Source organism: Amylibacter sp. SFDW26 (assembly GCF_009184395.1).
Classification (GTDB): Bacteria; Pseudomonadota; Alphaproteobacteria; order Rhodobacterales; family Rhodobacteraceae; genus Amylibacter.
Genome location: NZ_WEIC01000006.1, coordinates 57672 through 110476, shown reverse-complemented (window position 1 = coordinate 110476; position 52805 = coordinate 57672). Strand labels below are relative to the sequence as shown.

Genomic DNA, 52805 nt, shown 5'->3' with positions numbered 1-52805 from the left:
TTCCCTTTGGCGCGCCCGCCGCTCAGTGTCTCTATTATCACCGTCCGAAGCCTTCGTATCAACGTTGTCTCCGTCGGTAGGGGGGTTCTAGTGGCACTCAATCAAACCCGCAACCCCTTTTTTATACTTTTTAACAGATTTATGAATTTCTTTGTATTTTTTTATGAATTTTCTCACCCAAATCTGAAAGTCACTGATTTTATTCATATTTTGTGGATAACTTTCAGGGATTTCGCCCCATTTCAGACACAATTGAGATTCGAAACGGCTTCGTAAATGCGAATCTAATCTAAAATCGGCGACTCGGAACACAGATTAGGCGATTCAGCCACAATCTTTACCCATTTGCTTTATGCCCAGAGAAAAACGTGCCTTTATACGCCTTCACATAACGGTACCCCAATAACGCAACCACAATAAGAACATAGAGTATCGGCTCTCTTTGCCACGTCTTTTCCAGCAATACATAATGCACAGCTCCCCCAAGGGCTGCATAATATGCAAGGCGGTGTAATTTTTTCCACCCCCCCGCCCCCAATCGTTTTATGGACGTATTGTTGGACGTAATAGCTAAAGGAACCATCGCCAGAAAAGCTGTGAAGCCAATGATGATATACGGTCGTTTCGTCAGATCCTTAATAATAGCATCCCACCACCATTGTTGATCCAACCAAAGGTAAGTCAACAAATGCGCTGCGGTATAGAAGAACGCCATCAGCCCGATCGCACGGCGGTACTTAATAAGGTTAATGCTCAATATATTACGTAAAGGCGTAATCAATAGGCTCGCCACAAGCAACTGCAGTGCATAAACACCCAATTGATGTTCTAGTGTCTTAAGCGGGTCTGCCCCCAATTGATTGTTCAAAGCTTGATAAAACAGCCAAAGCCCTGGAACAGTCAGCACTATATATAGAGGCCAAGCTGGGATACGGCGCATCGCTGCATTCATTACATCTACTATAGCCATATCTTTGGTCCTTATTTCCCAAAGACCTTAAGATAAGTTGAGTGCAAAATCAAAGCACAGCAATACACATCCCTGTTGGAATCATTACAAACCAATATTTATACGTGATCGTTTCACAAATGCCTCTATGTATAAAGAGAGGAGACAAAATGCGCATAAACCGTCGGCACATATTAAAAAGCACAATCGCAGCCTCCGTAACAACAATTACAGGAACGCCCCTATTGGCTGATACACATTATACCATAGATGCTCTCGATCGCCCGCACCCAATAGCATCAAACGGCAACACATGGGAGCTTGTGAGCGATACCGTTATGGGTGGTATTTCCAACGGAACAATAGAACGCAATCACTTCAAAAAACGTAATGCCTTACGTATGCAAGGAGATGTTAGTCTAGAAAACAATGGCGGGTTTATCCAAATCGCTTTGGACCTAGGCCCTAATCAACGCCCCATGGATGCAAGCCAGTGGACTGGTATCGAACTAGACGTCGCTGGAAACACAGAAGTCTACAACATACACCTGCGAACAAACGATATAAAACGCCCATGGCAATCTTACCGTCAAAGCTTCTTGGCAAAGACAGAATGGACAACTGTAAGACTGCCATTTGACAGTTTCACCAATCACCGTGTCGACAAACCAATTAACTTAACGGGCTTGCGCCGCATCGGTATCGTCGCAATAGGGCGCGCATTCCATGTCGACATCGCAATCAGCGGTATACGGTTATATCCTTAGAATCTTTAAGCTAGTCGTGAAACGAAGTAATGGCGCAAAGCTTGAACCTGGGCTCTATTCATCCTTGTACCGCGCAGCACTAAAGCCACTGGGATTGGCGCAATACCCCAATCAGGCAAGAGCTGTACCAATTGACCTTGCGCAATAGCATCAGCTGCCACGACTTCTGATATCAAAGTAACACCTAGGCCTTGAATGGCGCCCTCCAAGCTTAATTCAATAGTATTAGCACGAAAGATCGCTTCCGTGATGTAATGCTCATATCTCTCCTCAAGCAATTCCAGTTTCCAGACAGGCTGCTCTTGCTCGCGCAAAATGCATGGCATCGTCATCAAATCTCTGGGGTCTTTTACCACTCCATACCTATCGATTAATTTGGGGCTGGCACAAAGAATACGTTTCAATGGCTTTAAAGGGATCACCTTATTCCGCGCCGTGGCAATTGGCCCAATGCGAAATCCCATGTCGATATCCTCAGCAGAAAAATCTACACGCAGATCACTGCCAACAAATATAGTTTCCACATCAGGGTAGCTGTCTAAAAACGCCCCCATTTCAGGCAAAACGCACTTTGTAAGGTATATATTAGAACCTGACACCTTAACTCTGCCAGAAGGGCGGTTCTCAGGTTTTGCCAAAGCCCCTATTAACAATGCAGCATTTACAGTTTCATCTACAGCGCGTTCACATATTTGAAACGCCCTCTCACCAGCTGGTGTTAATGACATATGCCGCGTTGTGCGTTTAATAAGCGTAACATCCAGAAAAGCTTCTAGGTCAGCCAACTTCTGACTAATATTAGATTTTGTTGTTTTCAGCTCCAATGCAGCGCCACTGATAGAATTACAGCGGACAACTGTGACAAAAGCTTCGGCTTGAGCATAAAATTTATTGTTCATAAATATGAACAATAATTCTTAAAGCATACCTACTCAAGAACGATTAGTTTTCATACCTTCACCATGAACGGGCTTCATATGAAAAGGTATAAACATGCACGTAATGGAATTGGTAAAATGGCAGTCACAAAATAACGTATTGGATATAGATATGGTAAATGCTGTTGATGGCATATTACCAGACCTAGAAAAGCTACCAGGTTTTATAAGTCAGGTACTTTACAAAGACAGCAATGGAACTTGGGTTGATATTTATCTTTGGAAAACTGAAGAACAAGCAATCGCGTCAAATGATCTTATGGCTGACAAGCAATCGTTCATAAAACTCATGTCATTACTGAAACCAGAAACTGTTTCTATCGAGTTTTTGTACCCAACAACACAATCTTAGAAGTTTTTGCGCAAGTCCATACCATCATATAGGCTTGCGACTTCATCCCCATATCCGTTGAACATCAACGTAGGGATGCGTCCCGCAAACAATCCTGCACCAACTGGGCGCTCAGATGCTTGTGACCAACGTGGATGATCCACCTCTGGATTCACATTAGAGTAAAAGCCGTATTCATTATCCGCGATACGGTTCCAAGTTGTTGGTGGTTCTTCTTCGGTCAATGTAATCTTTACAATAGACTTGATAGACTTGAACCCGTATTTCCACGGCACAACCAAACGCAATGGTGCACCGTTTTGGTTTGGCAGACTTTCACCATACATACCCGTCGCCATTATGGTCAGCGGATGCATGGCTTCGTCCAAACGCAAACCTTCGACATAAGGCCACGGGAAACTTGGTGCCCAACCAATACCTGGCATTTCTTCAGGACGATTTAATGTTTCGAACGCTACATATTTTGCATTACCTGTAGGATCAGCTTTAGCAATCAAGTCAGACAACTTAAAACCTATCCACGGCACAACCATTGACCACGCTTCTACACACCGGAAACGGTAAATGCGTTCTTCCAAAGATACATCTTTCAGAATGTCTTCTAAACCATACGTGCCAGGGTTATTCACCTCGCCACCAATTTCAACACTCCATGGGTCAGTGGTTAATATCTCGGCATATCGCGCTGGCTGGTCTTTGCCCGTCCCGAACTCGTAGAAATTATTATAAGTTATGGCCGCGTCTTTCGGTGTTATATCGCCTTCGACTTTATAGTCACTCTTAGTGAACTCCAGTGTCTTGGCATTGGCTTGCCCTGCTAACAAAGATGACACACCAATACCCGCAGCCCCAGCGATAATCTGGCGTCTGTTCAGAAAATCCGCTTTCGGTGTTACTTGCGAGTATGTCAGCTTTGTCATGATACGTTCCTTTTCAACCTTGTTTTACCTAGGCAAAGTCACATTAAAAGACAAAACACGCTTGTTCACGGAATTGTTGGAATTGCTTCACTTTGGTGAAACACGGATTTCAGGGCGCGGTAGCATCACATCCATTGGCACAGACGATCCCGCAGATTTCACGATCCTCACATGACGGCGCCCGATTTCGCGTGGCTCTTTCACCCCCACAGAGTGGGCAATTACCTCAACTTCTTTGATCAAGCTTTTCGCATAATTTGCAACCTTTACGGCTTTGGTTTCAGCCACCAATCCTTTTTGCAAACGCTTATCATGCGTTGTAATGCCCGTTGGGCAAGTATTCTTGTTACACTTTAGCGCCTGAATGCACCCAAGTGAGAACATAAATCCACGCGCACAAGTCACGAAATCAGCACCTGCAGCAATCGCCCAAGCGACATCTGATGGATTGATTAGTTTACCAGATGCAATCAAACGAATACGCCCACGCAATCCGCGCTCATAAATCATATCCGATACAATCGGTAAAGATTCTCGCAATGGCAAACCAACGATGTCCATCAGCGGCATAGGGGCGGCACCCGTTCCACCATCACCGCCATCCAATGTAATGAAATCAGGTGCTGTTTGCATGCCTCTCTCTACAACTAGATCCAAAAACTTACCAAGCGCTTTGAAGTCACCCATTACAGTCTTAAAACCTACAGGTTTCCCTGTTACATCCCGAATATGGCTGATGCGATCCAACATTTCTTCGACATTTGAAATATCCGTATGACGGTTCGGCGATATACTCGGTGTGCCAACTTCAATCCCACGAATGGCCGCAATCTCTTCGCTGACTTTGGCTGCGGGCAGAATACCACCTTTACCAGGCTTTGCCCCTTGCGCCATTTTCAACTCAAACATCTTGATCTGTGGATGTGCAGCTACTTCTTTAAGCTTTTCATCCGATAAATTACCATCTTTATCCCGTACACCATATTTTGCCGTACCAATCTGGAAAACAATATCGCATCCACTTTCCAAGTGATAAGGCGATACACCACCTTCGCCCGTATTCATCCAAATATTCGCATCTTTCGCCCCATGGCTTAGCGCACGGACTGCGGGTTTCGACAAAGCGCCATAACTCATCCCCGAAATATTAAACAACGAAGGTGCGTCATACGGCATTCGGCAATACGGGCCAATTTGCAGTGGCTGTGTTTTCGTGGCCTGATCATCCAAAGGCGGAAAAGCCGCATTCACAAAAATAGGTGTGCCCGAAAAATTCAGGTTCCGTGTGGATCCAAAAGCAATCGTATTGCTTTTCCCACTGCCCGCTCGGGCAACCCAATCACGTTGTGCGCGGTTAAATGGCATTTCCTCACGATCCATCGCAAAGAAGTATTGGCGAAAGAATTCGCCAAGTTCCGTGAATAATTTTCTAAACCGCCCAATGACAGGATAATTACGTCGCACAGAATCTTGTGTTTGCGTGGTATCTATAATGAACATGACCACCGCAGTTAAAAAAACCAGCCCAAGCGCAATAACAAAAAGCGTTGCTAACAGCTGTAACGTGTTCCCCACGACGTCCATAAAAAGCATAATAGTCCTCCCCGATTAGCAGTTGAGCCTAGCCACAAACATCCATATAGCCAAGCTTCATTGATGGTATGTCCCAATCTTGTGATGGCTTGTTAAGAATGGAATATGTCACAAAAAATTTACTGGTCATTTTAAAAAGTGCTGGCTTAGCTCAAAGACGTTTAAAATCAAGGTCCATTATTTTCGGCTTTCACTCATCCAATTCAGCAAACGCTCCGTAACCAACTCATTAAGAGCATCCCGCTCTTTCAACCTTTAGGAGATAAACATGCTTAGAAGAACATTCATTGCAGCAACAGCAACTTTGGCCCTTACAACATCTGCATTTGCAGGTGGTAAAGCAAAAGACATCGTAGACACAGCTGTAGGCGCAGGCAGCTTTTCAACACTAGTAGCAGCAGTTCAAGCCGCAGGGTTAGAAGATACACTACGCAGCGATGGCCCTTTCACAGTATTTGCACCAACTGACGATGCTTTCGCTGCATTACCAGCAGGCACAGTAGAAAACCTACTAAAACCAGAAAACAAAGATCAATTGGTGAGCATCCTAACATATCATGTCTTACCCGGTCAGGTTATGTCAGGTGATATTGCTGGTAAAAAACTAGACGCAGCAACTGTTAATGGTGCAAATGTCAGCGTAGATGCAACAAACGGCGTAAAAGTAGACGGCGCAAATGTTGTAGCTGCTGATGTTGTGGCTTCCAACGGCGTTATTCACGTAATCGATGCGGTTATTCTACCAAAATAAGCGGCTTGTTAGGGCGCGGTTAAATCCGTGCCCTAAAACAGCCCAAAATCACGGGTGAAATACAAATATAAAAGCCCCCCTATAAGTGCCATTCCTGGCAACCCTAGGAAACGACGGGCCAAACCCCAAATCAAAGTTCTTATAATCCAGCCCATCATCTATTCCTTATTAATGTACAGGTTCATCCGTAGGTTTCTTTGGTTCGTTACCAACACCGTTGATCACCAAACCATTGTCGTCTGCCGTAATATCCACCTTAGATCCGTCATAGACATCACCACTTAGCAAGAGTTCCGCCAACGGATCTTGAACAGCTTTTTGGATAACCCGCTTCAACGGACGTGCCCCATAAACAGGATCATATCCCGCATCAGCCAACCAAGTTTGCGCCAAGTCATCAATTGCCAACTCAATCTTACGACCCACCAACCGCTTACCAAGGATCGCCAATTGGATATCAACAATGCCATCCATATTTTCACGACTTAAACGGTCAAATAACACAATCTCATCTAAGCGGTTCAGGAACTCAGGACGGAAATGTGCGCGCACAGCTTCCATCACCTGCCCCTTAGCTTCTTCCGTATCCGCACCATCTGGCAAGGTACTCAAAGCTTGTGCACCAAGGTTCGATGTAAGGATAATCAGCGTCTGTTTGAAATCCACAGTCCGTCCCTGACCATCGGTTAATTGGCCATCATCCAGAACCTGCAACAGCACGTTGAACACATCTGGATGTGCCTTTTCCACCTCATCAAACAAGATAACTTGATACGGACGACGGCGAACAGCTTCTGTCAGAACGCCACCTTCATCATACCCGACATATCCAGGAGGTGCTCCAATCAAACGGGCAACGGAATGTTTTTCCATGAACTCAGACATATCCACACGTACCATCGCCTGATCGTCATCGAATAGAAATTCCGCCAGTGCCTTAGTCAGCTCCGTCTTACCAACACCTGTTGGCCCCAAGAACATGAACGAACCCAACGGACGTTTCGGGTCATTCAACCCAGCGCGAGCGCGGCGCACGGCATTCGATACCGCATGGATCGCATCAAACTGACCAATAACACGGTTGCCAATTTCCTCTTCCATACGCAGCAGTTTATCCCGCTCACCTTCCAGCATCTTATCCACTGGAATACCCGTCCAACGTTCAACAACCGATGCAATATGTTCAGGGCGCACAGCTTCCTCAACCATCACATCATCGCCTTGTTTTTCTGCCTTTGCCAATTTGTCTTCCAGCGCAGGAATAATGCCGTATTGCAATTCACCCATTTTCGCCAAATCACCAGAACGGCGCGCTGTTTCAAAATCAATCCGCGCCTGATCTAACTCCTCTTTGATATCACGGGCAGAGGCCAGTTTATCACGCTCGGCTTGCCATTGCGCTGTCATCTGGCTGGACTGCTCTTGCAACTCCGCCAATTCTTTTTCTAACTTCGCCAAACGATCCTTGGATGCTGCATCCTTTTCCATCTTCAACGCTTCCGCCTCGATTTGCTTTTGCAGCAACTCGCGATCAACCGTATCCAATTCTTCGGGCTTACTGTCCGCTTCCATCCGCAAACGGCTGGCAGCTTCATCCATCAAATCAATCGCCTTATCGGGCAGGAACCGGTCGGAAATATAGCGTTCTGACAGTGTCGCCGACGCCACCAGCGCGCTATCCGAAATACGGATACCATGATGCAGCTCATATTTCTCTTTAATACCGCGCAAGATTGAAATCGTATCCTCAACCGTTGGCTCTTCCACCAAAACAGGCTGGAACCGACGCGCCAAAGCCGCATCTTTCTCCACATGCTTACGGTATTCATCCAATGTCGTTGCACCCACACAATGTAATTCACCACGCGCAAGCGCAGGTTTTAACAAGTTCGATGCATCCATTGACCCTTCAGACGCACCAGCGCCCACAAGTGTGTGCATCTCATCGATAAACAGAATGATCTCACCAGCAGCTTGCGTAACCTCAGTCAGCACCGCTTTAAGGCGTTCCTCAAATTCCCCGCGGAATTTTGCACCAGCAATCAGTGACCCCATATCTAGCGCCATCAACTGTTTGTCTTCCAAGCTTTCAGGCACATCCCCATTCACAATCCGCAACGCTAACCCTTCGGCAATCGCGGTTTTACCAACACCAGGCTCGCCGATCAAAACAGGGTTATTCTTGGTACGACGCGACAAAACCTGCATCGTGCGGCGAATTTCTTCGTCACGACCAATGATCGGATCAATCTTACCGTCCCGCGCCTTTTGCGTCAGGTCTTGGGCGTATTTCTTCAACGCATCATAGCCATCTTCGGCAGATGCCGTATCCGCCGTGCGCCCCTTGCGAATGTCATTAATGGCAGAGTTCAATCCTTGCGCCGTTACATTCGCCTCTTTCAAAATCTTCTGTGCATCAGATTTGACGATACATAGCGCCGTCAAAATCCGTTCCACAGGCACAAAGCTATCACCAGCTTTCTTGGCCAGCTTTTCAGCCTCTGCCAACACCTTACCTGTCTGACTGTCTAAATAAACACTACCACCAGAACCGCTGACTTTAGGTTGTTTAGATAATGCTACATCCACGCCATCCAGCGCAAATTTCGCATTCCCGCCTGCTGCATTGATTAAATTCGCAGCAAGTCCTTGATCATCATCCAGCAAAGCTTTCAGCAGGTGTTCAGGTGTAAATCGTTGATGGCTTTCGCGCATCGCAATGGTCTGGGCGGCTTGAATAAAGCCCCGAGACCGTTCTGTGAACTTTTCAAAGTCCATGGGTCTTCTCCTTTTTACAAGCACCTGATTTTCGGAAATTCTGCGCCCTATCTATAGGCACGCAATGGTTCAGGCCTCGCTATAAAGATAGGAACAATAAATCCCACTCGCAAGGGGTTGGTTGCAAAATATCAAACTGTTTCAGGCCTTGCTCTCAAAGCATACTGTCCAAGCATGACACTACACAAAACAACGCACATACCACATAACTGTAAACCGCTCAAAGTTTCGTCCAAAATAAACCATCCTAACAAAGTTGCACTTACTGGACTTAGAAGCGCAAGTATTGAAACGGCAGAGGGTTGCAACAACTTAATACCACGCAACCAAATGGCATAGGTTGCAGCTGCGCCAATCAAACCTAAATAGCTTAATCCTAATATATTAATGCCCGTAATCGTTGACCAATCAGTTGTAGTAAAAGTTGTCAAAGGAACCAACAATACCCCGCCTGCCGTCAGTTGCCATGCAGTAAACGTTAAAGCTGATACGGGTGGTTGCCACTTACGGCTTAAAACAACGCCAAATGCCATGGATGACGCTCCAATGAACCCCGCCACAACGCCCCACATGTCTAATTTCGCGTCAGGTGTCAAAATTAAGAGCGCAATACCCAAGACCCCAAATAATACTGCAAGCATTGAAAGTGGGCGAATAGATGTTCCAAGCAATCCATACGCCGCAAAAATAACAACAAGGGGTTGAAGTGCCCCTAAAACAGCTGCCACACCACCAGGCAAACGGTAAGCTGAATAAAAAAGCAATGCCCAGAAAATTGCAAAATTTAATGCCCCCAATACTAACATTTTGAAAATCCACATACCTTTAGGAAATTGCCGCACCAACACTAAAAGCAACAATCCAGCAGGCAAAGCACGTAATACCGAAATTGTAATGGGATCAAGGTTGGGCAACATTTGCGTTGTCACAATATAACTACTTCCCCAAATCATCGGGGCAAGCGATGTAATTAGAATATTCATGGTACGGTTCATAATATACACTTTCAAAGTATCTTGATATCAAGATATTTTTAAAAACCTTGACGTCAAGATAATTGTGCTGTTCGATTTATACATGGATGAAATCGAGAAAATCAGAAATCAATGGGCAAAGCAGCGTCCCGATATAAACACAGAGCCAATGGAGCTGATCGGGCGTTTGCTCCGAATATCACACCACTTTAGCAGCCAAATGGGTACCACCTTTTCCGCACATGGCTTAACTGGAGCCGATTTTGATGTCCTTGCAACCCTTTTACGCTCTGGCAAACCTCATGCTCTGTCCCCAAATCAGCTTTTGGCAACCATGATGATCACCTCGGGAACGATGACCAACCGCATTGACCAACTTGAAAAGAAGGGATTGGTCAAACGTATTCAAAATCCAGAGGACAAAAGGAGTGTTTCAATTGCTTTGACTGAAAAAGGACAAACTATAACCGATAAGGCTGTCACAGCGCATGTTGAAACTCAAAAACAGCTCGTCTCTGCATTAACAGAAAAAGAGCAAGCATCCCTAAACTCTTTGCTTAAAACATATATGATCAGCATATAGTTTGCCCGAAAAGACATTTTGCTTTTCAAAATGGTACAATACTTTTGTTGATCCACTTGAATGCACTCGTTAACCCTAATGAGTACTAACTATATAGAGTGCTTAGAATGGCAGATCGTAAAATCAAATTGTTCCTAAATGGCTTCGGTCGCATCGGCCGCTCGATCCTGCGTATGTTGGCAACAGATCCAAACGGCTTCGAACTTGTGGCTATCAACGACATAGAACCTCTGGACACTTGCGCATATTTATTCGAATTCGACAGCGTGTTTGGCCCCTATAAGGGCACAGTGGAAACCGCAGAAAATGCCATCATCATCGACGGCAAAACCATTCCATTTCATGCCACATCGGATATCAGTAAATTGGATTTATCAGATATCGACGTCGTTCTAGAATGCACAGGCATGACAGGCGGGCGATCCGTTGAAGAACGCGGCTTAAAAGCGGGCGCGAAATCCATTTTGGTCTCTGGCCCCTCAAAAGCCTCCGACATCACATTGGTCATCGGCGCGAATGACGAAAAACTAAAGGACCAATTGATCGTTTCAAACGCATCCTGTACAACAAACGCATTGGCGCCTTTAGTGAAAATCCTAGACGAAGAATACGGCCTCGTCAGCGGCCACATGACAACAGTCCACTGCTACACCTCCAGCCAACCTACTGTGGACAAACCACGCGGAGATTTGGCCCGCAGTCGTGCCGCTGCTCTATCTATGGTGCCAACCACAACCAGCGCCCATAAACTCATCGGCGAAATCCTCCCCCACATGGCTGGCCGCCTAGAAGCCCGTGCCATCCGCGTGCCAACAGCAAGCGTCTCTGCAATCGACCTGACAATTCAAACAGATCAACGCACCAACGCCGCAGATGTAAACGCCATGCTCAAAGCCAAATGCGAAACAAACCACATCCTCGGATGGACAACCAAACCCCTCGTCTCCACAGACCTACGCGCCCGCCCAGAATCCCTCATCATCTCAGGCGCAGAAACATCCGTCTCCAAAGGCGGCTTACTCCGCATATTTGGCTGGTACGACAACGAATGGGGCTTTTCCAACCGCATGCTAGATATGGCCAAACTGATGGGCAAACGCGGCACCTAATCTTTCTTCTTAGATAAATATCCGCGCCGCAGGCATCCACCGCCCGCGCACTCCTTGACTTTCGCAGCTTGATCCAACAAGACAGCCCAAACAAATCGGAGCCTGCCCATGACCGCTGATGACCGCCTAATCGTAGCCCTAGACGTCCCAAACCTTTTGGATGGCGGGCAAATCGTCGACAAACTGGGCGACAGCGTTTCATTCTATAAAATCGGCCTCGGCATGCTCACAGGCGGCGGTCTCGCCCTTGCAAATGAACTGAAACAACGCGGCAAACGCGTCTTCCTAGACATGAAGTTCTTCGACATCGGCGCCACCGTCGAAAAAGCCGTGGCAGGCATAGCCCAATATGACCTCGACTTCCTCACCGTCCACGGCGACCCCCACGTCGTCAAAGCCGCCATAGCAGGCCGCGGCAACAGCAACACCAAAATCCTCGCCGTCACGATCCTCACATCGCTCGACCGCACCGACCTCGACAAAAGCCTGATCAAAGCGGGCGACATCCACGACCTCGTTGTTGAGCGCGCCCGCAACGCCTTCATCGCAGGCGCAGACGGCGTCATTGCCTCCCCACAAGAGGCCGCAATGATCCGCGCCCTACCCGAAGCAAACGGCAAACTCATCGTCACCCCAGGTGTCCGCCCAGCAGGCGCCGCATTAGGCGATCAAAAACGCGTCGCCACCCCAGCATCTGCCATCAAAGACGGCGCCGATCACATCGTCATCGGCCGCCCCATATGGCAGGCAGACGACCCAAAAGCCGCCGCAGAAGCCGTGATCGCAGAACTGAAAACCATCTAGCGCACGCCCAAATAACCATTCCTTCATGACCGCAACACACGATTACGGTCATGACAGATCACATACAAAACATCCCGCTTAACGAAATCGACACAACCACCCTGCCACGCGACCGCACCATAATAGATGCGGACGCCCAACAAGAATTGCAAACCTCAATCGCCCAAAACGGCCTGCGCCTACCGATCGAGGTTTACCCCATAAAAGCTGGCTACGGCCTCATCTCAGGATACCGCCGCCTAACAGCCATCCAAACCCTGTCCGAAACCACAAAAGACAGCAAATACACCACCATCACCGCCCTCATCCGCACACCGAAAAACCGCCAAGAAGCCCTCGCCGCAATGGTCGAAGAAAACGAGGTGCGCCAAAACCTATCCCCATGGGAACGCGCGCGCATCGTCATCACCGCCCATGACGCAGGCATATTCGACAGCATCACAACAGCCCTCACCACACTCTATCCCCAAATCAGTCGCCAAAAACGTTTCAAACTCCGCGCCATCACCGAAGTGATCGAGGCCCTAGACGGTCACCTGATCGACCCAGAGCAGCTCACCCAAAACCAACTGATCCGCCTTGCAAGCATATTGCGCTTGGATTGGGGCAAAATCATCATCGCCGCCATCGACGAACAAAACGACCTTTCCAGCACCACCCAATGGAACCGCCTGTTACCCATCATACAAGAGGCCGAAACTCGGCTCAGCGAAAACCGCAGCACAGCCCCCAACCGCCCCCGCCGCCTGTCCAACCCAAAAAACGGTATAAACATCCGCCGAGAATGCACCCCAAACGGTTATCTCCTCCACATCACAGGCAAACACGCCACAGACATGCTGATGACATCTGTGTTGGATCAGATCGAACTGTGGTTGGGGGAAATTTAAATACTATAAGAATAGCTTCAATCTTTAAAGTATTCGCTTCTATGCCACTGAATAAAATCTAGCCGAGGTTTTTGAAATTGCGCATTTGGAGTTAACAATTCACCAGTATCGTTTATAAGCGGTCGGATGGAATCTAAATTATTTACATGCCTAGATATTAAGATTTCTAAATCATCACCAATGCCAATTAAACCACGATCAAACATCCAATGTAATGTACCTGATAATGCTAGACCGTTACTAATTATATCTGGGCCATTATCCTTTACCGGTCTAATATGTGCTGCTTCAACCTCGGCACGCCCACCGCCATTTATAAGCTTCAAGCCGGAAATAGCACATCTTTCACCATAAGCACGTAAAACAGATTTTCTGAAATTCTTATCACGAACAACACGATTAGTTATATGCTCAACTCGCGCTCTTTCAACGGGGTGTTCAAAAGGCGTTTGAGCATCAGAAAATTGGCTCTGCTTAACATCAACCCTTGGTAAAAACTCTTCATCAGAGGACAAGCCAATTTCGGTAATTCTCGCAAAATCATAAGGCGATATATTTCGTATCGCAGCTTGTGCACGACCAGAAATACCGCCCTTTTCATTAAGTAATCCGCTCTCGATAACTTCGCCTTGTGGACGAAATTCTACCGGTTCTCCAAAATCCAGATATGTACCATTTTCAATTATTGCCAAATACATTCCCTCATGATTAGGGTCTGCTATGATTTCTTGAACCTTTGCTACAGCAAAATAGCCTTTTGAATTTATCGCTTTCGTAGGCTCATAATAAATTATCCAATCACCCTCACAGTTTTTCGCACGAGACAGATATTGTGATGGAAATTGATATTGTTCAGAAGGGTAATCTTCATAAATGGAATCCCTTCTATGAATAAAGACTCCAAATGCCATGATTAGAATTTACCCTTTTAAAATTAAAAGCTTACTTTAGTAGACTTTATCTATGATATTTATCTTATATTGAAAGTATGAACATTGAACAATATAATAATTTCAATAGCTTAAATACATGTCCCAACTGGGACATTCTATGATAGAACACCCCTATGACCCAGAAATCCATGTGCCGAGATTGCTTTGCTTTATTTGATGCAGCCCCCCGCTGCCCCAAATGCTTCAGCCCACGGGTTTTATCTCATCCAGAGCTCACAACCCTTTCCATCGCCCATATGGATTGCGATGCTTTCTATGCCTCCGTTGAAAAACGAGACAACCCAGAGATCAAAGATAAGCCCCTCATAATAGGCGGCGGAAAACGCGGCGTCGTTTCCACCGCCTGCTACATCGCCCGCATCAAAGGCGTCCACTCTGCGATGCCCATGTTCAAGGCCTTAAAACTCTGTCCAGAAGCAGTGATCCTCCCCCCCCGAATGTCCGCCTACGCCGAGGTCTCGGCCCAAGTTCGCCGTTTCATGGAAGATCTAACTCCAGCAATAGAACCCTTGTCGCTTGATGAAGCTTTCCTTGATCTGACAGGTACCAAAAAACTTCACAACGCCCCACCCGCCGTCGTGCTGGGAAAGCTCGTAAAACGCATGGAAGATGAGCTGGGCATCTCAGGCTCTATCGGGTTATCTCATAATAAATTCCTCGCAAAGCTTGCCTCTGATTTAGACAAACCCAAAGGGTTCTCGATAATCGGCAAAGCAGAGACCCAAGATTTCCTTGAACCCCTCCCCATCAAAAAAATATGGGGCGTAGGAAAAGTCATGCAGGGCACCCTAGAACGCGACGGCATCCGTACATTCGCCGACCTCCGTCGCCGTGACCGCAAAACATTAGTGGATCATTACGGCACGATGGGCGACCGTCTGTGGCACCTAAGCCGCGGACAAGATTACAGAAACGTAAATGCATCAACACCTGTGAAAAGTATTTCCAAAGAAACCACGTTTTCCGAAGATACGAGTGACGCCAGTTTACTAGATGGCCATATATGGCGGTTATCAGAACAGGTTTCATATCGTGCCAAGGCTAAAGATATTATGGGAAAAACTGTTACTCTGAAAGTTAAACAAAGCGATCATCAAATTTTGACGCGACGTATTACATTGGCGGATCCAACGCAGGTGGCAGACATGATTTACAGTCATGCAAAACCCTTATTAGATGCACTGATAGACAAAGCTCCGTTTCGCTTGATCGGTGTTGGTATAAGCGGATTAACAAAAGTTGATGATGTGCATTCGCTTGGAAACTTATTAGACCCAGATGCTGGAAAACGCGAAAAAGTGGAGCGAGCAGCGGATAAAATTAAAGAACGCTTTGGAAAGGATGCAATCCTAAAAGGCCGCTCTTTACGTTAATTATTCTGCAGCAAGCGAAATACTCTGTCCAAAGCTGTCACAAATCTTACGCGATGCATTACGCAATGCCGTTTGAACATTATCAAACTCACGATTTTTTCGGATACGCTTTTCATTCATATAAAGCCCACGATTTATTTCTATTTGAACCGTATGCTGATTTTTCACCGGTACACCGTATTTTTGGGTGATATACCCACCAGCAAAAGGGCTATTTCGCCCAACAATAAAACCTTCATTTTTCAAGGCAGTTTCTACAACTTCAAAAATATCTTGTCGCGTTGATGCACCAAAACGGTTGCCTAAAATTATATCAGGGCGCGCCCCACCTGGTGCCATGGCATTTTGTAAAGCATCGTTTGGCATAGAATGACAATCCAATAAAACAGCCATACCAAACTTCACTTTTGCTTGAGAAATAAGCTCCATCAGTAGTTTATGATAAGGATGGTAAAAGTTATCAATACGCTCAATTGCTTCTTGCATACTCATCTTGCCCGATTGGATTTGGCGACGATCAGAAACTACACGTGGAATAACGCCCAAACCTGAAGCAACCCGAGGGTTGTTATATGCAGCTTTGGCTCCTTCAATAATGCTAGGGTCCAATTCATCAGCCCCCCTGTTAACATCCACATAGGCACGCGGAGCCAGAGCTGCTAAAATTGGAGACCCAAAGGCAACTACCCCTCCAAACAACTCCTCAACAAACGCATCTTCAGAACTTCGTAAGTGCGCCTTGGATAGAACTGATCGTTTCACGAAATCCTTTGGATAGTCGCGCCCGCTGTGTGGAGAGCTAAAAACAACAGGGTTTGTTACCTTTAGCGGCAATCGTAAGTCATATTTATGCACGTTTTTTATCGTTCCTTCCATGCAACACTCTATAACCTTTCAATCTAATGTGCAAAACCTCTTGAACCTTATTCCGACTCCCCCTATAGAAGCCCAACGACTGGGGTCGCTTCGCGCGGCCCTTCGCTTTTTCGGGCGTATAGCTCAGCGGGAGAGCACTTCGTTGACATCGAAGGGGTCACTGGTTCAATCCCAGTTACGCCCACCATCCCATTACGGGATAAAATGAAATTTAATGGCGCAATTGCGCCGCGATTATGGAGAAAGACTATGAAAGTCAAAAACTCACTTCGCTCTTTGAAAGCGCGTCATCGCGACTGCCGCATTGTGCGCCGCAAGGGCCGTGTATACGTGATCAACAAAACTCAACGTCGTTTCAAAGCACGCCAAGGTTAATCACTACCATGTAGTATTATTAAAGAAGCCGTCCTTTTGGGCGGCTTTTTTATGTCATGCGACAATAGATGATTTGCCACCATAACGCCAAAGGCAAAGGTCTGCATCCAAAAGGCTTTGCCTTTTTGTACTTTCTAAGTGATCGATTTTATTAGAACAGGAAAATGAATGACACACTACTCTTGCCTTTATGGGCACATAAGTTTGCCTTTGATTAATATTAAAAGCACTCATATTTAAATATTAAGATATAAAATAAGTGACCATAGAAATTAAAACTCCCATAAGCCACATAATGGAAATTATGATAAAGCGACTAAAATAAACTCAAACACCCCCAGCATCATCATTTGGATGTGACAGAATCCAATCAAGAACCCTATTAGATTTCATACAGCGCGTCGCCCCTGGACGTTCGTCCCAAATGTCCACATGGCTGTCGCCTTGTCGATGGAGTAAATATCTTAATTTAGTGCTGTGCTGAGTTTTGTTTTCATTAGTCTAAAAACGGAGGTTGTAAGATTAGTATATTTCCCAATTATTTAGCTTATGATACTTTACTTATCTATTTCAAAACAACATTTTCAGCTCTACCTGATGTAAAGAAATGCCGACCAATAATACCAATCAACTCATCCCTATTTCCGTTATTATTAGCTAAAAAACTCAGAAGTGCTACGGGAGTATTCTTATAAGATAAGCGACTTTGTTCAGACCCTATCACTATGAAGTCAGCCATCGGATCATCCAACCTATTCAATAACTTCAATTTTTGCTTAAACATCATCGTTGACGTTTCAGGTTTTTGAGTTCGGCTTTCCAAGAAATTACGGGTGAACTCCACTCCCAAACCCAAACGATTAAAATAAAGCTCTAGCAATTTTGGCGGTGATAAGTTGAGATCAATAAACCCTTCTTGATCATAAAGACGATAAAAAAGTGGTTCTCCATCAATAACAATCTTAAACTCAGTTCCATCTAATTTCGGAATATCGTCACGATCTGACTTACCTTTGTTCAGCATAGCCTCCCCAGCAAGTAGGCTTATTCTGGTATAACCTTTTTCTACAATCGTGTTCTTTTGGCTCGACTTTGCTTGGGCCCGCAACGTAAGTTGCGGTTTTAGAAATGCACCTGAGATGGCTGCCATCATCGACATAATAATCATAAGGCTGAATAAAACCGTGATTAAAGAAAACCCAGCATCCTTGTCGACAAAGCAACGTGTAAGTTTAGTCGGGGTCTTATCGGTATTATATTTGGGATGTTTGCTCATCGCCGCCCCCCCTTATTTTGTTATCATTGGTTCAATGGTATTAATACCCTGGCTGATCTGGCTTACTATAACCGATCTAGAACATCTCGTCATTCCTGACATAGCAAATATTGGCATAGCATTATCAGGGCTTATGTTTCTATTATGGCATTACCCCGATCGGTTAATTCCTCATATGATTGCAGGCTGTGTAGCAGCCCTACTATTCTGGACAATATCTATTATTTTTCGCCGATTGCGAGGTTATGATGGCCTGGGTATGGGCGATACAAAATTCATCTTTGGTTGTGGATTATGGGTTGGTCTAATTGGCGTGATCAATGTAATTTTTCTAGCATCAATCATTGGCATTTTAGCCACTTTATGTGTTAACAGATTAAGTAATAAAAAAGATGAAAGGTATATACCTTTCGGGCCTTTCTTGGCCTTTTCAACGTTTTACATTTGGCTCTTTGGACCAGTATTATAGGATATCGAAATGACCCGCAGAAAAACAAAAGCATCAGCAGGAATTTCTTTGATTGAAATATTAGTGGTACTCGCGATCATCGGGATGATTATGGGGCTCGTTGCCCCGCGAATTCTTGACTATTTCGGGCGCGCAAAAAGTCAATCCGCGACAATTCAAATGGCAAATATTAAAGGTGCATTGCAACTTCTTTATATTGATATAGGCCGTTATCCAAATGAGGCTGAAGGTTTAAATCTTTTGTTAAGCGCACCAGACCAATTAAAAGGGTGGAATGGCCCTTATTTGGATAGCGAAGATGGCATCAAAGACCCATGGGGAAGACGCTACATTTTCCGCTTTCCTGGTCAAGATAAAGACTTTGACCTGTTTTCACTTGGGCGAGATGGTCAATCTGGCGGCACCAAAGAAGACGCTGATATTTTCTTATAACGCGCTGTTTTGCCCACTCGGGCTGTAAAGGGGATAAATACTGCCCCTGAGTTTGTTTGAGCCGTGACTTTAATCAAATCAAGTGTGCCTTGTTTATGATCCCACGCACTGTGCCACTCTTTTGAAGTGTTTGGATGTGTATTTCCATAATACTGGATGTTGATGTCTATTAGACCATCTTTAAGAGCACGTTGATCTTGAAAAACAGTATTTCCATCCAGATCATATCCCCTTGCAGAAAACATTAATGCATCACCTAGAGAGATATTGCTTTTGAACAATGAGATCTTCAATTGAGTAACTTTAGGGTTTGGAACAATCTTTGGGTAAATAACAAAATCCATAGTTTCAGATGTCCCAGTTACATTTGAAGAATCCTCGATTTCTTCCACCCATTCTTTCACAATATTGCGCAGCATTACTGTTGTTTCAATGTTTGAATATGTATCCGCTCGCAACCAAACTTGACGGCCAAAATCTAGCGAGCTCGCAAGGCCAACAGAAATAACTGCCAAAAGAGCCAGAGATATAAGCATTTCAAGATAACTAAAGCCAGATTGGGAATTATTTGACATCATTTTCGTACAATACGTTCTGTTGAAAGTGTTGTTTTCTGACTTGGTGCCGAAACCTCCGATACAGTGATTGAAACTTCTTCTATCCGCACAAGCCTATCATATTTTGTCTGAGGCAGACCTTCTACAATGCTTGTGGAAATTTGCCATTCCCACCTACCATCAAAACGACCTTTGAGTGCAGTGTCAGGGACGATTAAATACTCATCTAAAATCGATTCAGCCAATTGCAGTCGCTGATGCTCTGATAAAGCTTTATGTGATTGAGTTAATGTCACACCAGTGGTTTTATAAAATATTGCAAGAACCATTGTTGCTAAAGCAAAAGCAACTAATGTTTCCAACAATGAAAACCCTTTCTCTTTATGACGCAAACTCAATATTTCAATTCTCCCGTCATCCAATCAATCACAATTGTTTTTTCCTTATCATCTGAAAGTAAAATACAAATAGGATCTGATGAAACGATCCCGTTTGCATAAAATATTATAGGTGCGTTCTGATTTGTCTGACATTGCCTATTATCTGTCCCAATGACTTCATTCACAAACATTATCTGTTGCTCACCTTTCGCAATCGACCTGAGCCTGAGACTTTGGACAGTACTTTCAATGTAAACAACATTAATATCTACGCGCGCATTTCGGTCAGAATATCTTTGATAGGATTGCCCCGCAATGACCACAATAAGAATAAAGATTGCTAACGCAAAAAGCGTTTCTAAAAGCGTTACTCCACTTTGGCTTTTATGATTGAAACGCGAGGTCATTGATTTGTAAAATGGCATCGATAACAGAATAGACCAAGAACCCGATTGAGACCCCAACTATCAAAGTTATTGCTGGCGTCATAACTTGCAGCAGCTTGCCACGTTTTTGCTCCACTTTAACTTCTAAAACTGTTGCAAGGTTTTTAAGTATTATACCCCAGTTATTTGTACGTTCTGCCAAACCAATAAACGTAATATACTCTTTGGGGAGTATTTCTTTGTCCTGAATATTCACAAGAAACGTAGAGCCTTCCCGTAAACTTTCTAATACATTTTGATACATATTTTGAATAACGTCTGGTTTGCGATCAGTGCTCACCTGATTTAATGCCAAGGGTAAGTTTGCTCCTCCTCCCAACAACAACGATAAAAAGCGGCAATCTGATGACAACTGGCTTAGTAAATAAATTTCACCAAATATAGGTATCTTATATTTCATATCTCTCAGTATTCTTTGAGGCCCATCAAGTTGACTAATCAAATACAGTAAAATGCCAATAGAAACAGAAACAACAACAAACATATGCCACCACGCACTTAAACTTGTTTGAAGGTTATTTACAAACGCAAATAAGAATGGCGGTGGTATATTTGCTGCAACAAAAATAGGGCTAAGAGTTGGAACAAGAAAAAATATAAGCATTAAAATGAGTGCCATCGATGCAAGCAAAAGGATCGCAGGGTAAACAAGGGCAGATTTAATCTTTGCAGAAGTCTCATAGCGTTTTTTATACAAATGGGCCGCATCCATCATGACGCTGCTCATATTATTTGAAGCATCTCCAATACTTACAAAAGTTGCAAATTCTTTTGAAATCACACCATTACTTGCATTAAATGCCTCTCCAATTGACACACCGCGTATCAGCTTTTCTTGGACCTGCTTTAGAAACACCCTGACATTTTTTGGCACATTGGAATCCTGCGCAATTGTCAAAACATCTTGTATAGACAATTGGGCCGAGAATAGGTTCGCAAGTAATTCCGCCAGATTAGCTTGATCTTTATCAGATATTGTCTTTGAAAAAAACGCTATATCACGTGTCCAAATACTACCTTGATGAGATGTCATCTCTGAAACATCAATAGGCGTTAGACCTTCAGCTTCTATCAGCAGTATTGCCTCAGCTTTTGATGACGCTTCCACTGTAGCCTTGCGCTCTTTGCCTGCACCATCAAAAGCTAAGTAATGGAACTCTGTCATCTTAGTCTAAGACATCAGCCAAAGTATGCTTTGGCGACCCTAATCCTGAATTAATAATATGATTTGAATTCTTCAATTTTTCGCGCCAATGCTGTGTAACTGCACGGCTATCGCCAACATCATTAATAACAGTTGGACGGATCAAGATCAGCAATTCTGTTCTTGCAGCGGTCTTACTCTTATTTCTAAACAATGCTCCTAGAAGTGGGATATCACCTGCACCTGGAACTTTCGATGTCGTCGAATTTTTCTGTTCTTGGATAATACCACCTAAAGCCAGCGTATCTCCATTTTGTACAACAACACTGGTTTTAATTTCTCGCTGCCTTATGGTTGGTGAATCAATACCTGAAGTTGTAGTATTGGCCACATCACTTACCTCTTGTTCAATTTCCATGACAACACGTCCACCTTTACCAATACGCGGTTTAACCCGCATGATAACACCCGTATCACGGTACTCGATTGTGCTGACAATCGGTGCATTAGGATCTATTGTAGATTGTGAGCTGCGCGTTGCAATTGGCACTTGATCCCCAATTTGCAATTCAGCTTCTTTATTATCCAACACAGTTAATGTAGGTGATGAGATCACTTTTACATCGGTTACACTGGATAAAGCATTAATAGCCGCTTGAGCGCTATTTGCCGTAAACAATGTTGAAAATCCTGGGAATGTAGATGCTACTGCACCTGAAGTTACATCAGAGAACGTATTGGTGAAGTTCCCACTTTGCAAATACCAACGCACACCAAGATTAAGCTCATCATTCAATGTGACCTCAGCCAGAGTGACTTCAATAAGAACTTGTTTTGCAGAGCTATCTAATCGGTTTATCAATCGTCTGATTTCTTGATGCTCGTTTTTCAAAGCACGTGCAATGATCGCATTACGTGCATCATCTGCAAGAACTTGTATTTGATCGTTCTCTAAATCCAAAGAAACTGGCTCAATGGCTCCTTCTCCTGTTGTTTCAAGTGTTGAAGAATAGTCACTGCTGCTTGCAACCCCTAAGAGGCCCGCTAAAACGGGTGCAAGATCGGAAGCGCTACGATTTTGTAATTCATATATTTCCGCATAGCGATTGGCATTACCAGCTGTGCGATCAAGATCTCTTATCCAACGCTGCGCTTCAGCTAGGTATTTAGATCTGGATGTAATAACCAAAATAGATCTCAGTCTCGGGTTCGGGACAAACTCTACAACATCTTCTAAAGAGCCTCCCGACCCTGTTTCAAAAATCAAATTCAATTCTTTAACAACAGCTTCGGGGTCTGCCGCATCTAAATTCACCAATGCTATTGATTTCCCCCTCATAATATTAACATCAAAGAGATTAATAGCATCCAAACCAGCCTCCAGTGCAGGCCTGTCACCAGATAAAAGCAATAGATTGCGTTTTTTATCAACATCCACCTTCAAACCATCTTCAATTGTTGGTTTTAAAAGCTGGAACATTTGACTTGCAGAAATAAATTGCAATGGTGCAACAACAATCGCATCACCACTTATTGCACTGCTATCTCTCGAAGACACAAAGCGTCGCGTTCCCTGTTTGCCAGGAAGTATTTTTATCACCTTGCCTTCTTTTTCCATGCGTGCGCCATTTGCACGTAAAGTAATCTCAAAAAGATCCAATAACGCAGATTGAGGAATTGCCCCTGTTGTTTGCACAGTCACACGGCCATTTACAGCATCAGAAACAACGAAGGGTACTTTTAAAGTATCTCCTAAAACAGCTTGAGCCGCTGCAGGTATGCTTGCATTTATGAGGTTCATTTCGACTTTATCACGACCTGCAGGTACTACAATTGCAGCACTTTTACCGCTGTTCTTTAAAGCGTCATTGTTAATAAACTCATCGCTTCCCCGTGATAGCGCTTTACGACCTTTTGTTTGTTGGCCTTGACCGCGCTGACCAAGGATTTGTTTGGAAATTGTGTCATTTTTTGTTCTAAAAGTATCTGATCCAAAACGACTTGGTGAGTCTTTTGCTTGGTCTGAAATACACGCTGACACTATCAGAAGTGTCAGTAGTAAAATTACCTTGTTCATATCATGCCTGTTTTTAGCATAACAATAGCAATTAGTGTCGAATTTTGATAGTTATTTCTTCTTCTGCATTCACAAAGGTTACTGCATCATTTTTGATCTCAGTAATTTCCCAATCCATAACAATATTTCCACGTTGATGCCACTCATCAACACCATTTGAGCGTAGCAGCGCTGAGAGCTTTTCGCCGCGTTTCATGATACCTAAGAACTCAACATCTGGAGGAGGAACCTTTACAGGCTCTGAGGTTTCTTGTTCTGGAATAGCAACAAAAGCTTCGTCTGGCTCTTGAGGCTCTTGTTCGTTTTTTATCTCAGGGTTACGTCGCGTTTCTGAAAACAAAGGTCTATCTAGAATTTTCGCCAGATTGCTTTCCTCAGGTGCAAATTCCTCATGTTTGATAGGCTCTTCTATCTGTTCAACATTCCTTTGAACATCCACGTGCGTAACTTGGCCTTGAAGCATGCCTGCTGGTTCAGGCCAAACACTATAAAGGATTGCCCCAATAAATACCGTCAGCAAAGGGGGTATGAAATTTCCAATTTTACTCTTCATTTTGAGACACCCACCCCCAAAGCGTAAGACGCATATATACATTCACATCCGTAGTGTTTTGGTTAAATGTAGAGATATGTCTTATATCAAGTGACTGAACCCCTATTGGAGGATCATATTGCTCCAATTGAGCAAGCATCGCTACGGCTTGTCTCAAGCTGGTTTCAGTTTCAAAATCCACAAGGAACTTTGTAACGTTACCATCATTAGCCGTCCCATTTGGGCCTAATAACAGCTCTGGAATTTGATGCTGTGAAGCTATTTCAGAAACAGCAGATTGCAGATTTAAAACGGCCTGCCCAAGGTCTTTAGGTCCATCACCCCAAATATAGGGTGTTTTTGTCGAAGGTTCGCCTTGTGGCAAAGCCCTTAAACGTTTTGCGATATCCTCTCGTTTTAAAATTAAACTATCATGGTACTTTAATTCATGATTTATCGCCGATTTTAAAGGTAAATAACCTGCTGTCCAAATAATACATATGACTGTAAAAAGAGGTGCAAATATATAAAGAGAGCGCGTCATATTATTGAACCCTAATTTCTATTTGAAACCGTTTTGAATTTGAGCTTACTGCCCCTGAAATTGACGAGATCAATTTAGCGTCAGCCACCCAACTCTCTTGCTTTAAGTTTGAAATTATACCTGGGACGTCATTGACCGAAAATCCATTTAATGAAACGATTGGGCCTTTAATAGACATTTCAGAGACCCAAGATCCATCATCAAAAAAGGCAGTCAAATTCTCCAGCAGTTGCGTTCGATTTTTCCCAATCTGCAAATTTTTTTCCAACCGAAATGCATTCTCTTGCGCTTCGGTATATTCTTGATGTTCTTTAAACCGTTTTACAGCAAGCGTTTCTAATTCTGTGATGTCACTTCTGATATCAGATGTTACGCTTCTCAACATTTCCAATTGCTTGTATTGGGATAGCCCCCACCAACCACAAAAAGCCATAAGCAACGCTATATTTACACCTAACCAAAACCGATGCGGGCGGCTAAACGTGCTGGAATAATCAATGAATGTTTTTTTCGCTGAACCAACAGCAACCTTTCTTAAACGCAGGCCAATCGCATCAATCGTTTTTTCCAACAGAACCAATCGCTCATTTTTAAGCACCAGTTGTTTGTAATATGCCTTGCCTAAGTCCCCTTTATTATCCGCTTGGCGCCATGTGAGTTCGTCAACGGATATAGGTGACGCTTTTTGTAAATTTGTTTGCAATGCTTTTGGCACATGCTTTTCTGGAATATTCGGTAAATGAACATTTCGTTCCAGCACATTTTCAATAGACAGCGTCACATCAATTGCACGCCCTTTAAGCTCATTGATACCCAATTGAGTACTGGCTTCAATCGTCTCAACGGGGTTAGCGAAAAACTGTTCAAGATCCACAATTTGCACGGCCAGTGGTTTTACGGCTTTAAAGCTAGGAGATGTTAACCAGCTTGGTACATATTCCAAAAAACCATCTGCCCAATGGTGCCAAAGATTGACAAGTTTCCGCAAAGTTTAAATAGTCCTTAGTATAAGAATTCAGGTTAAATTTGACGGGTATCAGCGCATATGTCTAGCACAGAGACTACATTATCTTACAAAATTGACCATCATACTCTTTCGCAAAATTTAACCAACCAACTTTTAAAGCAAAAAAACATTTCAAAGCAACAATTAGAAACTTTATCTTCTGTGGCAAAGTCAGAAGGCGTTTCAATTGATCGCCTTTTAAAACGGTCTGGAACATTGTCCGAAGTTGATATTTTGAAATCATATGCCACAGCAATGAATGTGCCCTTTGTTGATCAACTTACACAACTCGAGCCTGACTTTGAAACGATCAAAGAGTTAACCGCAGACTATATTAAGCAAAACAATATATTTCCACTTCTGGGTGGCAAAGGATGTCAAATCATTGCAACGGCTGAACCCTTAGATACATCTACATTAGAAATGATTACATTCGCTCTGGACCGTCCCATTGAGCTCATTTTATGTACAAGCGAGCGCATTCGCGAACAACTTATAACCTTTTTGCCAAACACAGACATAACAACAAAAGAAACAGACAAGGCTGACCTTAAAGCGTTGGCAAATGAAGCGCCTGTCATAAGTTATCTTCATCAAATACTCTCTAAAGCCGTAGACACAAAAGCCTCTGATATACATTTTGAAAGCACACAGTTTGGGTTGAAAATAAGGTTCCGCATTGATGGTGTTTTAAAAGAAGAGGCAGTGAATGACAGTCTCCCTTCAGATGCGATTATTTCGCGCTTAAAATACCTTGCCAATCTCAATATTTCTGAGCGTAGAAAACCACAAGATGGACGCATACCGTTTACGTTCAAAGGGCATAATATTGATTTTAGATTGTCTATCTTACCAACCCAATACGGCCAAAGTGCTGTGATACGTATTCTCAATCAAAATGCCGTTAAACTAGATTGGGATGTATTGGGGTTTCAAAAACCTGACGTCATAAAAGTGCAAAATATATTATCCCAACCTAGCGGGTTGTTTTTGGTAACGGGGCCCACGGGTAGCGGTAAAACAACAACGCTCTATACAGCCTTAAACGAGTTAAACACATCCGATCGCAAGATATTCACGATTGAAGACCCGATTGAATACAATCTAACTGGCGTCAATCAAGTACAGGTTAACGAAGCCGTTGGTTTAACTTTTGCATCCGCTTTAAGATCCATATTACGCCAAGACCCAAACATTATTTTAATCGGGGAAATCAGGGATGCTGAAACGGCAGAAATGGCATGTCGTGCAGCTTTGGTTGGGCGGTTGGTTTTATCAACTCTGCACACAAATTCTGCAAGCCAAGCCAAAACAAGATTGCTGGATTTAGGCGTGGCAGAATATTTAATTGATGCTGTTTTACGAGGTGTTCTTGGACAATCATTGGACATACATACCTGCGCTAAATGTTCAGGGGTGGGTTGTGCAAAATGTAATAATGTTGGCGCTACGGGAAGAAGTTTAAATTATGAGTTAGTAACGCGGAATGGGAAAGAAACTTAAACGGAAGGATCTGTATTATAAATACTGTTTTAGCATCTCACTATGCACCCGCTTTTCTATAAACTTAAGTTCCCCTATAATATATGGGCCTCTAAATACCGTGATAATGGGATGATGTCGTTTAATATGGTTTAGAAAATCATCTGAGGCCACACGTAGAATTACTTCGCGAATCTCTCCACGATACCATGGTAATTCTCCTAAAATTAGCACTTCTGATAACCGCCTTTCATCTTTCTTCAAATGATCAATTATTTCAACTCTTATTCTATTAGAGTTAATACCATCTTCGGGTATTATATCGTTATCTTCAACGAGCTGAAGATGTGCTATTTTATCCACATAATTATCAACTTTTTTCATTATTTCACCTTTGGTTTCAAGCGATCTAATTGACTTCTTGGTATTGTTACAGCAATACCATTCGGGATATCAGCAAACGGTCCTCTATGAGAAGCATTAAGGACAGAATTTGGTACTTTTGCTCTTACAATAGTTTGTGTTCCACCAAAAAACCTCTTGAAAGCTTGTTGTAAATTTTTAGCATCAGTCAACGATTCGACAAATTGTTTACCTTCATCAAATGTTCCTCCTCGGAAAACACCTGACTTTCTAATATCCGCTAACTCATCTCCATCGACAACACGAAAGAGTGTTTTTGAACCAAGTTTTTTAGACAAGAACGTGCCAACATTTTTAATAATACTACCCCCGCTCAATATACCTGCTCCATTAGTAATGGTTGCTGGGGCTAACTCTCTTGCAGTTCCCATAAGTCGGCTACGTTCAGCAAAAGTTTGTGGCCCTCCTTGTCCGTTAGTAGACTTTCGGATGTTTAGGCCATCATTTTCATCACCACCGGAGAAGCCACTCCCGTTGGTAATCGCGCCATTGTCTATTGCTTTAGAAATTGTTGTACTTATGGCTTTCGAAATCGACCCAACGACCTGTCCTATGGCATAAGATTTAACGAGACCAATGACAGCATCCTTGAGAGATATCTTGCCATAGCCTTCCTAAAGCGCCTGCCCTCAAACGGGTACTTAACATTAAAGTATTCACTAGCGCATAACACACTGTAGTATGTAATCTTAGACAAATATTTGCCTTAGGAAATACACTTTGCCTTAGGAAATACACAATTCAAATATTTTATACTTCATCTTTAAATAGAGCTAATAGTTCTTTGGAAAGTTTCCTTATTTCAATCATTCTTGGATGATCAATTATGGCGTTTACCTCCATACCATCATCAATTTTATCCACCAGACATTGTAGTTTATTAACTTTGCAACACAAATTGGCTGAAAATTTTTTTTGTAAATAACCTTTTTCAATGGCCAATGATATCCTACCATCATCAAAAAGACCACATACAGCTTCAGTATAACTCGACATCAAGTTATCATTTTTACCCAGCCACAATCTTTCTTGCAATTCGATTGATGAGAGCTCTTCAAGGTTATCACAAATTATATCTATATTTATCATCATTACATTTCCTTATTAGAATCACGGAGGTGTAAATTTAAATTTATTCAGTGGAATATGCGTATCTGGGCTTCTATTTACACCGCGACTACCATCTTGTCTAAGATAATTACCTCCACTATCTCTCTGGCGAACATATGGACTTTGAGAATTCTTAAACGGGCTATTTTTATTTCCCTGCATAACTCGAACACTCTCATTTGGTTTCAATGGATTATAGTACTCCACTCCTCCTTTAGTCCTCGTTGGGCGCGCTTTCCACGTTTTGGGAATACCTTTGGGTCTTACACGTGTTCCTTGTGCTGGCTTTATACCCTCACCATTAGCTTTACTCGTACCACCTGCACTTCCCGAACCACGACCTCCACCTGGACTACAGTATATCTTACATGCAGGGTTTAGACTCTCAAACAAACCATCCTTACGTCCGCTTGTACTTTTTGTTACAGCAATATTATTCTCAACTGGATTTATAGCTGATCTAGATGCATTTACATCTCCACCAGCGTACCCTGCCCGCAAAGCACCATTATCGACGGCCTTAGCAATTGTAGCAGTAATGTTCTTCGAAATAGCCCCAACGACCTGTCCGATGGCATAAGATTTAACGAGACCAACGACTGCATCCTTGAGAGATATCTTGCCAGACACGACCCCGCCTACTATCTGCCCATAGCCAAATATTGTTAAGGCACTCCCAACAACACTCAAAGCGGTCGATAGGGTTGCAAAGAATGCCCCTGAGCCAGCAAGGCCACTGACAACTGCACCAAGTAAGGCAAAGAAGAAATTACCATTTGGATCAAGTTTGTTAACAGGATCATTAAAGGAATAAGCATACCTGTTTGTTCCAACGCCATTCTCTGTCACCTCTAACCAATCAGGTTGGATGAACATGCCCAGTTCTGGATCATAGTAACGTGCATTCAGATACTGAAGTTCACTATCATCATCATAACGTTCCCCGAGGAAACCCTTGGTTTCATCGGTTGCCCCTGGCGCTTTATCTTCATCAGATATTTTACCAAACGGTGCATAGGCGCGTGTAACTTCAAACTGTCCTGCATTATCAGAAACAGCGACGACAGAACCAAGTTGATCGACGTGAACAAATCCCGTTTCATGAGCTGCACCAGCAGCAGGTCCGTTTTTCCAACGGATGTCACCAATCGGATAGTTTAAAACTTCCAAAGACGGTTTCTGCCAATCGCGTAGTTCCGATATGCCAGTATAAACTGTGATAGATTCAGTCGGTGCATCCGCATCTTCGATTTTCATCAAACGATCGCCAGATGGTCCATAGACATATTTTGTAGTCTTACCGTTATTAACAACAGATAGCGGGCGATTTTCCCCATCATAAGTCATGACCTTGCCGTTCAAGCCTGTGGTCATGTTGCCGTTGTCATCATAGGTGAAGTTTTGACCAGCGACAGAAGATGGCGCGTGGGAATGTGGTGAATTACCGTTAGACCCAACACTACTTGCATTCGCATAGCTGTATGTACCGACATGAGAGTTTGAACGCATTCGGCCTGCACTATCATATGTGAAGCTCTGGTTATGTGCCGACAGGCCAGCCGTGTTTGTGGCAGACAACAAGCGGCCTGTGTAATCATAGATGTACGAAAGATCATCTGCATCCATAGTGGCGTTTACAGATGTAACCCGCCCGTTCAAAGACCGCGTATATGTTTTGGAATACGTCTCTGATGTCAGTGGGCTTGAAATAGATACATGGTCTAACCATCCACGTGCAGCATCATACTGACGCAAATCACTCATACCATTGCCGTAGATCACTTCTGTTGGATTATCACGCAAATCGTATTTAATATCGATAACATCGTTACCGAATTTCGCTAGGCGCCCTGCTGCGTCGTATTGGTATTCTGGCGTCCAACCCCAAGTACGCACACCACTCGCATTTACATATTGATAACTTTGAAATCTTAGGCTGCCATCAAAATTATAACGCTTGTGATCGCGAACAAGTTCAGCACCCGCTGCAGGGTTATCTGGGTCTTTTTGAATATAATTATAGCCATTTCCTGGCAAACCATGCTTGTTGTAATCATAGGAAAAGTGATTTTCCTCTACAATTTGACATGTCATTTGCCCAATGTTGTAAGCAGTTGGCGCCGCGTTTCTCCGACAAGCATGGCCAGAACGCCCATGTGACGTTGCTCCATTTATACCATCATAAAAACTATAGGTTGCGACATTACCATTAGGTCCGCCTGTGACCAGTTTGCGCGTTGGACGGTTCAACTCATCATAGATAAACTGAATGGTTTGACCTTTGGCATCAGTCTGTTTCGTCAGGTTGTTGTTTACGTCATATTCAAGCGCCCATTTACCAAGACCAGGATCTTTGGATTCTATGCGATTGCCGAAAGCATCGTAAGTATACTGATATGAGATACCACCAGGATCACGTACATCTGTCAAACGTTGTAGAAGATCATACTTATACTCTGTCGCCCGCCATACTTGTGTTTGCCCTACATCTGATAGGTCCGCATCATTTCTGTAAGAAATCACAACATTCCCGAAATAATCCATATAGTTTCGGGTCCAATCACAAAGGTTTTTATTGGCACCTAAATCACATGTCGTAGAACGGATAGTTTGGAAGGGAAGAACCGTATTCGTACTTGAAGAACTTAAACGGGGGTACTGTCTTGTATAACTCCCATATGTTGTTTCCTGTACTGCCCCATCAGCATAAGTCATCTTCGTTGGGCGCCCAATCGGGTCATACATATAAGTCGTACGCTTGTTCGCAGGCGCAACATTGCTCGATGCTTCAGCCCAAGTCAGTGGAATACTTTCCCATAACTTCTGTCCGCGTTGATCGTATTTGGTAAGGCTTACACGTGCACCAGAACCTGCCGCGGTAATGCTTGCTAGACGACCCGAAGTAGCCGTTTTATATGTTTCGCCAAACCCATTGAAATATTCACGTTCATAGCTGTCAGATTGCCCAAAAGCAGTCGTCCGGATTTTAATGCGGCGCTGCACATACTGAGCCGTTGGGTTCCCCAAATTATGATAAGTCGTATAAACGTTTTGCCCAGTTGGGCTTGTTGTTTGTATGCCCAAACACATTGCATCATACACATGTGTTGTCGTCAGATTATTCGCATCTGTTTGGCTCAGCGGTTGTTGGCAAGCCGTATTCCATACAGTGGATCCTGTGTGCCCAAGCGCATTGGTTGAACTGGTTAAGAATAGGTGCTTTGACGTCTCATAGGTATGTGTTGACGTAAATCCGCGCGCATCTGTTTCGGTCAGAAGGTTGCCGTGTGCATCATGCGTATAGGTGGCTGTCCTGCGGAAAGTGCTGCCAGAAAGAGGTAAAGCACCATTCCAAACCTTCGTTTGCGTCAAGTTCCCTCGTGTTGGCTGGATAGATTCAGCAAGATGACCATCATAATAATAGTTTTCACGTTGAAGCCATGTGGAACTGGCATTTGGATTACTACCTGAACCTATGATTTTACGTTTAGGAAGATTTACGATGTATTTTGATGGATTTGGCTCATACTCGTATTTTGTCCAAGTATCATCATGCGTCGTATCCAAGAAGCCACGATCGTAAATCAGTTCTGCTTCGCCATAAGGCGTCCAAGTATAATCCATCTTAGTACTGATGAGATTAGTCCCGTGACGTGTGGTTTTTGTTTCACTCGTTTTGGTGATCCGGATAGGGCCGGCTTCATAGGTGCCGGTCACATTCCAAGTGTTTTCCACCTTGTTATAAAGCGTACTGCCGTAATGCAGCTCTGTTTTATCAACCAAACCCGCGTTTTCGTAAGTGTCATTAAGATAGGTGGTTTTTTGAACAAGCATACCTGCAGCCTCTGCGTTAGCAGTTGGCAAAGTAATCATCACCTCTTTAAAGCCCAATGGCTTACGGCGGTCATAATCATATCTATCGCCTGAATATTCAAACATCGTGACACGAGGTTCAGGTGTATTAACACCTGTTGTGACCTTCATAACCACCTGGCGTGTGGAAGGCGCTTGATTGTCCGGGAATTGGGCAGAAGCATCGTACTCTGCTGAAATCACATCACCAGAAGATGTTGTGATACCCTTCAAACGGTTTGGATGCCCAACAGAACCGAAGTAAATAGTCGGGTTTTGAGCCCCACTCAAAATCTGATCTTCTCGCACAAAATCAATAAGACCATCACCGTCTAAATCACCTGATGTTGAGAACTTATCAATCGTACTTCCAACGCCAGTATGTTCGACCAAACCGTGGGTTTCAGAACCTGTTGATAGGAAAACTTTCGCAGGTCCATTATGATTGCGATATGCTCTAATCCAGCTTGCCCGAGTTTGACCTGCGTTGATGATAACGTCAGCGAGACCATCTGCATTTACATCTCGGACTTGAACAGAGTTATTATAATATAAAGTAGCTGCAGAGTTTTTCAGCTGGCCGCCAAAATCTACAGTATCAAACCATTTTTGATCTGCTCCAAAGGTGCCATCGCCATGTCCTAAACGTACATAAAGAGACCAATATCCTTCACCTGCATTAACAGGATATGGTGAATGTGTAATCGCATCAGTAATACCATCTCCGTTTACATCGCCAAATCCAACAGCCTTAACGCCTACAAGACCGGGGTTCGCGGCATAATTCAACGCTGGAGAATTGGTAAGGTTACGGCTCTTAAAACCCTCAGGTGTATATTCACGTATACAATCTGTAGGATAAGCCCCTCCGCTATTTATTCTTACACTTGTGAAAATTTCATCTATACCATCGCCATTAACATCAACAGCACGAAGGTTTGTAAAAGCATTCCAGTAAGGGTTTGGATGTGAACAACTTACATCCACTACATTTGTCGAACTGTTAATATAGTTTTGAACACTGGCTTCTTTCAATACTCCTACAGCATCGCCAGCGGAATTATTTGGATCCGCTACGACATCCCAAAAATATCTACTTTCAGGAGGAAGACTTGTGTTCGCAGTATATGCACGTTTAGCATGATAAACCTCTACATCTGGATCTTCATCGAAGTTTCCAGACAAGGTAAGGTTAGTTGCATCCCAATAGAATGAATTGTTCACATGCAGCTGTTTTGGGTCTGGCGGATTCGATAAAGGACTTGGGAAACGCCCATTTGGAGTAGGCTTCAAATCTTGTGTGGAAATAATACGCGCATTTTGGTGGTGATATGTTGATTGTAATATCACGATTGGATCAGGTGTTTTAGGTGTCCAACGTGTCAGTGACAATAAGCTTTTTGGCCAAGTGCCATTTTGATCGGTACCTGTACGCACTGGGTCAGATTCATTAACACGAGATACGTTTCTATTATCGTCAAATTTGTAATGACCCGCACGTTGAACCCACCACTTATAGGTATCAACATTGTTGTCTACAGATTCAGGAAAAGCAATTAGTTCATCACGCCCATCACCATCCGTATCGGTCGCAACGGTATTCATATGGAAAGTCGGGCCGCCTGTACCAGTACCAGCAGCACCATTGCCCCAGCCCAGAACATTTGATCCTTGGTTGCTAGCCAACTGTGGGTATGTACGTTCTTCTAAATTATATGCATCATTTGAATAATTAAACGTTGTTGCAGGAAAAGATGAGGTATTCGTAACATTTGGGTGGCCGTTCCCCGAAAGCGTAAAATTACTACCATATTGACGAACCGAATTCAGCACCTGCGCTTTAGTTAACCCACTTTGGCTTTGAGAAAGATTATAGGCTGCAATTTTAGTGGCCCCATCAGTCGTATATATCCAACGCAACATATGGCTGTTTTGCCCTAGATATGATGTACCTGTAGAAAAACTGTTAGCAACATTATTTGTTACGTATTCAAAGTTAACGGTATAACCCGCATAAGAGATTGTATCTGGGCGATGTGCATAGCCAGAAAGACGTGCGTTACCCGCGGTGTCCCCAAAAGCATAACTATAAGTTACGACATTTGGAGTAGCCTGAGTGTCTGTTACAGTACGCAATAACCATTTGCGACGTTTGCGAATATTATCATGAGCAGTTACATCCTCAGATGAACCAAGGGATTCTGATGGCGCTAAATCATCAATGGATGCATAGCGCATTTGCGTGCCGTTTTTCTGATAGACAATAAAAACGTTCGTAGCTTCATCTAAAACGATCTTTGTGTAGGTATCTTTAAGCGTTACAAAGTCTCCACCTGCGGCACATCCAACAGGATTTCCTGTTGCAATATGGCTTGGCGCGTAATTCCAAGCAGACGTATCCACACCAGAAACTTGGATAGGACTATTATCGCACTTTAAAAGTTCCGCACCGTCAATTACAAAAATATCACGCGCATCAAATCGATTATAAAAGGGAGCACCTAAACGGGAAGACACACGCTCAATAGAAGAAAATCCCGATAGACCCCACCCGGTTCCAACAAAGGCTCCATCTCCCGCACGACGCCCCAAATCTGAATTATAGTTAATGGAAAGACTTGGCTCTAGCTTCCTGAATTTTGGAACTGAAATAGGGACTGAATATTTTAATTGCCCTGAGGCACTCACTAAATCAACTCCAGCACTTGAACCAGCAATCACACTGCCAGATTCGCCGCCACTACCTTGGCTGTAAGCTGTTGATGTAAGAAAAATAGGTAAGGTCAAAAGGGCAGAAAATAGTCGACTTATCATTGAAGGCGCTCTTAATTAATTGTTGAAAAAATGATAATAAATCAAAATACCGTGAACTGCTGTTAATAAATATAGTGCTTAACATTTTGTCAATAAATTTTGATTTTTACATTTTTTAATATATAAAACAGATATTTAAACTTACAAAGTTATTGAAAATTACGCAAAAATCACGCCTAATCGGAAATGAGGATATTAAAGAAGGTAAGGTTTGTCATATTTACCCTGCTAAAATAACTCTTTTGTAAAACCCATAGGTTCATGAGTTAAATCTAAGAATCTATGTGACAGTAAGATGATAATAAAGCATTCAATATGTTACTATGAATTTAGATGCACCACATGCACTCTAATGTCTGCTATGGGGGGGACAAAGCGGACATTCGCGTTTCACAATAACAAGCAGAATGACTGAGGTCGTGCGGCGAACGGGATCGACTGGTCGTTATTCTAGGGACAGGCCTTGGACGCGCTGGAGCTTAGGTGAAGATGCGTTCCAGGCAATGCTCACGGGGCAAGCCCTTGGCACAGTCTGCTCATGTGAGATTGATGAATCCCGCCATGCCCGTTCAGGGGCAATTCTAGAGGCCATTTGAACCTTCTGCTCGGAGACATGATCAATGAAAGAACGGAGGTGTTTCTGGATATGGATGACCAAAAGGTTTTGCCTTTTTGCATCGGATAAGCGATTGATTTTATTAGAACGAGAAAATGAATGACGCACTACTATTGCCTTTATTATTAATTAAAATTAACACTGCAGTATATTCGGAATATAATTGAAATCAGGTGTTCATCATTTTTATAGATAAAGTGACGCCATCTAGACGCGTTCCCTTACCCACTTAACCATCGCCTTAGGGTCAGGCGGCAATAACATCGCCATATCGCCTGAGAAGGTCAAAAATGCATCTTGATTCATAGCGTTCACGCCTGTCACGACAATAACATCCAGATCAACTGCTTTTGCAATTAAATCGCGGAACCCACGGCCATCTGCTTCGTGCTTTCCGAACTTATTTAGTATTAACACATCAGTATCTGTAGATAATCTATCCGTGACTTCCATAACTGCCCGCTCTAGCGCATCAGGATCGAGCCTGCATCCTTTTGCATCCTTACCAAGCGACTGCGATATTCGGATTACTGGGCCATCTGGCAAAACCTGAACATCCATATCGCACCTGTGGCAATCTTCACGATCTGTATTCACTTGAACAACACCACAGAGCTTAAATCCATCCGATTTAAGCTTTGTCGCAACTTCAGCTAAGATCAAATCTAAATCTTCTGACTTCGACATTTTTGCATAAGCAATATTCATAATTTTTCTTTCTGTTTGGCATCATATACTTTTGGCTATGCAGCCAGCATATCCACGCCTTTTATTTCTGCTGATTTGACCAACTCACCCACAAACTCTTGCGCTGCTTTAGCCCAAGCTGCTTTTTGCAAAGCTTCCGTCAATTGTTTTTTGACTGCATCAAAAGGCAGAATATTTTGTTCGGCACAGGCATCTAATTTCACCACATGGAAGCCAAAACGGGTTTGAATAGGCTCCAATGTGATTTGGCCTGGTTCCATATCAACCAAGACAACTTCAAATTCTGGAACCGTATCATTTGGCCCCAATTGCCCAAGTGCACCACCGCTGGCTTTCGATGAACAATCACTTTCATCATGTGCAAGCCGAGCGAACCCTTTTGGATTTGCATGGGCTCGTTTTGTAATTGCCACTGCCCGTGCTTTCGCAGCTGCAACACTGTCATCATCGCCGATATCACACGCAGATAAGATATGGGAAGCTTCCCATAATGGTGGCGACATAAACCGAGATGGGTCTTTTTCCCAAAATGCATAAACTTCTTCGTTCGTTGGCGTCGCGGGGTTTACCGCATCATCCAACAAGTTGCGCATTAAAGCTTCGTCATGTGTTTCACGACGCCCCTCTCCTAATTCAGCAGGTTCTGATACTACGCCTTTCTTGCGCGCTTCTTGCAAAAGTAGATTACGCACGACCAAAGCTTTTGCCGCTGATCGCCATGCCACCCCTGGTTTCCCAGCGGGGGCTTCATGCTGTTGCGCCTCTGCGGCTATATCTGCTTGGGGTATCGTTTCACCATTCACGATGACATCTGGAAATAAAGGACGGTTCATAACATCACCGCCCAGTCTTGTGACGTCTGGAACGCACAATTTGATATCCAGGGCGTGTAAAGTAACGCAATGGGACAGACAGCATGTGTACCAGTCGTGTGAATGGGAACAATAAGAATATTGTCAGCCCAAGGAACAGGTGAAGTTTAAAGACCATTGCGACATCCGCGATGTGATCCGCAGCATCCCCTTGGAATGTCACGATACCCAATGCCCAAGACATAAACTTTGTCATTTCATGCCCATCTAAATGTTGTAATGAGACAAAGATCGTTCCAAGGCCAAGGACCAATTGTATCAATAGCAAGCTAAGAATACCAATATCGGCAAAGCTAGATGTCTTGCGGATACGTGGATCCCCCATGCGACGCATAAACAGCATCAAACCACCGACCAATGCCATAACACCTGCAATGCCGCCAGCGACAACAGCTAGGGTTTGTTTGAATCCATGACTGATCCCCATAGCATCAAAGACTTGGATAGGTGTAAGCAAGCCGATCAAGTGACCAAAGAAAATCACCAAAATGCCAACATGGAACAGAACTGATCCTATGATGAGCTGTTTGCGACGCAACAGTTGGCTGGACGATGATTTCCAGCTGAACGGATCCGTTTCATATCGTGCGATTGAGCCAACGATAAGGACTGTAATCGCGATATAAGGGTATATTCCAAATAAGAAATTATGCATGTTTTTCCTCCTTACTTGCAGCATTTGGATTTGAATTAATTGGTGTATCCATTTGCGCCAACATATCGCGCACTTGTGGGCACCCGCCATTCGGATCAGGGCCGAATATAACTTCGGATTCTTCCCAAACCTGATCCAAGGCTTCTAAATCCTCTGGATCGTCATCAGGCAGCGCAATTAACTCTGCGACTGCTTCCGCATCCACCTCTGCATTTGATATTTGTAACAATGCTTTAAACACAGGCGCATAAGCGCTTTTGCGTTTTCCCAAACGCATATGTAAAGCCTCCAGAATATGAGCTGTATCTGTCAGAATATCGACCACTTCTATAAATGGGCGCATCGACAAATACTCTAACAGAACAGGCAAATGATCAGGTAATTCGCTTGTTGCAGGGTCAAACCCAGCGTCGCGGTATGTTTCTATAAGAGACACCATCGCACCACCACGATCACGGCTTTCCCCGTGAACATGCTCAAACAAGTTCAGCGATAAGGTTCGCGATCTATCAAACAAGCCAACATATGCCTCTTCCAGTTCATAGATGTCATTGCCCGCAATAGTCGTGACCAATGACCGCAAATCGCGCCTGACAACAGTCGTCATGCGCGTATCAGCAGCCAAAGTTGCCGCAATTTCTGGCATTGCCTCCTGAAGCGCCTTTGTTGGGTAGCTTAAGATCAAGGAAAGTGATTTTAAAGTACGGTCCATTAGAATGCCTCCGAAGGTAGGGTTAAGGTTTTTTTCTTCTTTTTGCCGCCGAATAACGATCCTTCACTGATGCCAGTGGAACAGCCATTACCATCTGTGAACCCGCACCCGCCACGCAGATCATATGCTTCTTCAACAGTTTCACGGTGTGTTGTAGGGATCACAAAGCGGTCTTCGTAGTCCGCCAAAGCCATGATTTTATACATGTCTTCGATCATTGCGCCTGACAGGCCAACGCGTTCGGCAATACCTTCATCGATCACGCCGTCTACGGTTTTTGATCGCATGTATCCGCGCATGGCCAACATACGTTCAAGGGCTGTTACAACTGGTGCTTCGTCCCCGGCTGTTAACATATTCGCAAGGTACTTAACGGGAATACGCAGAGATTTCACATCTGGCATATTGCCATTGACGTTGATCTGACCAGCCTCTGCTGCATTTTGGATTGGGGAAAGCGGTGGAATATACCAAACCATTGGTAAAGTGCGGTATTCTGGGTGAAGTGGGAAAGCCACTTTCCAATCCATCGCCATTTTCCAAATAGGGCTTTCTTTTGCGCCTTTAATCCAATCCTCTGGCACACCATCACGATGTGCGGCTGCAATGACCTCTGGATCATTCGGATCAAGGAAAACACCAAGTTGCGCATCATACAAATCTGTTTCTTCGGGTGTATTTGCAGCTTCTTCGATCTTATCCGCATCATAAAGCATGACACCCAGATAACGGATGCGCCCCACACATGTTTCCGAACAAACGGTTGGGTTACCGCTTTCAATGCGCGGGTAACAGAATGTGCATTTTTCAGACTTACCAGTATCCCAGTTGTAATAGACCTTTTTGTAAGGGCAGCCTGATACACACATCCGCCAACCGCGGCATTTCTCTTGGTCGATTAAAACAATACCATCTTCTTCGCGTTTGTAGATCGCACCAGATGGGCAAGACGCAGCACAAGCTGGGTTCAAACAATGTTCGCACAAACGTGGTAGGTACATCATAAAGGTGTTTTCGTATTCACCATAAATGTCCTTTTGAATGCCTTCGAAATTATAATCCTCTGACCGTTTTGAAAATTCGCCACCCAGGATTTCTTCCCAGTTGGGTCCTTTTTCAATCTTCTCAATCCGTTCGCCTGTGATCTTGGAAAATGGACGCGCCGTTGGAAAAGCTTTCATCTCTGGTGCTGACTTCAAGTGATCATAATCAAAGTCAAACGGTTCGTAATAATCATCAATTTCTGGCAAATCAGGGTTGCCAAAAATCTTGGCAAGAATGCGCCACTTAGAACCTTGCTTCGGTTGTAGCTTACCAGACTTGGTACGTTCCCAGCCCCCATTCCAGCGTTTTTGGTTTTCCCAATCTGTTGGGTAACCCAAACCAGGTTTTGTTTCCACGTTATTGAACCACGCGTATTCAACGCCGTCACGACTGGTCCAGACGTTTTTACATGTAACCGAGCATGTGTGACACCCGATACATTTATCAAGGTTTAGAACCATGCCTATTTGTGCACGTACTTTCATTGCGCTGCCTCCGTTTGGGTTGCGGGTTGATCAAGCCAGTCGACTTTCTGCATCTTGCGAACAATCACGAATTCATCGCGGTTTGATCCAACTGTGCCGTAATAGTTAAAGCCGTATGATTGCTGGGCATAACCACCAATCATATGTGTTGGCTTGAGTGTGGCGCGTGTCACCGAGTTGTGGATACCGCCCCTATTCCCTGTTTTTTCAGAACCAGGTGTATTCACGATCTTTTCCTGAGCGTGATACATAAAGATTGTACCGTCTTTCATACGCTGAGAAACAACGGCGCGCGCTGTTAATGCACCGTTTGCGTTGTAGACCTCAACCCAGTCATTATCGACCAAGCCAGCCGTTTTGGCATCATTTTCAGATAACCAAACCACAGGACCACCACGGTTCAATGTCAGCATCAACAGGTTGTCAGAATACGTACTGTGGATGCCCCATTTTTGGTGAGGTGTAATAAAGTTCAGGATCACATGTGGGCTACCTGCATCAGTGTTGACGTCATTATTGATTGTTTTTAGGTCAACGGGAGGGCGGTAAGTGCAGAACCCTTCGCCAAAGGCTCGCATCCACAAGTGATCCTGATAGAGCTGTTGGCGACCCGTTAAAGTACGCCAAGGGATCAGCTCATGCACGTTTGTATAACCCGCGTTATAACAAACATGTTCGCTTTCAATTCCCGACCACGTTGGGGAACTGATAATCTTACGAGGTTGTGCCGCAATATCGCGGAACCGTATCTTTTCATCTTCTTTTGGACGCGCCAAATGTGTATGATCGCGCCCTGTTGCAGTAGACAATTCATCCCAAGCTTTCACAGCAACTTCACCATTGGTTTCAGGTGCCAGCATTAAGATCATTTCACAGGCATCAATCGCTGTTTCCAGCTTTGGCATACCTTGGGAAACACCGTCCTCTTGAACGACACCATTCAAATCGCGCAGATGTTGAACTTCGACTTCGGTGTTCCAATTGATGCCTTTACCACCATTACCCAGTTTATCCAAAAGTGGGCCAATAGATGTGAACTTTTTATAAAGGTTCGGATAATCCCGTTCGACTGCAATATAATTTGGCGCAGTTTTACCTGGGATCAGATCACATTCCTTTTTCTTCCAGTCACGCACTTGGTCTTGTGCAATTTCTGCGGGCGTATCATGTAAAATAGGAAGTGCTACGATATCCGTTTCCACACCCAAAATTTCTGGGGCAACTTCGCTAAATTTTTTGGCAATCGTTTTAAAGATATCCCAGTCAGATTTGCTTTCATAAGCAGGATCAACCGCCGCTTGCAGTGGGTGAATGAATGGGTGCATATCCGATGTATTCAGGTCATTTTTCTCGTACCAAGATGCTGTTGGCAAAACGATATCGGAATAGACAGCTGTTGTTGACATGCGGAAGTCAATTGTGACCAACAAATCAAGTTTGCCTTTTGGCGCTTCTTGATGCCATTTGGCTTCTTTAGGCATTTGACCACCCTCTTCACCCAAGTCTTTGCCAAGAACACCGTGATCTGTACCCAGTAAATGCTTCAAGAAATACTCATGCCCTTTACCAGACGAGCCCAACAAGTTTGACCGCCAGACAAACAAATTCCGTGGCCAGTTTTCTTCTGCATCTGGATCTTCACACGACATCTCTAGCTTGCCAGATTTCAACTGATCCGCAACGTATTGTGCCGTGTCTTTCTTAGACTTCTTAGACAGTCGCCCGACCTCTAACGGATTGGTTTTCAACTGAGGTGCAGATGGCAACCAGCCCATGCGTTCAGCACGAATATTGTAATCAATGATACTTGCATCCCAATCACCATCAGGTGCTGTAGGGGATAGAATTTCATCAACTCCTAATTGCTCATAACGCCACTGATCCGTATGCGCGTACCAAGCACTGGTCGAGTTCATATGACGCGGAGGTCGTGACCAATCCAAACCAAATGCCAATGGTTGCCAACCCGTTTGTGGGCGAAGTTTTTCCTGCCCAACATAATGGCTCCAACCGCCACCTGATTGCCCAACACAACCGCACATCACCAACATATTAATGATGCCGCGATAATTCATATCCATGTGGTACCAATGATTTAGACCTGCGCCTAAGATAACCATAGACTTGCCTTTGGTCTGCTCTGCATTGGCAGCAAACTCACGTGCAACTGTTATGATCTTATCAACGCTAACACCTGTGATTTTTTCAGCCCAAGCTGGTGTATATGGAATATCTGCATCATAATCATTAGCAACCCAATCACCGCCCAAGCCACGATCTAAACCATAGTTTGCACAGAACAAATCAAACACTGTGGCGACCATGACAGACCCATCAGATGTTTGAATTTTCTTTACAGGGATATTTTTATTCAAGACATCAGGGTGTTCACATTTGACAAAATTTTCAGTCGCTTCGCCACCAAAATACGGGAAATCCACACCGACAACATCGTCATGATCACCATCCATAATGAATGTCATTTTTAATTCGGTTTGAGCGTCCCCAGCGCGCTCTTCAAGGTTCCATTCACCGTCCTCGCCCCAACGAAACCCAACAGACCCATTTGGCGCAACCAAGTCATTTGTTTTACTATCGAATGCAACAGTTTTCCATTCTGGGTTATTCGCTTCACCAATGCTGTCATCCAGATCTTCAGCCCTTAAGAAGCGACCAGGAACCAATTTCCCATCTTTGCTTTCTAGACGTACAAGCATGGGGAAATCCGAATACTTCCGGCAATATTCTTCAAAATATTCTGTTTGGCGATCAAGATGGAATTCACGCAAGATCACATGCCCCATAGCCATGGCTAATGCGCTATCAGTACCTTGTTTTGGCGCCAACCAAACATCACCGAACTTAGCCGCTTCAGAATAATCTGGACAGATAACTGCAGATTTTGTACCGCGGTAACGTGCTTCGGTATAAAAATGCGCATCAGGTGTACGTGTCTGCGGAACGTTAGAACCCCACAATAATAAGAACCCCGCGTTGTACCAATCCGCACTTTCTGGAACATCCGTTTGCTCACCCCATGTCATTGGGGATGCTGGAGGCAAGTCACAATACCAATCATAAAATGACATACAGACGCCACCAAGCAAGCTTAGGTATCGCGATCCAGCCGCATAAGATACCATCGACATTGCAGGGATTGGCGAAAATCCAAAGACGCGGTCAGGGCCATAGGTTTTCGCTGTATATGCATTCGCAGCAGCGATGATTTCTGTACTTTCATCCCATGTTGCGCGCACAAAACCACCTTTGCCGCGTGTCTTTACATATGATGCCCGCAGAATTGGATCTTCTTGTAAAGCTTTCCACGCTGCGGTTGGTGTCATTGTTTCGCGCATTCTGCGCCAAGCTTTCAACAAGCGACCACGAATAAGTGGGTTTTTCACGCGGTTCGCAGAATAGAGATACCAACTGTAACTTGCACCACGGGCACAACCACGTGGTTCGTGGTTCGGCAAATCTGGACGTGTACGCGGGTAATCTGTTTGTTGTGTTTCCCAAGTGACAATCCCAGATTTCACATAGATTTTCCATGAACAGGACCCCGTGCAATTCACCCCGTGTGTCGAACGGACAACTTTATCATGGCGCCAACGATTGCGATATGTATCTTCCCAATCGCGATTTTCACGCGTGGTTTGGCCGTGGCCATTCGAAAATGTATCCAGTTCTTTTGACTGAAAAAAGTTAAGGCGGTCGAGCAGATGGCTCATGAGTTAGTCTCCTTGTTGCGATTTTTCTGCCCTGCACATCTGTGTGCAGGACAAAATTTGGCTAAAGCTTTATGGGTTTTTCACGTAGGCATTCGGGCGCAAATAGAACCACCAGTTGATCAAGATGCAAACGCCATAGAAGACAGCGAAACCATATAGCGCATATTCTGGCGTGGCCGCTTTGATCTGTTCCCCGAACACTTTTGGAATAATAAAGGCACCGTATGCAGCGACGGCAGATGTCCATCCCAGAACTGGGCCAGCTTGTTCTTTATCGAATACGACAGCGATCGTTCTGAATGTTGAACCGTTACCAATACCAGTTGCAGCAAACAGGATCAGAAACAGTACCATAAACGGTAGGAAATATTCTTCTGGAGTTGCTGATACATATGCTTGCTTCAAGAAATACGCTACGCCAAGCGCAGATGCGACCATGATGATTGAAATGATCTGCGTAACTTTTGCACCACCCATTTTATCAGAAATCATGCCGCCAATTGGTCGGATCAATGCCCCAATAAATGGCCCCATCCATGCAAACATAAGTGCAGATGGACCATTCGGATTGGCAATGTCATGTGTCATCACGCCATCAACCTCGATGTGCTGAAAGCCGAACACAACTTTGATAGCCAATGCAAAGGTTGCAGCGTAACCGATGAACGAACCAAAGGTCATAGTATAAATAACTGTCATCGCCCAAGTGTGACGGTTTCCAAAAATCTTATATTGACGAGTAAGGTTTTGCCCAACTTGACCAGGGATCAATTTTAACAACAACACAGTCAAAGCGATTACGATTGGCAATACGATCCACTTCGAAATCATAAAGCCAGAGCCGCCAACTTTTTCTGGTAACATCAACCACAAGCCAAAAGCCGCAGTCGCAAACCCTATCGCCAACATGAATGAGATAATGCTGAAAGAGCCAAGTGGGTTTGGAATATCTGGTGATACATGTTCATCACGGATGTTGTTCATACCCAGCCAGCCAGCGACAGCTAATGGAATAAGCGCTAATAACCAAACAAAACCAGCGTTGTGAATATAGGTGGGTGTCCCCGCAGGTATCTTACCGATCAATGTCCCAGAAGTATTTTCAAGGATCATAGGTTCGCCGCCAAACAAACCAAAAGTCATTACCAATGGAATAACGATTTGCATGGTTGTTACACCAAAGTTACCCAAACCCGCGTTCATACCTAACGCATAACCTTGTACTTTTTTCGGAAAGAAAAAACTAATGTTGGACATGGAAGAAGCAAAGTTACCGCCGCCGATACCAGATAGGAACGCCAAAGCTTGGAATTTCCATAGTGGGGTGTTGGGATCTTGCAATGCATAACCCGCGCCAATCGCAGGGATCATCAGTAAGGCAGTTGTGAAAAAGATCGTATTTCGACCACCCGCTATTCGTATAAAAAATGTTGATGGAATACGTAGCGTAGCGCCTGTTAAGCCAGCAATAGCGGCCAGTGTGAACAGCTCCGATTTTTCAAAATCAAACCCGAGGTTTATCATTTGAACAGTGATGATCCCCCAGTATAACCATACGGCAAATCCGCATAGTAAGCTTGGAATAGATATCCAAAGATTACGGTTCGCAATCCCCTTACCAGTCGATGTCCAGAAGGCCTCATCTTCAACTGTATAGTTTCTTAAATCTTGTCCCAATGTCTTTCCTCCTTAGTGAGGTTGGGGCGGGCATAATGCCCGCCAATTTCATTCATGATGTGGATTTTTTGCGGTTGAACTCAGCGACAATCTCAATGGATTGCTTTAAGGCTTCATTCGCGCGATCTGCCTTTAGCTGTAGTGTGTCTATCTGAGCAGCCTCAAATAAAGCGCGTTCCTCTTCTTCTTGTTCTGGCGAAAAACGCACCAAGAAACTTAGAAGTGAGGCACAAGCAACAACGATCCCGATGACAAAGAACACATCGTTCCATTCCATCGCTCCCTTGAACATGAAGCCTGCTGCTACAGCACCTGCATTACCGCCAGCACCAACAACACCTGCAACTGCACCCAGCGCTTTTTTGTTGATGAACGGCACTACTGAATAAGTCGCGCCCTCGGCCATTTGTGTAAACAGCGAGAAGATGATCAACGTTGGCAGTGCCAAGAATAGAACATCCATTTGGCTGAACAGCATCAATGCACACCCTTCGCCCAACAACACAATGAACAGCCAGAATGATCGTCCTTTTAATCCCCAAAGGGCCCCAAAGTTATCGCCGAATATACCGCCCAAAGTACGTGCGAAGATATTCATCAAGCCAAAGCTTGCAGCAACGCCACCTGCGGCAACGAGGCTAAGGTCGAAGTAATCATAGAAATACAAAGCTGCGACGTTGTTAACGGTTAATTCAATCCCAAAACATGCACCGTAAATCAGGAATAAAACCCAAACGCGGTAATCAGCCATGGCTTTGAAATACGCACCAGTAACCTTATCCTTTTGTTGCAACTTACCTTTTTCGCGCAAGTCCTTGTAATTGCCCTCTGGCGCATCCTGTGTCAGGAAAAAATAGGCAATGCCGATCACGAAGATCACCGCACCCACAACCATCATAGACATGCGCCACCCCTGTGCATCGCTGAAACCGAACCCAACAACGAACACGGAAAAAACCATAGGCATGGCAAACTGTGTCACACCACCACCAAGGTTACCCCAGCCAGCACTGGTTGCATTTGCAGTCCCAACAACATTCGGGGCAAACATCACGGATGTGTGGTACTGCGTAATAACAAAGGCGGCACCAATGACACCTATGAGCAGGCGGAAGAACAAGAATGTTTCAAAACTATTGGCTAATCCAATACCTGCTACGGGGAATGCACCAAGGATCAGTAAATATGTATATGCTAATCTGGGCCCAATACGGTCGCAAAGCCAACCAATAAAAAACCGCGCAAATACAGTAACTGCGACCGATGCGATGATTGACCAGCCAACCTGTGATTTTGTCAACTGAAGCTCATCACGTACGATGATCATCAACGGTGCAATACCAAACCACGCAAAAAAGCATGAGAAAAATGCAAACCATGTCATGTGGAATGTTCGGATTTGTACCATCTTTACATTGAAGAAATTCCTCCAAAGACTTGTGGCTTTGTTTTGTAGTTCCATTTCTGTTCCCTCTTATTCGGCCTATGAAAGCGCCGTATGCGCTTTAGGGCTGTTTGGAATTACAAGATGGGAATGATGTTTTTATTGATTTGATTTGGATCAAATTTTGCGGTTTTGCACCCAAAATAAGTGGATTGTAGAAATATATCATGATTTGCGTTTGAAATAGTTGATGCAGAAATTAACAAATCAACCGCTACTCTTTGACATAAGTCATAAAATAGTTGATAAATATCAATCCAAAGTAAATCGAGTCACCCATGCGTTCCATCGACCTGACAGAAATCCGCGAACTACCATTGTTTACAGATATGGCAGATGACAACTTTGAACAGCTTATGCGTGGAGCGTATTTGCAAAACTTCCCTCCACAAGTTGAATTAATATCAGAGGGCGACCACAGCGATTTTTTACATATAGTGGTCGAAGGCAGCGTTGAATTATTTGCCAGTTGGAACAATCGCGAAACAACTATGGCAACAGTCCGGCCAATCTCTGCCTTTATCTTAGCAGCAGCTTTGAAAGATGCGCCATGCCTTATGTCAGCCAGAACTCTAGAAAAAGCTAAGTTAATCTTGCTCCCTGCCGTTGATGTGCGTGCTGTTTTCGAGATTGATAATTCTTTTGCCAGAGCCGTCGTGACAGAATTAGCCCAATGTTACCGCGGTGTGATTAAGAGTACCAAAAACCTGAAACTCAGAACATCAATAGAGCGATTGGCAAACCAACTGATTAAGCTTCATGTTAGATCAGGAGGCTTGTTAGAGTTTTCATTAAATGTCGAAAAGAAACGGCTAGCATCTTATTTAGGTATGACCCCTGAAAACCTATCGCGTGCTTTCAAAACATTACAAGCATATGGTGTCATAATCGATGGGCAGAATGTAAAGCTGACAGATATTCAATCATTAAAAGATTTGGCAAAACCAACAGCGCTTATTGATGATCCCAAAAGTTAGATGTTTTTTTAACTCAATTTAATATGATTATTTAATGTCTCATAAGGGTTCAAAGCGGACATTGAACTGTTTGAGGTTTATTGTAACGTAAGACCCATAATGGAAATTATGATAAAGCGACTAAAATAAACTCAAACACCCCCAGCATCATCATTTGGATGTGACAGAATCCAATCAAGAACCCTATTAGATTTCATACGTCGCATCTCGGTGATATTTGCAAGCGCATCTTCAATGACAACATGATCACCACTGGCATATGGGCACATAAGTTTGCCTTTCACATAAACTTCATAGGTCAATCACACACCGTTGACGTTCAAATACACGCTGTAAAGTGAACTCGTGCCTGCCACGAATAAGCGATTTAACTTTGGTCCACCGAAACAAAGATTACCTGTCATTTCTGGAATTAAGATTTTTCCAATAAGTTTTCCTGATGAATTCAAACAATGGACACCATCAGCAGCTGAACACCAAACCCGTCCAGATGTATCTAACCGAAACCCATCAAAAACACCCACACTACATTCGGAAAATATTTGGGATTTTCCTAGTGTTTGACCATCTGGATTAACCACAATTTTACGAATATGTTTTGGTCCATCTGGATCATGTGTGATCCCTGTATCAGACACAAAAAGATAGTCTTCATTATTACTGAAAGCCAATCCATTTGGTTTATTAAAGTCTACAGCAACGGCGGTAACGTTCTTCGTTTTTGCATCGATGCGATATACATGGCAGCCATCGATCTCAGGCTTTGCACGCTCCCCTTCGTAATCCATCATGATACCGTACGATGGATCGGTAAACCATATCGATCCATCGGATTTAACCACAACATCATTAGGGGAATTTAAAGCACTCCCGTTATAACTGTCCGCTAAAACGGTTATCATGCCATCATGTTCAGTACGTGTTACACGGCGCGTAAGGTGTTCACATGAAACCAACCTACCTTGCGCATCCCTAGTATTCCCATTTGCGTTGTTAGATGGTTCACGAAAAACGGACACAGATCCATCAGTCTCATCCCATCGCATTAAACGATTGTTCGGTATATCAGACCAAATAAGATAACGCCCCGCAGGGAACCATGCTGTGCCTTCCGACCATCGCATACCTGTCCATAAGCGCTCAACGCGTGCATGTCCGATAATACACTCTTCAAACTCAGCATCCAAAACTTCGTAACCAGTACCTTCTAAAATACCAAACATTATTGTTCCCTTTTTATCCTCATTTATAAAAACATGGGTTTGTGCGATAAAATCGCTTAATTAGATTGTAGCTCCGAATGTAACATTACCTCTGGGAAATCTTGATACGAGACTGGTCGTAACCAACGCACAATAGCAAGTGTACCAACAGATGTTGCCCGCACATCCGTACTTGATGGATAAGGCCCGCCATGCATCATTGCATCACAAACCTCTACACCAGTTGGAAATCCGTTACACAACAAGCGACCAGCTTTTTCTTCTAGAATAAGGGCTAATTCCTGCGCAAAACTTATATCAGCATCATCCAAATGCATCGTTGCAGTCAATTGACCTTCTAAGACTTCCGCAACAGCAATCATCTGATCTGTATTATCACACTCGACCAAGACACCTGCGGCCCCAAATACTTCATGTTGCAACTTAGGTGTATTCATCCATGTGTCTGCATCGATCTTAAAAACTGCAGGCAAAGAATGACGTGGCTTGTCTGAACGTGCGCACGATGAAACCTCATCCATCAGCGCAGCAAAATCTTTAACACCAGTTTGATAAGCTTCATGTATACCATCAGTCAGCATTTTCTGTTCTGGTGCATCATTCAATGCAGATAATGCAGCATCCGTAAATGCATCAAAATCATCGCCTTTAACACCAACAACAACGCCAGGATTAGTACAAAATTGTCCCGCCCCCATTGTTAGAGATCCAGCCCATCCAGCACCAATCGCACCGCCACGCGCTTTAAGCGCATTCGGCAATAGGAACACAGGATTCACAGAACCCATTTCACCATAGAAAGGAATAGGTTGCGAACGGGAATGACACAAGTCATAGAGCGCGCGACCACCAGCCAATGATCCAGTAAAACCAACTGCACGAATTTCTGGATGTTGAACCAAAGCTTGTCCAACTGTACGACCAGAACCTTGTAATATTTGGAATACGCCAGAAGGCATGTCACAAATTTTAGCCGCTGTTGCAATTGCTTGCCCCACCAATTCAGCAGTCCCTGCATGAGCACCGTGACCTTTGACAATCACTGGACAACCAGCTGCCAACGCGCTTGCTGTGTCACCACCAGCCGTTGAAAATGCTAATGGAAAGTTAGATGCTCCGAACACCACCACAGGGCCGATTGGGCGGTGTGTCAAACGTAGGTCAGCACGCGGCAGAGGTTCACGATTTGGCATGGCTTCATCAACACGTGTATCAAGGTATTTCGTGTCTTCAATCAAGTCAGCAAACATACGCAACTGACCAGTAGTACGCCCACGCTCACCATTCAAACGCATCTCTGGCAAACCAGTTTCTTTCATCCCAGTTTCCGTAATCTCTTGACCCAAAGCATCAATTTGCTCTGCAATCGTACGTAAAAACGTAGCACGTTCTGCACGTGATTTCCCAGCGTATGTACGAAAATCACGACGCGCAGCAAGACATGCAGTATCGACTTGGTTTACGGTTGCTTGTGAAAACTCAAAACCACCCAGATCTTCACTTGCGGCCATCTGGTCAGATGTAACCCAAGAGCCATCAATTAAATTTTTACCTGTTAACATTTGTTATTTACCCCATTTCAATACAATTGGATCAAGCGGACGCAAAAGATCCATCAACCCTGAACGCGTGTCAGGATGCAAAGGTTCAATTGGGTGGCGGCAAAACTCTGACTTAATGACCCCACCTTCTACCATTGCGGCTTTACAAGATCGCCAACCACATTGGCGATTTTCATGGTTAATTGCTGGCAGTACCTTTGCATAAGCAGCAGTCGCAGCTTCTCGGTCTCCTACAGCATGTAGCTCGATCACTGGTTTAATTAACTCAGGGATCATCGCAGATGTCATGCCACCAGTTGCGCCCGCATCAAGATCAGCCAAAAGCGTAATTGCTTCTTCGCCATCAAATGGCCCTTCGATGGCGTCACCACCTGCTTCTATCAATGCGCGAATTTTCCCAGCAGCTTGGGGGCATTCGATCTTGAATAGTTTTACATATTCGATCTCTTTTGCCATTTTCACCAACAAAGGAACAGGCAAGTCAACCCCTCCCAATGGCGCATCTTGTACCATGATTGGAATACCAACACGACCAACCGCTTGGAATTGCTCAAATATCTGTTGAGCGTTCCCTTTCAAAAGCGCACCGTGATATGGTGGCATCATCATAACAATGGCTGCTCCTAAATCCTTAGCAAGTTTCGCGCGCTCCACAGCAATTTGTGTTGAATAATGGCTGATTGTCACAATTACTGGTACGCGCCCAGCTACATGTTCCAAGCTAAGGCGTGTTAAGATTTCACGCTCCGCGTCTGAAATCAAAAATTGCTCAGAGAAATTTGCAAGGATACAAATCCCATCAACGCCTTGATCAATCATACAATCCAAAACACGTTTCATGCCATCAAGATCAAGAGAACCATCATTGTTAAACGGCGTTGGTGCTACAGGCCATATGCCTTTGTATGGGCGGCTCATTCAAACACCTCAAAGTTATCGATATGTTTGTCAGAAATACTGATGCCCAAACCAGGTTTATTATCATCCAGATCCAAATAACCATCTACTGCATCTGGATCACCTTCGAAAATATAATAGAACAGCTCATTACCAACCTCGACGTCAAACACTGGAAAGTATTCGCTGATTGGGCAGTTCACGTTCGCCATAGTTAGGTGATAGTTGTGCATTTGGCCTGCATGAGGGATCACTGGAATTTGATACGCTTCTGCAATCGCATTGATTTTTTGAGCAGCTGTAATACCACCAACACGGTTCGTGTCATATTGTAGGATACTGACAGCTTTCTTTTCCAAAAGTTGCTGACAGCCCATTATTGAAAACTCATGTTCACCACCAGAGATTGGCACAATGTTCATAGCATTTAATTCCGCATAGCCATTCACATCATCAGCAATCACTGGCTCTTCCAACCAACGGGGCTCAAATTTTTCAAGCTTTGGCAACATACGCTTAGCGTAATCAAGGTTCCAACCCATATAACATTCTAGCATTAGATCGGTATCGTAACCGATCACTTCACGTACAGCCTCGACACGCTTTAAATTTTCACGCATGCCCTTCATGCCGTCTTTAGGGCCATAGCCAAAACGAGTTTTGAAACCTTGAT

At 44.1% G+C, this 52805-nt stretch carries 49 protein-coding genes and 1 tRNA gene (1 of these 50 only partly in view); 16 read left to right on the top strand and 34 right to left on the bottom strand.

Annotated elements, in window-relative coordinates; translation table 11 throughout:
* The coding region (locus F9L33_RS15970; RefSeq protein WP_226804162.1) for a hypothetical protein at positions 1-276 on the top strand (276 nt) is incomplete at its 5' end.
* 61 nt (positions 277-337) lie between these two features.
* Here the strand turns inward: F9L33_RS15970 and msrQ are convergent.
* Positions 338-970, bottom strand: coding sequence for a protein-methionine-sulfoxide reductase heme-binding subunit MsrQ (gene msrQ, locus F9L33_RS15070; RefSeq protein WP_152143639.1), 633 nt, complete (start codon positions 968-970; stop codon positions 338-340).
* A gap of 149 nt (positions 971-1119) precedes the next feature.
* Between msrQ and F9L33_RS15065 the strand changes: the two genes are divergently transcribed.
* Entirely contained in the window at positions 1120-1716 is a 597-nt protein-coding gene (locus tag F9L33_RS15065; RefSeq protein ID WP_152143638.1) for a CIA30 family protein, read from the top strand.
* Between the two features lie 5 nt (positions 1717-1721).
* On the opposite strand, the gene F9L33_RS15060 is transcribed toward F9L33_RS15065, so the two are convergent.
* Complete coding sequence (locus tag F9L33_RS15060; protein ID WP_152143637.1) at positions 1722-2615, bottom strand: LysR family transcriptional regulator; 894 nt, start codon at positions 2613-2615, stop codon at positions 1722-1724.
* Positions 2616-2709: 94 nt separating this feature from the next.
* Between F9L33_RS15060 and F9L33_RS15055 the strand changes: the two genes are divergently transcribed.
* Positions 2710-3006, top strand: coding sequence for a hypothetical protein (locus F9L33_RS15055; RefSeq protein WP_152143636.1), 297 nt, complete (start codon positions 2710-2712; stop codon positions 3004-3006).
* On the opposite strand, the gene msrP is transcribed toward F9L33_RS15055, so the two are convergent.
* Positions 3003-3926: a protein-methionine-sulfoxide reductase catalytic subunit MsrP gene (gene msrP, locus F9L33_RS15050; RefSeq protein ID WP_152143635.1), complete on the bottom strand. Its 924-nt coding sequence runs from the start codon at positions 3924-3926 to the stop codon at positions 3003-3005. The genes F9L33_RS15055 and msrP overlap by 4 nt on opposite strands.
* An 87-nt stretch (positions 3927-4013) precedes the next feature.
* Positions 4014-5510: an FMN-binding glutamate synthase family protein gene (locus tag F9L33_RS15045; RefSeq protein WP_370452143.1), complete on the bottom strand. Its 1497-nt coding sequence runs from the start codon at positions 5508-5510 to the stop codon at positions 4014-4016.
* A 277-nt stretch (positions 5511-5787) separates the two neighbouring features.
* Here F9L33_RS15045 and F9L33_RS15040 point away from each other — a divergent pair, with 277 nt between their 5' ends.
* A complete protein-coding gene (locus F9L33_RS15040; protein ID WP_152143633.1) occupies positions 5788-6270 on the top strand; it encodes a fasciclin domain-containing protein in 483 nt (160 codons plus the stop codon).
* 168 nt (positions 6271-6438) lie between these two features.
* Here the strand turns inward: F9L33_RS15040 and clpB are convergent, their stop codons facing one another.
* Positions 6439-9048 (bottom strand): ATP-dependent chaperone ClpB, encoded by a 2610-nt coding sequence (gene clpB / locus F9L33_RS15035; protein WP_152143632.1) that lies wholly within the window; start codon positions 9046-9048, stop codon positions 6439-6441.
* A 131-nt stretch (positions 9049-9179) separates the two neighbouring features.
* On the bottom strand, positions 9180-10046 hold the full coding sequence (locus F9L33_RS15030; protein ID WP_226804171.1) for an EamA family transporter: 867 nt from the start codon (positions 10044-10046) through the stop codon (positions 9180-9182).
* Between the two features lie 79 nt (positions 10047-10125).
* Here F9L33_RS15030 and F9L33_RS15025 point away from each other — a divergent pair, with 79 nt between their 5' ends.
* From F9L33_RS15025 to F9L33_RS15010, 4 genes are all read left to right on the top strand, one after another.
* On the top strand, positions 10126-10605 hold the full coding sequence (locus tag F9L33_RS15025; RefSeq protein ID WP_152143630.1) for a MarR family winged helix-turn-helix transcriptional regulator: 480 nt from the start codon (positions 10126-10128) through the stop codon (positions 10603-10605).
* 107 nt (positions 10606-10712) lie between these two features.
* The gene (locus tag F9L33_RS15020) at positions 10713-11714 is read left to right on the top strand and encodes a type I glyceraldehyde-3-phosphate dehydrogenase (RefSeq protein ID WP_152143629.1); all 1002 of its coding nucleotides are present in this window, start codon (positions 10713-10715) and stop codon (positions 11712-11714) included.
* Positions 11715-11822: 108 nt separating this feature from the next.
* Positions 11823-12518 (top strand): orotidine-5'-phosphate decarboxylase, encoded by a 696-nt coding sequence (pyrF, locus tag F9L33_RS15015; protein WP_152143628.1) that lies wholly within the window; start codon positions 11823-11825, stop codon positions 12516-12518.
* Between the two features lie 50 nt (positions 12519-12568).
* Positions 12569-13408: a ParB N-terminal domain-containing protein gene (locus F9L33_RS15010; RefSeq protein WP_152143627.1), complete on the top strand. Its 840-nt coding sequence runs from the start codon at positions 12569-12571 to the stop codon at positions 13406-13408.
* Between the two features lie 17 nt (positions 13409-13425).
* Here the strand turns inward: F9L33_RS15010 and F9L33_RS15005 are convergent, their stop codons facing one another.
* Positions 13426-14319 carry an HNH endonuclease gene (locus F9L33_RS15005; RefSeq protein ID WP_152143626.1) on the bottom strand — a complete coding sequence of 298 codons (894 nt, stop codon included), beginning with the start codon at positions 14317-14319 and terminating at the stop codon, positions 13426-13428.
* A 155-nt stretch (positions 14320-14474) separates the two neighbouring features.
* Between F9L33_RS15005 and F9L33_RS15000 the strand changes: the two genes are divergently transcribed.
* Positions 14475-15734, top strand: coding sequence for a DNA polymerase IV (locus tag F9L33_RS15000; protein WP_152143625.1), 1260 nt, complete (start codon positions 14475-14477; stop codon positions 15732-15734).
* On the opposite strand, the gene F9L33_RS14995 is transcribed toward F9L33_RS15000, so the two are convergent.
* On the bottom strand, positions 15735-16610 hold the full coding sequence (locus F9L33_RS14995; RefSeq protein WP_152143624.1) for an N-formylglutamate amidohydrolase: 876 nt from the start codon (positions 16608-16610) through the stop codon (positions 15735-15737).
* 112 nt (positions 16611-16722) lie between these two features.
* Here F9L33_RS14995 and F9L33_RS14990 point away from each other — a divergent pair.
* Positions 16723-16797 (top strand) — tRNA-Val (locus tag F9L33_RS14990).
* A gap of 62 nt (positions 16798-16859) precedes the next feature.
* Entirely contained in the window at positions 16860-16985 is a 126-nt protein-coding gene (gene ykgO / locus F9L33_RS14985) for a type B 50S ribosomal protein L36 (protein ID WP_193222072.1), read from the top strand.
* 565 nt (positions 16986-17550) lie between these two features.
* Here ykgO and F9L33_RS14980 read toward each other — a convergent pair.
* Positions 17551-18138, bottom strand: a complete 588-nt coding sequence (locus F9L33_RS14980) for a hypothetical protein (protein WP_152143622.1) — start codon at positions 18136-18138, stop codon at positions 17551-17553.
* On the opposite strand from F9L33_RS14980, the gene F9L33_RS14975 reads away from it, so the two are divergent.
* Together F9L33_RS14975 and gspG are read left to right on the top strand one after the other, a co-directional pair.
* Positions 18125-18730 carry an A24 family peptidase gene (locus tag F9L33_RS14975; protein WP_152143621.1) on the top strand — a complete coding sequence of 202 codons (606 nt, stop codon included), beginning with the start codon at positions 18125-18127 and terminating at the stop codon, positions 18728-18730. The two genes, F9L33_RS14980 and F9L33_RS14975, sit on opposite strands and share 14 nt — an antisense overlap.
* Before the next feature lie 9 nt (positions 18731-18739).
* The gene (gene gspG, locus F9L33_RS14970; protein WP_152143620.1) at positions 18740-19162 is read left to right on the top strand and encodes a type II secretion system major pseudopilin GspG; all 423 of its coding nucleotides are present in this window, start codon (positions 18740-18742) and stop codon (positions 19160-19162) included.
* Here gspG and F9L33_RS14965 read toward each other — a convergent pair.
* Genes F9L33_RS14965 through F9L33_RS14930 form a run of 8 tightly spaced genes read right to left on the bottom strand, consistent with a single transcriptional unit; the run spans position 19120 to position 25830 of the window.
* Positions 19120-19698: a hypothetical protein gene (locus tag F9L33_RS14965; RefSeq protein ID WP_193222071.1), complete on the bottom strand. Its 579-nt coding sequence runs from the start codon at positions 19696-19698 to the stop codon at positions 19120-19122. The genes gspG and F9L33_RS14965 overlap by 43 nt on opposite strands.
* Positions 19699-19736: 38 nt before the next feature.
* Positions 19737-20117, bottom strand: coding sequence for a prepilin-type N-terminal cleavage/methylation domain-containing protein (locus tag F9L33_RS14960; RefSeq protein ID WP_193222070.1), 381 nt, complete (start codon positions 20115-20117; stop codon positions 19737-19739).
* Positions 20114-20506 carry a type II secretion system protein gene (locus F9L33_RS14955; RefSeq protein ID WP_152143617.1) on the bottom strand — a complete coding sequence of 131 codons (393 nt, stop codon included), beginning with the start codon at positions 20504-20506 and terminating at the stop codon, positions 20114-20116. The genes F9L33_RS14960 and F9L33_RS14955 overlap by 4 nt, the downstream gene beginning before the upstream one ends.
* Positions 20484-21710: a type II secretion system F family protein gene (locus F9L33_RS14950; protein ID WP_152143616.1), complete on the bottom strand. Its 1227-nt coding sequence runs from the start codon at positions 21708-21710 to the stop codon at positions 20484-20486. The genes F9L33_RS14955 and F9L33_RS14950 overlap by 23 nt, the downstream gene beginning before the upstream one ends.
* A gap of 1 nt (position 21711) precedes the next feature.
* Positions 21712-23766 (bottom strand): type II secretion system secretin GspD, encoded by a 2055-nt coding sequence (gene gspD, locus F9L33_RS14945; protein ID WP_152143615.1) that lies wholly within the window; start codon positions 23764-23766, stop codon positions 21712-21714.
* A gap of 31 nt (positions 23767-23797) precedes the next feature.
* Positions 23798-24319: a hypothetical protein gene (locus F9L33_RS14940; RefSeq protein WP_152143614.1), complete on the bottom strand. Its 522-nt coding sequence runs from the start codon at positions 24317-24319 to the stop codon at positions 23798-23800.
* Entirely contained in the window at positions 24309-24842 is a 534-nt protein-coding gene (locus F9L33_RS14935) for a GspMb/PilO family protein (protein ID WP_152143613.1), read from the bottom strand. Before F9L33_RS14935 ends, F9L33_RS14940 begins: the two co-directional genes overlap by 11 nt.
* 1 nt (position 24843) lies before the next feature.
* Positions 24844-25830 (bottom strand): PilN domain-containing protein, encoded by a 987-nt coding sequence (locus F9L33_RS14930; protein ID WP_152143612.1) that lies wholly within the window; start codon positions 25828-25830, stop codon positions 24844-24846.
* 57 nt (positions 25831-25887) lie between these two features.
* Between F9L33_RS14930 and F9L33_RS14925 the strand changes: the two genes are divergently transcribed.
* Complete coding sequence (locus F9L33_RS14925; RefSeq protein WP_152143611.1) at positions 25888-27351, top strand: GspE/PulE family protein; 1464 nt, start codon at positions 25888-25890, stop codon at positions 27349-27351.
* Positions 27352-27366: 15 nt separating this feature from the next.
* Here F9L33_RS14925 and F9L33_RS14920 read toward each other — a convergent pair whose 3' ends face one another.
* The 4 genes from F9L33_RS14920 to F9L33_RS14905 form a co-directional block, all read right to left on the bottom strand.
* The gene (locus tag F9L33_RS14920; RefSeq protein WP_152143610.1) at positions 27367-27714 is read right to left on the bottom strand and encodes a hypothetical protein; all 348 of its coding nucleotides are present in this window, start codon (positions 27712-27714) and stop codon (positions 27367-27369) included.
* Complete coding sequence (locus F9L33_RS14915) at positions 27714-28124, bottom strand: hypothetical protein (protein ID WP_152143609.1); 411 nt, start codon at positions 28122-28124, stop codon at positions 27714-27716. Before F9L33_RS14915 ends, F9L33_RS14920 begins: the two co-directional genes overlap by 1 nt.
* 379 nt (positions 28125-28503) lie before the next feature.
* Positions 28504-28845, bottom strand: coding sequence for a hypothetical protein (locus F9L33_RS14910; RefSeq protein ID WP_152143608.1), 342 nt, complete (start codon positions 28843-28845; stop codon positions 28504-28506).
* An 18-nt stretch (positions 28846-28863) separates the two neighbouring features.
* Positions 28864-35529: an RHS repeat-associated core domain-containing protein gene (locus F9L33_RS14905; protein WP_152143607.1), complete on the bottom strand. Its 6666-nt coding sequence runs from the start codon at positions 35527-35529 to the stop codon at positions 28864-28866.
* Positions 35530-35936: 407 nt separating this feature from the next.
* Here F9L33_RS14905 and F9L33_RS14900 point away from each other — a divergent pair, with 407 nt between their 5' ends.
* Positions 35937-36125 (top strand): hypothetical protein, encoded by a 189-nt coding sequence (locus F9L33_RS14900; RefSeq protein ID WP_152143606.1) that lies wholly within the window; start codon positions 35937-35939, stop codon positions 36123-36125.
* 227 nt (positions 36126-36352) lie between these two features.
* On the opposite strand, the gene F9L33_RS14895 is transcribed toward F9L33_RS14900, so the two are convergent.
* The 8 genes from F9L33_RS14895 to F9L33_RS14860 all read right to left on the bottom strand — a co-directional run bounded on the left by F9L33_RS14895 (position 36353) and on the right by F9L33_RS14860 (position 47491).
* Positions 36353-36853: a DUF2478 domain-containing protein gene (locus F9L33_RS14895; RefSeq protein WP_152143605.1), complete on the bottom strand. Its 501-nt coding sequence runs from the start codon at positions 36851-36853 to the stop codon at positions 36353-36355.
* Positions 36854-36888: 35 nt separating this feature from the next.
* Positions 36889-37686, bottom strand: coding sequence for a peptidylprolyl isomerase (locus tag F9L33_RS14890; protein ID WP_152143604.1), 798 nt, complete (start codon positions 37684-37686; stop codon positions 36889-36891).
* 4 nt (positions 37687-37690) lie between these two features.
* A complete protein-coding gene (gene narI, locus F9L33_RS14885) occupies positions 37691-38380 on the bottom strand; it encodes a respiratory nitrate reductase subunit gamma (protein WP_152143603.1) in 690 nt (229 codons plus the stop codon).
* On the bottom strand, positions 38373-39092 hold the full coding sequence (gene narJ / locus F9L33_RS14880; RefSeq protein ID WP_152143602.1) for a nitrate reductase molybdenum cofactor assembly chaperone: 720 nt from the start codon (positions 39090-39092) through the stop codon (positions 38373-38375). The genes narI and narJ overlap by 8 nt, the downstream gene beginning before the upstream one ends.
* The gene (gene narH / locus F9L33_RS14875; protein WP_152143601.1) at positions 39092-40621 is read right to left on the bottom strand and encodes a nitrate reductase subunit beta; all 1530 of its coding nucleotides are present in this window, start codon (positions 40619-40621) and stop codon (positions 39092-39094) included. The genes narJ and narH overlap by 1 nt, the downstream gene beginning before the upstream one ends.
* A complete protein-coding gene (locus tag F9L33_RS14870) occupies positions 40618-44352 on the bottom strand; it encodes a nitrate reductase subunit alpha (RefSeq protein ID WP_152143600.1) in 3735 nt (1244 codons plus the stop codon). The genes narH and F9L33_RS14870 overlap by 4 nt, the downstream gene beginning before the upstream one ends.
* Positions 44353-44421: 69 nt before the next feature.
* Positions 44422-46029 (bottom strand): antiporter, encoded by a 1608-nt coding sequence (locus F9L33_RS14865; protein WP_152143599.1) that lies wholly within the window; start codon positions 46027-46029, stop codon positions 44422-44424.
* A gap of 52 nt (positions 46030-46081) precedes the next feature.
* Positions 46082-47491 carry an MFS transporter gene (locus F9L33_RS14860; protein WP_152143598.1) on the bottom strand — a complete coding sequence of 470 codons (1410 nt, stop codon included), beginning with the start codon at positions 47489-47491 and terminating at the stop codon, positions 46082-46084.
* Between the two features lie 260 nt (positions 47492-47751).
* On the opposite strand from F9L33_RS14860, the gene F9L33_RS14855 reads away from it, so the two are divergent.
* Complete coding sequence (locus tag F9L33_RS14855; RefSeq protein WP_152143597.1) at positions 47752-48450, top strand: helix-turn-helix domain-containing protein; 699 nt, start codon at positions 47752-47754, stop codon at positions 48448-48450.
* Between the two features lie 131 nt (positions 48451-48581).
* On the opposite strand, the gene F9L33_RS15855 is transcribed toward F9L33_RS14855, so the two are convergent.
* The 5 genes in view from F9L33_RS15855 to F9L33_RS14835 are tightly spaced (at most 56 nt apart) and all read right to left on the bottom strand, a layout consistent with a single transcriptional unit that may run on beyond the window.
* Entirely contained in the window at positions 48582-48752 is a 171-nt protein-coding gene (locus tag F9L33_RS15855; RefSeq protein WP_193222069.1) for a hypothetical protein, read from the bottom strand.
* A complete protein-coding gene (locus F9L33_RS14850) occupies positions 48753-49673 on the bottom strand; it encodes an SMP-30/gluconolactonase/LRE family protein (protein ID WP_152143596.1) in 921 nt (306 codons plus the stop codon).
* A gap of 56 nt (positions 49674-49729) precedes the next feature.
* A complete protein-coding gene (locus F9L33_RS14845) occupies positions 49730-51235 on the bottom strand; it encodes an aldehyde dehydrogenase (NADP(+)) (protein WP_152143595.1) in 1506 nt (501 codons plus the stop codon).
* 3 nt (positions 51236-51238) lie between these two features.
* Positions 51239-52153: a dihydrodipicolinate synthase family protein gene (locus F9L33_RS14840; RefSeq protein WP_152143594.1), complete on the bottom strand. Its 915-nt coding sequence runs from the start codon at positions 52151-52153 to the stop codon at positions 51239-51241.
* A protein-coding gene (locus tag F9L33_RS14835) for an L-rhamnonate dehydratase (protein ID WP_152143593.1) crosses the window boundary here: on the bottom strand, positions 52150-52805 show its 3' portion. The gene runs 520 nt beyond the window's last position; only the last 656 of its 1176 coding nucleotides appear in the window; the start codon falls outside the window, past its right edge; it ends in the stop codon at positions 52150-52152. Before F9L33_RS14835 ends, F9L33_RS14840 begins: the two co-directional genes overlap by 4 nt.

Excerpts from the sequence above, each read along its gene's own strand:
- msrQ (WP_152143639.1), bottom strand. The coding sequence starts at position 970 with ATGGCTATAGTAGATGTAATGAATGCAGCGATGCGCCGTATCCCAGCT.
- F9L33_RS15065 (WP_152143638.1), top strand. The coding sequence starts at position 1,120 with ATGCGCATAAACCGTCGGCACATATTAAAAAGCACAATCGCAGCCTCC.
- F9L33_RS15060 (WP_152143637.1), bottom strand. The coding sequence starts at position 2,615 with ATGAACAATAAATTTTATGCTCAAGCCGAAGCTTTTGTCACAGTTGTC.
- F9L33_RS15055 (WP_152143636.1), top strand. The coding sequence starts at position 2,710 with ATGCACGTAATGGAATTGGTAAAATGGCAGTCACAAAATAACGTATTG.
- msrP (WP_152143635.1), bottom strand. The coding sequence starts at position 3,926 with ATGACAAAGCTGACATACTCGCAAGTAACACCGAAAGCGGATTTTCTG.
- F9L33_RS15045 (WP_370452143.1), bottom strand. The coding sequence starts at position 5,510 with ATGGACGTCGTGGGGAACACGTTACAGCTGTTAGCAACGCTTTTTGTT.
- F9L33_RS15040 (WP_152143633.1), top strand. The coding sequence starts at position 5,788 with ATGCTTAGAAGAACATTCATTGCAGCAACAGCAACTTTGGCCCTTACA.
- clpB (WP_152143632.1), bottom strand. The coding sequence starts at position 9,048 with ATGGACTTTGAAAAGTTCACAGAACGGTCTCGGGGCTTTATTCAAGCC.
- F9L33_RS15025 (WP_152143630.1), top strand. The coding sequence starts at position 10,126 with ATGGATGAAATCGAGAAAATCAGAAATCAATGGGCAAAGCAGCGTCCC.
- F9L33_RS15020 (WP_152143629.1), top strand. The coding sequence starts at position 10,713 with ATGGCAGATCGTAAAATCAAATTGTTCCTAAATGGCTTCGGTCGCATC.
- pyrF (WP_152143628.1), top strand. The coding sequence starts at position 11,823 with ATGACCGCTGATGACCGCCTAATCGTAGCCCTAGACGTCCCAAACCTT.
- F9L33_RS15010 (WP_152143627.1), top strand. The coding sequence starts at position 12,569 with ATGACAGATCACATACAAAACATCCCGCTTAACGAAATCGACACAACC.
- F9L33_RS15005 (WP_152143626.1), bottom strand. The coding sequence starts at position 14,319 with ATGGCATTTGGAGTCTTTATTCATAGAAGGGATTCCATTTATGAAGAT.
- F9L33_RS15000 (WP_152143625.1), top strand. The coding sequence starts at position 14,475 with ATGACCCAGAAATCCATGTGCCGAGATTGCTTTGCTTTATTTGATGCA.
- F9L33_RS14995 (WP_152143624.1), bottom strand. The coding sequence starts at position 16,610 with ATGGAAGGAACGATAAAAAACGTGCATAAATATGACTTACGATTGCCG.
- ykgO (WP_193222072.1), top strand. The coding sequence starts at position 16,860 with ATGAAAGTCAAAAACTCACTTCGCTCTTTGAAAGCGCGTCATCGCGAC.
- F9L33_RS14975 (WP_152143621.1), top strand. The coding sequence starts at position 18,125 with ATGGCTGCCATCATCGACATAATAATCATAAGGCTGAATAAAACCGTG.
- F9L33_RS14980 (WP_152143622.1), bottom strand. The coding sequence starts at position 18,138 with ATGATGGCAGCCATCTCAGGTGCATTTCTAAAACCGCAACTTACGTTG.
- gspG (WP_152143620.1), top strand. The coding sequence starts at position 18,740 with ATGACCCGCAGAAAAACAAAAGCATCAGCAGGAATTTCTTTGATTGAA.
- F9L33_RS14965 (WP_193222071.1), bottom strand. The coding sequence starts at position 19,698 with ATGCTTATATCTCTGGCTCTTTTGGCAGTTATTTCTGTTGGCCTTGCG.
- F9L33_RS14955 (WP_152143617.1), bottom strand. The coding sequence starts at position 20,506 with ATGACCTCGCGTTTCAATCATAAAAGCCAAAGTGGAGTAACGCTTTTA.
- F9L33_RS14950 (WP_152143616.1), bottom strand. The coding sequence starts at position 21,710 with ATGACAGAGTTCCATTACTTAGCTTTTGATGGTGCAGGCAAAGAGCGC.
- gspD (WP_152143615.1), bottom strand. The coding sequence starts at position 23,766 with ATGAACAAGGTAATTTTACTACTGACACTTCTGATAGTGTCAGCGTGT.
- F9L33_RS14940 (WP_152143614.1), bottom strand. The coding sequence starts at position 24,319 with ATGAAGAGTAAAATTGGAAATTTCATACCCCCTTTGCTGACGGTATTT.
- F9L33_RS14935 (WP_152143613.1), bottom strand. The coding sequence starts at position 24,842 with ATGACGCGCTCTCTTTATATATTTGCACCTCTTTTTACAGTCATATGT.
- F9L33_RS14925 (WP_152143611.1), top strand. The coding sequence starts at position 25,888 with ATGTCTAGCACAGAGACTACATTATCTTACAAAATTGACCATCATACT.
- F9L33_RS14920 (WP_152143610.1), bottom strand. The coding sequence starts at position 27,714 with ATGAAAAAAGTTGATAATTATGTGGATAAAATAGCACATCTTCAGCTC.
- F9L33_RS14915 (WP_152143609.1), bottom strand. The coding sequence starts at position 28,124 with ATGGGAACTGCAAGAGAGTTAGCCCCAGCAACCATTACTAATGGAGCA.
- F9L33_RS14910 (WP_152143608.1), bottom strand. The coding sequence starts at position 28,845 with ATGATGATAAATATAGATATAATTTGTGATAACCTTGAAGAGCTCTCA.
- F9L33_RS14905 (WP_152143607.1), bottom strand. The coding sequence starts at position 35,529 with ATGATAAGTCGACTATTTTCTGCCCTTTTGACCTTACCTATTTTTCTT.
- F9L33_RS14900 (WP_152143606.1), top strand. The coding sequence starts at position 35,937 with ATGACTGAGGTCGTGCGGCGAACGGGATCGACTGGTCGTTATTCTAGG.
- F9L33_RS14895 (WP_152143605.1), bottom strand. The coding sequence starts at position 36,853 with ATGAATATTGCTTATGCAAAAATGTCGAAGTCAGAAGATTTAGATTTG.
- F9L33_RS14890 (WP_152143604.1), bottom strand. The coding sequence starts at position 37,686 with ATGAACCGTCCTTTATTTCCAGATGTCATCGTGAATGGTGAAACGATA.
- narI (WP_152143603.1), bottom strand. The coding sequence starts at position 38,380 with ATGCATAATTTCTTATTTGGAATATACCCTTATATCGCGATTACAGTC.
- narJ (WP_152143602.1), bottom strand. The coding sequence starts at position 39,092 with ATGGACCGTACTTTAAAATCACTTTCCTTGATCTTAAGCTACCCAACA.
- narH (WP_152143601.1), bottom strand. The coding sequence starts at position 40,621 with ATGAAAGTACGTGCACAAATAGGCATGGTTCTAAACCTTGATAAATGT.
- F9L33_RS14870 (WP_152143600.1), bottom strand. The coding sequence starts at position 44,352 with ATGAGCCATCTGCTCGACCGCCTTAACTTTTTTCAGTCAAAAGAACTG.
- F9L33_RS14860 (WP_152143598.1), bottom strand. The coding sequence starts at position 47,491 with ATGGAACTACAAAACAAAGCCACAAGTCTTTGGAGGAATTTCTTCAAT.
- F9L33_RS14855 (WP_152143597.1), top strand. The coding sequence starts at position 47,752 with ATGCGTTCCATCGACCTGACAGAAATCCGCGAACTACCATTGTTTACA.
- F9L33_RS14850 (WP_152143596.1), bottom strand. The coding sequence starts at position 49,673 with ATGTTTGGTATTTTAGAAGGTACTGGTTACGAAGTTTTGGATGCTGAG.
- F9L33_RS14845 (WP_152143595.1), bottom strand. The coding sequence starts at position 51,235 with ATGTTAACAGGTAAAAATTTAATTGATGGCTCTTGGGTTACATCTGAC.
- F9L33_RS14840 (WP_152143594.1), bottom strand. The coding sequence starts at position 52,153 with ATGAGCCGCCCATACAAAGGCATATGGCCTGTAGCACCAACGCCGTTT.